At 74.7% G+C, this 52,130-nt stretch carries 44 protein-coding genes and 1 pseudogene; 28 read left to right on the forward strand and 17 right to left on the reverse strand.

What is annotated here, in order from left to right; all coding sequences use genetic code 11:
- Window positions 1–1,043 precede the first annotated feature (1,043 nt).
- The 3 genes from ABEA77_RS25265 to ABEA77_RS25275 all read right to left on the reverse strand — a co-directional run bounded on the left by ABEA77_RS25265 (window position 1,044) and on the right by ABEA77_RS25275 (window position 3,344).
- A complete protein-coding gene (locus ABEA77_RS25265) occupies window positions 1,044–1,379 on the reverse strand; it encodes a (2Fe-2S)-binding protein (RefSeq protein WP_345651972.1) in 336 nt (111 codons plus the stop codon).
- Window positions 1,376–2,599, reverse strand: coding sequence for an NAD(P)/FAD-dependent oxidoreductase (locus ABEA77_RS25270; RefSeq protein WP_345651975.1), 1,224 nt, complete (start codon window positions 2,597–2,599; stop codon window positions 1,376–1,378). Before ABEA77_RS25270 ends, ABEA77_RS25265 begins: the two co-directional genes overlap by 4 nt.
- 148 nt (window positions 2,600–2,747) lie before the next feature.
- Window positions 2,748–3,344 carry a helix-turn-helix domain-containing protein gene (locus tag ABEA77_RS25275; protein ID WP_345651978.1) on the reverse strand — a complete coding sequence of 199 codons (597 nt, stop codon included), beginning with the start codon at window positions 3,342–3,344 and terminating at the stop codon, window positions 2,748–2,750.
- Window positions 3,345–3,562: 218 nt separating this feature from the next.
- On the opposite strand from ABEA77_RS25275, the gene ABEA77_RS25280 reads away from it, so the two are divergent.
- Window positions 3,563–4,642 carry an NAD(+)/NADH kinase gene (locus tag ABEA77_RS25280; protein WP_345651981.1) on the forward strand — a complete coding sequence of 360 codons (1,080 nt, stop codon included), beginning with the start codon at window positions 3,563–3,565 and terminating at the stop codon, window positions 4,640–4,642.
- A gap of 6 nt (window positions 4,643–4,648) precedes the next feature.
- Here ABEA77_RS25280 and ABEA77_RS25285 read toward each other — a convergent pair whose 3' ends face one another.
- The 4 genes from ABEA77_RS25285 to ABEA77_RS25300 form a co-directional block, all read right to left on the reverse strand.
- Complete coding sequence (locus ABEA77_RS25285; RefSeq protein ID WP_345651984.1) at window positions 4,649–5,146, reverse strand: DUF4190 domain-containing protein; 498 nt, start codon at window positions 5,144–5,146, stop codon at window positions 4,649–4,651.
- Window positions 5,147–5,232: 86 nt separating this feature from the next.
- A complete protein-coding gene (locus tag ABEA77_RS25290; protein WP_345651987.1) occupies window positions 5,233–6,237 on the reverse strand; it encodes a PHP domain-containing protein in 1,005 nt (334 codons plus the stop codon).
- A gap of 337 nt (window positions 6,238–6,574) precedes the next feature.
- Window positions 6,575–7,213: an LAETG motif-containing sortase-dependent surface protein gene (locus tag ABEA77_RS25295; protein ID WP_345651990.1), complete on the reverse strand. Its 639-nt coding sequence runs from the start codon at window positions 7,211–7,213 to the stop codon at window positions 6,575–6,577.
- A gap of 325 nt (window positions 7,214–7,538) precedes the next feature.
- A complete protein-coding gene (locus ABEA77_RS25300; protein ID WP_425588385.1) occupies window positions 7,539–8,837 on the reverse strand; it encodes an FUSC family protein in 1,299 nt (432 codons plus the stop codon).
- Window positions 8,838–8,907: 70 nt separating this feature from the next.
- Between ABEA77_RS25300 and ABEA77_RS25305 the strand changes: the two genes are divergently transcribed.
- Window positions 8,908–9,660, forward strand: a complete 753-nt coding sequence (locus tag ABEA77_RS25305; protein WP_345651996.1) for a uracil-DNA glycosylase — start codon at window positions 8,908–8,910, stop codon at window positions 9,658–9,660.
- 119 nt (window positions 9,661–9,779) lie between these two features.
- Complete coding sequence (locus ABEA77_RS25310) at window positions 9,780–9,992, forward strand: hypothetical protein (protein WP_345651998.1); 213 nt, start codon at window positions 9,780–9,782, stop codon at window positions 9,990–9,992.
- Between the two features lie 74 nt (window positions 9,993–10,066).
- On the opposite strand, the gene ABEA77_RS25315 is transcribed toward ABEA77_RS25310, so the two are convergent.
- Entirely contained in the window at window positions 10,067–10,411 is a 345-nt protein-coding gene (locus ABEA77_RS25315; protein WP_345652001.1) for a DUF6479 family protein, read from the reverse strand.
- A 168-nt stretch (window positions 10,412–10,579) separates the two neighbouring features.
- On the opposite strand from ABEA77_RS25315, the gene ABEA77_RS25320 reads away from it, so the two are divergent.
- Together ABEA77_RS25320 and ABEA77_RS25325 are read left to right on the forward strand one after the other, a co-directional pair.
- The gene (locus ABEA77_RS25320) at window positions 10,580–10,816 is read left to right on the forward strand and encodes a hypothetical protein (protein ID WP_345652004.1); all 237 of its coding nucleotides are present in this window, start codon (window positions 10,580–10,582) and stop codon (window positions 10,814–10,816) included.
- A 123-nt stretch (window positions 10,817–10,939) separates the two neighbouring features.
- Complete coding sequence (locus ABEA77_RS25325; RefSeq protein WP_345652007.1) at window positions 10,940–12,100, forward strand: cation diffusion facilitator family transporter; 1,161 nt, start codon at window positions 10,940–10,942, stop codon at window positions 12,098–12,100.
- A gap of 55 nt (window positions 12,101–12,155) precedes the next feature.
- Here ABEA77_RS25325 and ABEA77_RS25330 read toward each other — a convergent pair whose 3' ends face one another.
- A complete protein-coding gene (locus ABEA77_RS25330) occupies window positions 12,156–12,614 on the reverse strand; it encodes a nuclear transport factor 2 family protein (RefSeq protein ID WP_345652010.1) in 459 nt (152 codons plus the stop codon).
- A 109-nt stretch (window positions 12,615–12,723) separates the two neighbouring features.
- Between ABEA77_RS25330 and ABEA77_RS25335 the strand changes: the two genes are divergently transcribed.
- From ABEA77_RS25335 to ABEA77_RS25390, 12 genes are all read left to right on the forward strand, one after another.
- On the forward strand, window positions 12,724–13,314 hold the full coding sequence (locus tag ABEA77_RS25335; RefSeq protein WP_345652013.1) for a TetR/AcrR family transcriptional regulator: 591 nt from the start codon (window positions 12,724–12,726) through the stop codon (window positions 13,312–13,314).
- A 134-nt stretch (window positions 13,315–13,448) separates the two neighbouring features.
- Complete coding sequence (locus ABEA77_RS25340; RefSeq protein WP_345652016.1) at window positions 13,449–15,584, forward strand: SpoIIE family protein phosphatase; 2,136 nt, start codon at window positions 13,449–13,451, stop codon at window positions 15,582–15,584.
- A gap of 140 nt (window positions 15,585–15,724) precedes the next feature.
- Window positions 15,725–16,939: a D-mannonate dehydratase ManD gene (gene manD / locus ABEA77_RS25345; RefSeq protein WP_345652019.1), complete on the forward strand. Its 1,215-nt coding sequence runs from the start codon at window positions 15,725–15,727 to the stop codon at window positions 16,937–16,939.
- A 161-nt stretch (window positions 16,940–17,100) separates the two neighbouring features.
- Complete coding sequence (locus ABEA77_RS25350; protein WP_345652022.1) at window positions 17,101–17,355, forward strand: hypothetical protein; 255 nt, start codon at window positions 17,101–17,103, stop codon at window positions 17,353–17,355.
- A gap of 13 nt (window positions 17,356–17,368) precedes the next feature.
- Entirely contained in the window at window positions 17,369–18,565 is a 1,197-nt protein-coding gene (locus ABEA77_RS25355) for a methyltransferase (protein ID WP_345652025.1), read from the forward strand.
- Window positions 18,566–18,665: 100 nt separating this feature from the next.
- Window positions 18,666–19,061 carry a TOBE domain-containing protein gene (locus tag ABEA77_RS25360; protein ID WP_345652027.1) on the forward strand — a complete coding sequence of 132 codons (396 nt, stop codon included), beginning with the start codon at window positions 18,666–18,668 and terminating at the stop codon, window positions 19,059–19,061.
- Between the two features lie 96 nt (window positions 19,062–19,157).
- A complete protein-coding gene (gene modA, locus ABEA77_RS25365) occupies window positions 19,158–19,964 on the forward strand; it encodes a molybdate ABC transporter substrate-binding protein (protein ID WP_345652030.1) in 807 nt (268 codons plus the stop codon).
- Between the two features lie 110 nt (window positions 19,965–20,074).
- On the forward strand, window positions 20,075–22,018 hold the full coding sequence (locus ABEA77_RS25370) for an ABC transporter permease (protein ID WP_345652033.1): 1,944 nt from the start codon (window positions 20,075–20,077) through the stop codon (window positions 22,016–22,018).
- A 45-nt stretch (window positions 22,019–22,063) separates the two neighbouring features.
- Window positions 22,064–22,996 (forward strand): LysR family transcriptional regulator, encoded by a 933-nt coding sequence (locus ABEA77_RS25375; protein WP_345652036.1) that lies wholly within the window; start codon window positions 22,064–22,066, stop codon window positions 22,994–22,996.
- A 162-nt stretch (window positions 22,997–23,158) separates the two neighbouring features.
- Complete coding sequence (locus ABEA77_RS25380; RefSeq protein ID WP_345652039.1) at window positions 23,159–24,319, forward strand: NAD-dependent formate dehydrogenase; 1,161 nt, start codon at window positions 23,159–23,161, stop codon at window positions 24,317–24,319.
- A gap of 196 nt (window positions 24,320–24,515) precedes the next feature.
- The gene (locus ABEA77_RS25385) at window positions 24,516–26,282 is read left to right on the forward strand and encodes a potassium channel family protein (RefSeq protein ID WP_345652097.1); all 1,767 of its coding nucleotides are present in this window, start codon (window positions 24,516–24,518) and stop codon (window positions 26,280–26,282) included.
- 97 nt (window positions 26,283–26,379) lie between these two features.
- Window positions 26,380–27,426, forward strand: a complete 1,047-nt coding sequence (locus ABEA77_RS25390) for a phosphatidylinositol-specific phospholipase C domain-containing protein (protein WP_345652041.1) — start codon at window positions 26,380–26,382, stop codon at window positions 27,424–27,426.
- Between the two features lie 68 nt (window positions 27,427–27,494).
- Here ABEA77_RS25390 and ABEA77_RS25395 read toward each other — a convergent pair whose 3' ends face one another.
- Window positions 27,495–29,024, reverse strand: coding sequence for an ATP-dependent DNA ligase (locus tag ABEA77_RS25395; protein WP_345652044.1), 1,530 nt, complete (start codon window positions 29,022–29,024; stop codon window positions 27,495–27,497).
- Window positions 29,025–29,252: 228 nt separating this feature from the next.
- On the opposite strand from ABEA77_RS25395, the pseudogene ABEA77_RS25400 reads away from it, so the two are divergent.
- Window positions 29,253–31,672: pseudogene (locus ABEA77_RS25400) on the forward strand (serine/threonine-protein kinase).
- A 54-nt stretch (window positions 31,673–31,726) separates the two neighbouring features.
- Window positions 31,727–33,286 (forward strand): phytoene desaturase family protein, encoded by a 1,560-nt coding sequence (locus ABEA77_RS25405; RefSeq protein WP_345652047.1) that lies wholly within the window; start codon window positions 31,727–31,729, stop codon window positions 33,284–33,286.
- A 60-nt stretch (window positions 33,287–33,346) separates the two neighbouring features.
- On the opposite strand, the gene ABEA77_RS25410 is transcribed toward ABEA77_RS25405, so the two are convergent.
- Window positions 33,347–35,167 (reverse strand): serine hydrolase domain-containing protein, encoded by a 1,821-nt coding sequence (locus tag ABEA77_RS25410; RefSeq protein WP_345652050.1) that lies wholly within the window; start codon window positions 35,165–35,167, stop codon window positions 33,347–33,349.
- 394 nt (window positions 35,168–35,561) lie between these two features.
- Between ABEA77_RS25410 and ABEA77_RS25415 the strand changes: the two genes are divergently transcribed.
- From ABEA77_RS25415 to ABEA77_RS25425, 3 genes are all read left to right on the forward strand, one after another.
- Entirely contained in the window at window positions 35,562–36,227 is a 666-nt protein-coding gene (locus ABEA77_RS25415) for a GntR family transcriptional regulator (RefSeq protein ID WP_345652053.1), read from the forward strand.
- Entirely contained in the window at window positions 36,224–37,441 is a 1,218-nt protein-coding gene (locus ABEA77_RS25420) for an MFS transporter (RefSeq protein WP_345652056.1), read from the forward strand. The genes ABEA77_RS25415 and ABEA77_RS25420 overlap by 4 nt, the downstream gene beginning before the upstream one ends.
- Before the next feature lie 112 nt (window positions 37,442–37,553).
- On the forward strand, window positions 37,554–38,732 hold the full coding sequence (locus ABEA77_RS25425; RefSeq protein WP_345652059.1) for a calcium:cation antiporter: 1,179 nt from the start codon (window positions 37,554–37,556) through the stop codon (window positions 38,730–38,732).
- Between the two features lie 57 nt (window positions 38,733–38,789).
- Here ABEA77_RS25425 and paaK read toward each other — a convergent pair whose 3' ends face one another.
- A complete protein-coding gene (paaK, locus tag ABEA77_RS25430; protein ID WP_345652062.1) occupies window positions 38,790–40,082 on the reverse strand; it encodes a phenylacetate--CoA ligase PaaK in 1,293 nt (430 codons plus the stop codon).
- Window positions 40,083–40,252: 170 nt separating this feature from the next.
- On the opposite strand from paaK, the gene ABEA77_RS25435 reads away from it, so the two are divergent.
- Both ABEA77_RS25435 and ABEA77_RS25440 read left to right on the forward strand, forming a co-directional pair.
- On the forward strand, window positions 40,253–40,498 hold the full coding sequence (locus tag ABEA77_RS25435; RefSeq protein ID WP_345652065.1) for a DUF397 domain-containing protein: 246 nt from the start codon (window positions 40,253–40,255) through the stop codon (window positions 40,496–40,498).
- 95 nt (window positions 40,499–40,593) lie between these two features.
- Window positions 40,594–41,094, forward strand: a complete 501-nt coding sequence (locus ABEA77_RS25440) for a glycosyltransferase family protein (RefSeq protein WP_345652068.1) — start codon at window positions 40,594–40,596, stop codon at window positions 41,092–41,094.
- Between the two features lie 151 nt (window positions 41,095–41,245).
- On the opposite strand, the gene ABEA77_RS25445 is transcribed toward ABEA77_RS25440, so the two are convergent.
- On the reverse strand, window positions 41,246–42,349 hold the full coding sequence (locus ABEA77_RS25445) for an aminoglycoside phosphotransferase family protein (protein ID WP_345652071.1): 1,104 nt from the start codon (window positions 42,347–42,349) through the stop codon (window positions 41,246–41,248).
- Window positions 42,350–42,579: 230 nt separating this feature from the next.
- Here ABEA77_RS25445 and ABEA77_RS25450 point away from each other — a divergent pair, with 230 nt between their 5' ends.
- A complete protein-coding gene (locus tag ABEA77_RS25450) occupies window positions 42,580–44,076 on the forward strand; it encodes a DNA-binding protein NsdB (protein ID WP_345652100.1) in 1,497 nt (498 codons plus the stop codon).
- 27 nt (window positions 44,077–44,103) lie between these two features.
- Here ABEA77_RS25450 and ABEA77_RS25455 read toward each other — a convergent pair whose 3' ends face one another.
- Both ABEA77_RS25455 and ABEA77_RS25460 read right to left on the reverse strand, forming a co-directional pair.
- On the reverse strand, window positions 44,104–45,501 hold the full coding sequence (locus ABEA77_RS25455; protein WP_345652074.1) for a SpoIIE family protein phosphatase: 1,398 nt from the start codon (window positions 45,499–45,501) through the stop codon (window positions 44,104–44,106).
- Window positions 45,502–45,660: 159 nt separating this feature from the next.
- Window positions 45,661–46,161 carry an SRPBCC family protein gene (locus tag ABEA77_RS25460; RefSeq protein WP_345652077.1) on the reverse strand — a complete coding sequence of 167 codons (501 nt, stop codon included), beginning with the start codon at window positions 46,159–46,161 and terminating at the stop codon, window positions 45,661–45,663.
- Between the two features lie 91 nt (window positions 46,162–46,252).
- Here ABEA77_RS25460 and ABEA77_RS25465 point away from each other — a divergent pair, with 91 nt between their 5' ends.
- The 3 genes from ABEA77_RS25465 (at window position 46,253) to ABEA77_RS25475 (ending at window position 50,716) form a co-directional block, all read left to right on the forward strand.
- Window positions 46,253–47,050, forward strand: a complete 798-nt coding sequence (locus ABEA77_RS25465; RefSeq protein ID WP_345652079.1) for an alpha/beta fold hydrolase — start codon at window positions 46,253–46,255, stop codon at window positions 47,048–47,050.
- Window positions 47,051–47,225: 175 nt separating this feature from the next.
- The gene (locus ABEA77_RS25470) at window positions 47,226–48,464 is read left to right on the forward strand and encodes a family 16 glycosylhydrolase (protein ID WP_345652082.1); all 1,239 of its coding nucleotides are present in this window, start codon (window positions 47,226–47,228) and stop codon (window positions 48,462–48,464) included.
- Window positions 48,464–50,716: an RICIN domain-containing protein gene (locus tag ABEA77_RS25475; RefSeq protein WP_345652085.1), complete on the forward strand. Its 2,253-nt coding sequence runs from the start codon at window positions 48,464–48,466 to the stop codon at window positions 50,714–50,716. Before ABEA77_RS25470 ends, ABEA77_RS25475 begins: the two co-directional genes overlap by 1 nt.
- 24 nt (window positions 50,717–50,740) lie before the next feature.
- Here the strand turns inward: ABEA77_RS25475 and ABEA77_RS25480 are convergent, their stop codons facing one another.
- Both ABEA77_RS25480 and ABEA77_RS25485 read right to left on the reverse strand, forming a co-directional pair.
- Window positions 50,741–51,241, reverse strand: a complete 501-nt coding sequence (locus ABEA77_RS25480; protein ID WP_345652088.1) for a hypothetical protein — start codon at window positions 51,239–51,241, stop codon at window positions 50,741–50,743.
- Between the two features lie 157 nt (window positions 51,242–51,398).
- Window positions 51,399–51,920 (reverse strand): sigma-70 family RNA polymerase sigma factor, encoded by a 522-nt coding sequence (locus ABEA77_RS25485; protein ID WP_345652091.1) that lies wholly within the window; start codon window positions 51,918–51,920, stop codon window positions 51,399–51,401.
- Window positions 51,921–52,130: the final 210 nt, after the last annotated feature.

Consider the following 52,130-nt stretch of genomic DNA (forward strand, 5'->3'; position numbering starts at 1 on the left):
TTTGTCTTCCTAAGACCGCTTGGCCTCCGACTTGCCCGCGACGGCGCCCTCGGCGCCCGCGGCGAGCGCGCCCGCGATACCGGCCACCTCGCCCGCCGCGTACACACCGGGGCTCGTGGTGCGCTGCGTGTCGTCGACCGTGGCGAACACCTCGGCGGGGGTGCGGCCACGCACCGCGCACCCCGCGGCGACCAGCAGTTCGAGGCGAGGGGTGAACCCGTGGCCGACGCACACCGCGTCGACCGCCGTCATCCGCTCGCTGCCCGGGACGACCGACCAGTCGTCCCGCACCCGCGCGCTCACGACCTCCTCGACCCGGCCGTCGCCGCGCGCCTCGACCACCGCCCTGCCCAGCAGATACGGCACCCGGGCGCGCGCCAACGCGGCCGTGTAGGAGACCAGTTCACCGGTCTTACCGGTCGCAGCCGCCAGCTCCCAGGGCCTGCGCAGCCAGCCCCGCGCCGCCGGGCCGCCCCTGCGGGCCTCCAGCACCTCGGCGACCTGTGCGCCCGCCTGGAGCAGCGAGACCGCGACCGGCAGCAGGAAGGGGCCCGTGCCCGCGACCGCGACCCGCTCGCCGACCGCGACCCGCTCGCCCTTGGCGAGGGCCTGCGCGGCGCCCGCCGTGAAGACCCCGGGCAACTCCCAGCCGGGGAACGGCAGTACGCGGTCGTGGGCGCCGGGCGCGACCACCAGCGCGTCGGGGGCGAGAACGCTGCGGCGGCGTGGCGTACCGCCGAGTACGTGCAGCAGCGGCGCGCCCTCGGGGTCCTCGCGCTCGACGGCCCACACCGTGGTGCCCGCGAGCCAGACACACCGCGGATGGCCGAGCACCCGGTGCGCACGGCGCCGGAAGGCGTCCCAACCGTGGTGCAGCACTTCGGGGTTGGATGCCTCGTACGCCTCAGGCAGCATGCGGTGGTACTGGCCGCCCGGCTGCTCGGCCGAGTCCACCAGCGTGACCCGGGCGCCCGCGGCGAGCGCCGCGTCCGCGGCCGAGAGACCGGCGGGTCCTGCCCCCACGACCACCACATGACGACGGCTCACGGCCCCTCCTCCCGGGCGCCTGCCGCGCCGTGCGCCTGCCGCGACTGCGTGACCACCGTGTCGCCGTCGTGCGCCCGGCGCCCGCAGGCCCGCACGTCACGCTCGCCGTTGACGGTGACGAGGCAGTCGAAACACACTCCGATCCCGCAGAACACACCGCGCCGTGCGCCCGAGGGCCCGGCCCGCCAGGAGCGCCGCCCGGCGGCCAGCAGCACACCCCCGATGGTCTGGCCCGCGACGCCCGGCACGGCCTGCCCGTCGACGGTTACCGTCAACGGCCGTTCGGTGCGGCGCACCGGGTCGGACCCGGCGGGTACGAGCCTGCCGCTCATGCTTCCTCCTCCTCGGCGCGGCCTCCGGCCTGCGCGGCGTGGTGCGGGTCGTTCGCGGACGCCTCCGTGCCGAGCACGGCCGGGCGGTCCACCCGGAACGGCGCGGCGTCGACCCCGGGCTCCTCGCCGGCGAGCAGCGCGCGCACCAGCCGCGCCGTGGCCACGGAGAGGCCGATGCCCGCGCCCTCGTGGCCGCCCGCGTGCCACAGTCCCGCGAGCCGCGGGTCCGGGCCGATCACCGGCAGATGGTCGGGGACGTACGGGCGGAAGCCGCCGTACGCGCGCATCACCGGCACCCCGGCGAGCGAGGGGAACAGCCTCAGCGCCTTCGCCGCGATCGCGGAGAGCACCTCGGGCCTGGTCCGCGCGTCGAAGCCGACGCGCCGGCGGGAGGAGCCGAGCAGCACACTGCCCGCGAGGGTCGCCTCCACCACCGCGGAGGTCTGCAGGTCGCCCGCGCCGCTGCCGACCGCGCCCACGTAGTCGGCGTCGTACACCTTGTGGAACACCGTCGGCGGCAGCGGCGTCGTCACCAGCACCTCGCCGCGCCGCGGCCTGATGTCGACGGGGGCGCCGAGCCTGGCGGCCAGCTCGCCCGCCCACGGGCCGCCCGCGTTGACGAAGACGTCGGCCTCCAGCGTGCCGTGCGTCGTGCGCACGGCGGTGAGCCGGCCGCCGCGCACCACGCCGCCGAGCACCTCGCGGCCGGTGCGCAGGGCCGCACCGGCCGCGAGGGCGCCTGAGAGGAGGGCCGTGGCCGCGCCCGCGGGCTGCACCTGGGCGTCCTCCGGATAGGAGACGGCGGCCGTGTGGTCGCGCGTGACATACGGTTCCGCGGCGCGCAGCGCGTCCGCGTCGAGGGGCTCGGCGCGCACCCCCGCGGCGCGCTGGGCCTCGGCGAACGGCATGAGCCCCGCGGCGCCCGCCTCGGTGGTGGCGACCACGATCCCGCCCTTGGGCTGCCACTCGGCCTGCTCCGCGGCGCCCCCGAGGCCGGCCAGCACCTCCGGCCACAGCCGCCGCGACCAGCGGGCGAGCTCAAGCTCCGGACCTGGGCCCTTGTCGGAGACCAGGATGTTGCCCTCGCCGTGCGACGTGGTCGCGGCGGCGGCGCCACCGCGGTCGACCACCAGCACGTCGAACCCCGCGAGGGACAGCTCACGGGCGCAGGCGGAACCGACGATGCCGGCGCCGAGGATCACCACGCGCGTTCGGTCCACCCGTCCTCCTCGTTCTGTAAAGCGAACGACATGAGACTAGGTCGCCCGCCGGGAGGTGTCAACGGTCGCCCGCCCGACGCCCGTACGCGTGCGCGCGCGCCCGGACCGGCCCCGGCCTCCGCCCGGTCCGGCGGCGGTCTCCGGCGCCTCAGTGCGGCGCGTTGCGCGGGTCCTGCGCGTCCCGCAGCCCCGAGGGGTAGTGCAGCAGGAGCACCGAGCGCACCGGCCCTTCCGGTGCCGTGTAGCAGTGCGGCAGCGAGGCGTCGAAGGACACGTAGTCGCCAGGGCCGAGCTCCACCCGGTGCCCGTCCACCTCCACCGCCAGGGTGCCGCTCTGCACCACCGTGTGCTCGGTCCCCGCGTGCCCCAGCGAGGGCTGGCGCGCCTTCTCGCGTACCTGCTGGTCGTAGAGCTCCATGATCACGCCGCCGGTCTCGATCCGCTGGAGCGGGCGCAGGTCCACGCCCTCGCCGCTGAGCACGTCCGCCTCGGCGGCGCGCACCACCGTCACCGTGTCGGCGTGGCGCGTGTCCAGCAGGTCGGAGATGGGCATCTCCAGGGCGCGCGACAGGCTGAAGACCGTCTCGATCGTCGGGTTGCCCGTCGCCGACTCCAGCTGGGACAGGGTCGCCTTGCCGATCTTCGACAGCCGGGAAAGCTCCGAGAGCGACAGGCCGCGGCGCGTGCGCTCCCGCCGCAGATTGGCGGCCAGGACATCCCTGACGGAACTGTTGGCGGGCTTCACTCGGTACTCCTAGAGCGGTCGGGCGCGTTCGCTTCAGCGTACGGGCGGCGGAAAAGTCCCGTTCGGCATAGTGAACGAACGGCGGGGTGGCGCGATACGTACCTGGGCTCGGAGTGTAAGGGCCCCGGCCGTACCGCCTGCCCCCGGCCCGGGAAGGGGGCAGAGTGGGAGGGCGGCACCCGCCGGAGGACACCCACTCTCGCCAGGGGAGCGCACGGATGACGGTGAAGCGGATGGGGCTCGTGGTCCACCACGGCCGCAGGGAGGCCGCCGAGGTCGCGGCGGCCGTCCACACCTGGGGCGCGCTGCACGACGTGCAGTGCACCGAGATCGACGTGTGGGACCGGGACAAGCCCCGGCACGGGGAGAAGGCCGAGCAGGCCGCGGCCGGCCATCCCGACCTCGTCGTCACCCTGGGCGGCGACGGCACGTTCCTGCGCGGCGCCAGGATCGCCGCGAAGGGCGACGCGGCCGTCCTCGGCATCGACCTCGGCACGGTCGGCTTCCTGACGGAGGTGCCGGCACAGGACACGGTGGCCGCGCTGGACGCCGTCGACCAGGGCCGCGCCATCGTCGAGCGGCGGATGACGCTCGCCCTGCGCGCGTCGAGGCCGCTGCGCATCCCGTCCCGCATGGAGGCGTTCCTGCGCTACGGGCGCGAGCCCGCGCTCCCGCCGCCGGACGTGCGCGAGGACGTGAACGGCATCGACGACTGGGGTGTCGCCCTCGACACCATGGCGCTCAACGACATCGTGCTGGAGAAGCTCGCCCGCGACCGCCAGGTCAGCATCGGTGTCTACCTCGCGGGCCGGCTGTTCGCCTCGTACTCCGCGGACGGCGTCATCGTCGCGACCCCGACCGGGTCCACGGCGTACAGCTTCGCCGCCGGCGGGCCCGTGCTCTCCCCGCACATGGACGCCGTGGTGTTCACGCCCGTCGCCCCGCACATGAGCTTCGACCGCACGGTCGTCGCCGCTCCCGACGAGCCGGTGGCGCTGCGGGTCCTGCCGCACTCGGGCGCCGCCGCCCTCAGCATCGACGGCCAGCTGCGCGGCGTGCTCGACCCCGGCGACTGGATCGCCGTGTACGCGGCCAGGTACCGGCTGCCGCTGATCCGGCTCGCGCCCGTCGACTTCTACCAGCGGCTGCGCCACCGCTTCCGGATCGAGGACGCCCCGGCCACCGATGTCGACGCGCGGGTCTCCCCGCTGGCGAGGCCGCCGGGCCCCGTTCCCGACGACCTCGCCCACCTGCGCCTGCCGCCGGAGAGCGCGCGGCGCGAGGGGCCGGAGAGCTGACCGGGCTCAGTGGCCGGTGCGGTGCGAGAAGTCGTCCGCGCACTGGCGCCGGTCGGAGGAGCTGTGCGCGTGCTTGACGCAGTCGCTGTAGCTCTTGAAGCTGTCCGAGTTGAGGAAGGAGACGCCGAGCGCGAGGATCAGGCCGCCCGCGATCAGGCCGAGCACGCCGAGGACCAGTCCGGTGACCGCCATGCCGCGCCGGGGCGCGCCGTCCGTGCGGGCCCTGCGCGCGCCGAGGGCGCCGAGCACGATCGCGACCAGCCCGAGCACGATGCCGCCGAAGACCGTCCAGAAGAGCACGACCGCGGCGATGCCGAGCACCAGCGCGGCCACCGCGAGGCCGTTGCCGCGTGCGGGCCTCGGCGGGTCGGCGTACGGCGGTGCCTGCGGCACCCCGTGCGGACCGCCGGAGGCGCCCGCCGAGTCCCACTGGCCCGGCCGGCCGGGGCCGCCTGCGGGGTCGGACGGATCCCGGGACTCGGAAGGACCGGACGGTGACGTCATCGGGCACCACTCGCTTTCACGCGTCGGAGGGACGGATCGTCGCTGCGAGTCTGCCCCCGGACACCGGCCGCAGTCCGCCCGTGCGCTCAGTGCGCCCAGCCGAGGAGTTCTCCCACCGGCCAGGTGGTGACGACGCGTTCCGCAGGCACCCCGCACTCCTCGGCCCGCGCGCAGCCGAAGCCCTGCCAGTCGAGCTGGCCCGGCGCGTGCGCGTCGGTGTCAACGGCGAACAGGGTGCCGGCTCCGAGCGCCGCGCGCAGCAGCCGTCGCGGTGGATCGAGGCGCTCGGGGCGGCAGTTGATCTCGACGGCGGTGCCGGACGCGGCGCACGCGGCGAACACCGCCGCCGCGTCGAACTCCGACTCGGGGCGCCCACGCCCCGACAGCAGCCGTCCCGTGCAGTGCCCGAGCACGTCGGTGTGCGGGTCGCGCACGGCGGCCACCATGCGTCGCGTCATGGCCGCGCGGTCCATCCGCAGCTTCGAGTGGACCGAGGCCACCACCACGTCGAGCCGTGCGAGGAGTTCCGGGTCCTGGTCGAGTGTCCCGTCGTCGAGGATGTCGCACTCGATCCCGGTCAGCAGCCGGAACGGCGCCCACCGCGCGTTGAGTTCTGCGACGGCGTCGAGCTGCTCCCGCAGCCGGCCCGCGGAGAGCCCGCGCGCCACCGTGAGCCTGGGGGAGTGGTCGGTGAGCACCGCCCACTCGTGGCCGAGCGCGATCGCCGTGCGGCCCATCGCCTCGATCGGGCTGCCGCCGTCCGACCAGTCGGAGTGCAGATGGCAGTCGCCGCGCAGCGCGGCGCGCAGCCGCTCGCCGCCGGCCGGGGACCGGTCAGCCGCCTCGGCCTCCAACCGGGCCAGATAGCCGGGGACCGCGCCGTCCGCCGCCTCCCGCACGACCTCAGCCGTGCGCGGCCCGACGCCCGCGAGCCGCGTCAGCGTGCCCGCCGCGAGCCTGCGCGCGAGCTCGCCCTCCGGCAGCGCGGACACCACCGACGACGCGGTGCGGAACGCCCGCACCCGGTACGTCTCGGCGCCCGCGCGCTCCAGCAGGAACGCGATCCTGTCGAGTGCCGTCACCGGGTCCATGGACGCCATTGTCGGCGCGGCGCCCGGGGTCCGCACCCGGCGGGGCCGCCCGGATGTGCGAGGGCCCCGCGGCGCGCACGCCACGGGGCCCTGTCTGCCCTGCCTGTCCCGATGAGCCGCCGCGTCCCCCGCCGCGCCGCTCCGTACCGTACGAAGCAGCCGGGACGCCCCGGGAGGGGCGGCCGGCGGCTTCCTGCCTGTGGCCGCGGTCCGGCGGTCCCGCCGCCGCCGGGTGCCGGCGGCGGAAGACCCGGCCGTGGACCGGTGCGGCCGGTGGAGCGGGGCAGTCCCGGTCATCGCTGAACCGGTCGCGCGGCGCCGCCCACCGGGACAGGCGTCAGTGCTGGGCGGCCCTGCGCCTGCGCGAGGCCCACATGATGCCCGCGCCCGCCAGCACGACGACCACGGCGCCACCGGCGATGATCGGCGTGGAGCTCGAAGAACCGGTCTCCGCGAGGTTGTCGCCCGACGGGCTCGGCGAGGCGGCCGGGACGGCCGGCGCCGAGGAGGACGCGGGGGCGGACGGCGACGCGGGGGCCGAGCTCGCCGGCGCGCTGGCCGGAGCCGACGGCGAGGCCGGCGCGCTGGACGGCGGCGTCGACGGCGGGGCCGAGTGGCCCGGGCAGACCGGCGCCGTCTCGGTCTGGTCGACGTCGTACTGCTTGCCGTCGCCCGCGGTCACCACGAGGTGGACGGCCAGGGGCGAGCTGTGGTCGGGCAGCGTGATGTCCTTGTGGAACGCGCTGCCGAAGACCTGGTCGACGTCGAGCGACGCGTCACCCTCGACCGTGACCTTCACGTGGTTGGTGACGCCGCCGTTGTAGGCGGACAGGTCGACTGACGCACTGGTGCAGTCGACCACGAGGCGCGGCGTGTGCGCGGACGCAGAGCCGGCCGCGAGGCCCACGCCCAGCACGCCCGCAGCCGCGACCGATATCAGGGCACCGGGGCGCCTGAGCGATCCGAAACGAGTCACAGATTTCCTCCGCGGAATGACTGCGCCGCCGAGGGTGGCGGTCGCGCGCGCACAGTACCGCCCTCCCCGCGCATACCTTCAACCGCGGCGGCCCTACCGGCCCCTGACGCACCGGATGTCCCGGCTTGAGCAGGGCGGAAACGGCCCTGAACCCCGCCCGCCAGGGGTGAAATGAACCGAACTCTCCCTCGTCAGACCCCGTTTGTCACAACTAAACGATAGGTGAGTAAAGAACGAGTCAAGGGTCGGGGTGACGGCCTGGACCGCCCCGCGCGGACGGGGGCCGGCCGTCCCGGTGTGCCGGGACCGCCTACTTGACGCACCGTCAGGAACCGCTTTCCCCGCGGCTCCCGGGCCGCTCGCGGCCCACCGCGCGGCGCGCCTCCCACCGGTCGCGGGCGCGCCGCCACGACCGTCTCACCCGGGACCGCGCCTCGGTCAGCCGCGGATAGCGCTCCCGCTGCTCGCGCGCCGACCTGTCCAGCCCCTCCATCAGCCGCTGCGACCGGTTCTCCAGGTCCAGCTCGTCGAGGATCCGGTCCAGCTCCGTGAGCAGCGCCCCGTGCAACTGCCACTGCCGCGGGTGCTCCTGGACCACCGAGAGCAGCAGCTGCGCCGCGTGCTCGCGCTCCTGGCGCGCCTGCGCGAGATCCTCCGCGAGACGGGTCTCCGCACGCTCCGCGCTCGCGCTCACCGACGACGTCACCAGCACGGCGAAGCTGACGATCGCGTCCGCGACCCGCGCGATCGCGTTCTCCAGCGCGGCGCCGGTCTCCTGGGGGAACAGCGGCTCGTCCGTGCGCTCCCTCGCCAGGTCCGTCAGCGACCTGGCGAGCACCCGCACCACCACCGCGCAGATCTCCAGCGTGTCCAGGCCGGTGCGCAGCACCACCCGGTGCAGCAGGCCCTCCCGTACGCGCGGATTGAGCCGGAGGCTCTCCTCGGCCTGCCGCAGCTCCGCGTCCACGTCGGTGATCTCCTGGTCGATGCGGCGCGCCTCGTACAGCCTGGCGGCGGCCGTCTCCACCGTCGTACGGTCCGTCAGCCCGTCGCTGACCCGCAGCAGCAGCTGCCGCATCCGGCGCGCGAGGCCCTCGATGGACTCGCCCGCCGTGTCCACCCACACCGGCGGGATGAACAGGAAGTTGAACAGGAGCCCCACACCCGCGCCGATCAGTGTGTCGAGGACCCGCGTCCACGCCGTCGACTCCACCTGCACCTGGGTCACACCGAGGACGAGCATCGCGCTGATCGCCACCTCGACGACGAAGTCGCCCGCGCGCACCAGCCGCCCCACGATCAACGCGAGCAGGATGATCGACGCGAGGCTCCACCAGGCGAGGCCCACCAGGGAGCTGAACCCCACGGCCACCAGCACGCCCGTCACCACGGCGTTGACCCGGGTCAGGCTGAGCCTGATGGTCGAGTACAGCGTCACCTGCGTCACCAGCAGCGCGGTCAGCGGCGCCGTCAGCGGAGCTGCCTCGTTGGACAGCCGCTCCGCCACGACGAACGAGATGGTCGCCGCCGCCGTCGACCGCAGGATCTGCACGGCCACGGGCTGCCTGCGCAACCTGAGCAGGCGCGCGAACCCGGCCCTCACACTCTTCCGCACGTCGGACACCTCACGTCCCTTCCCTCTCGGCCGCTTCCCGGAACGGCGGGGGCCGCCGGCCTCGGGTACCGTCACCCGAATGCGAGCCCCGGACGACCCCGCATACCCCCGTGCCGCGGCCCCCGCCGCCGCCACCGTGGCGGACCTGGACGCCCGTGTGCCCCGCTGCGCGGCCTGCCCGCGCCTGGTCGGGTGGCGGGAGGAGAAGGCCCGCGACGACCTGCCCGCCTACCGCGGCCAGGAGTACTGGGCGCGACCCGTGCCCGGCTTCGGCCCGCCCGACGCCCCCCTGCTGATCGTGGGCCTCGCCCCCGCCGCACACGGCGCGAACCGCACCGGGCGCATGTTCACCGGCGACCGCTCCGGCGACGTGCTCTGCGCCGCGCTGTACGACCTCGGACTCGCGTCGCGTCCCGACCCGGTGGCCGCCGACGACGGCCTCACCCTGCGCGGGGTGCGCATGAGCTCGCCCGTGCGGTGCGCGCCTCCGCAGAACCGGCCCACGCCGGGGGAGCGCGACACCTGCCGCCCGTGGCTCGCCAGGGAGCTCGAACTCCTCGCCCCCGCCCTGCGGTCCGTCGTCGTCCTCGGCGCGTTCGGCTGGCAGGCGCTGCTCCCGGTGCTCGCCGCCGCGGGCTGGGCCGTGCCCCGGCCGCGCCCCGCCTTCGGCCACGGCGTACGGATCACCCTGGACGGGCCCGCCGGCAGCCGGCCCCTCGACCTCTTCGGCTGTTACCACGTGAGCCAGCGCAACGTCTTCACCGGCCGCCTCACGCCCGCCATGCTGCGCGAGGTGCTCGACGGGGCCGCCCGTACGGCCGGCATCCGGTAGCCACCGCCGAGCACGGTGGCGGGACCTGGGCATTCAGCGGCTCGCGGGGGGTACTCGGACCCGGATGTGACGCCGAGCGCGCCCGGACGGGGCGCGCGGAACCGGGGGGACCCGTGGACATGCCCGAAGCCGGGCGCCGTACCGGCACCGAAGGACCGCTCACCACGCTCATGCTGTCGGCCGTGGTGGGCGCGCTGGTGGCCGCCGTGGTGAGCGGTGCGGTCCTGCGCCGCCGCGCTACCGGGCCGAGGGGGGTCCGCACCAGGCTCGCCCCGACCCGCGCCGAGCGCGACGCCCGGCTGCGGACGGCCCGCCACCACGCCGGGTCCTGAGGCCATGGCACACCGGCACACCGGCCCGGCGCGGGCGCACGGCTGGTGCCGCGTGCCCGCGCCGGGCGGCAGGATCAGGCCAGGGGCGGCGGGCCCTGGGGTTTCTCCCCGTGCTCGTCGCGCGGTTTGACCTCCTCGCCGTGGCCGCCGAGCTCGTGCGGGAGGAGCCGTCCGCCGTCGTCGGGGAAGTTCTCGTTGGCGTCGGCCGAGCCCTCCACATGGCTCTGGTGCTCAGGCCTGCGGGGGTGGTCGTTCGGCCCCGGGTGGCGGTTGAACTCGGACCTGCGACGGAACCCCAGCCAGAAGCCCCCGACCAGGATGACCACCACGACCAGTCCGATCACGAACGCCCAGACGCCTGCCGAATTGCCCGCGGCGAGCACGATGTCCTGCGCGTGAAGTGTGTGCGGTGCGTTCATGGCAGCCGGGTACCCGGTCGGCGCCAGTTGATGACCATGGCTCGGCCGCGAGCGGCGTTTTCTTCACCCGGCCGAGCGAAAAGCGCGCCGGGGGCGTGTTTGCACCCCGTCCGCCGAGGCACTCGAAGGAGGCCGGAACCGCCCGCCGAACCAGGAAGGGGCTGGGCCATGGGTCTCATACCCATGTTGTGCGGCGTTCTCTTCCCGCCCGCGATGCTCGGAGTCGTCGTCGCGATGGGACGCTTCGAGGACGCGATGATGCGTGAACCGAGGAGCCGCCCGGCCCATGCCGCGCGAGCCGCCGTGGGCGAGGGGCCGGTGCCACCACGGTCCCCCTGGTACCGCAGGACCCTCCCGTACGCTCCGCACCGCGCCCCGGCCACCGCCGCCCGCCGCGCCCGTTGACCGGCGTTTGCCCACCGGGGGCGGGGGCACGCGGTCGCCGTGCGCGCCCGGCCGCCGGCCGGACTCCCGCGTACGGCCGGTGGTGACGGCCCCGGAGACGGCGGGGCGGAGACGGGGCGGGCGATGGAGCACCAGGGGACCGAAGCCGCGGACGCGCGCCGCCGCACACCGAGGCACGACGCCACCGCCACCGCCGCTCCCGAGTCCTGCGGCACCCGCACACCGGCGGACACCCGCGACGGCGGTCGCGGCGCACCGGCCGGCGAGGAGGGCGGGAAGGCGGCCGACGCCGCGGGGGCCGGGCGCGGTGAAGCGGCCGCAGCCGCCCGCGGACTCGGCTCGCAGGCCGCCGAAGAGACGGGCGGCGGGCGGGACGAGGCGGACGGGTCGACGCGGCTCACGGTGCTGGTGGCGCTCGGTGCCAACCTGGTCATCGCCGTCGCCAAGGCGGCCGGGGGCCTGCTCTCCGGTTCCCCCGCGCTGCTCTCCGAGGCGGCGCACTCCGTCGCCGACTCGCTGAACGAGATCTTCCTCCTGGCCTCGCTGCGGCGCAGCCGCAAGGCGCCCGACGGCGACCACCCCTTCGGCTACGGCAAGGAGCGCTACTTCTGGGCGCTCCTCGCGGCGGTCGGCATCTTCGTGATGGGCGGCTGCTTCTCCTTCTTCCAGGGCGTCGAGGCCCTCGGGTCCGACGAGAACGAGGGCTCCACCGGCTATCTCGTCGGCCTGATCGTGCTCGCCGTCGCGCTGCTCGCCGAGGGCACCTCGCTCACCAGGGCGGTCCTCCAGTTGCGCGCGGCGAAGAAGGGCGCGGCCGAGGACCCCACGCTGCGCACGGTGCTCGCCGAGGACTCGACCGCCGTACTCGGCGTCATCCTCGCGATGGGAGGCATGGTGCTGCACTGGGTCACCGGCGAGATCGTCTGGGAGGCGAGCGCCTCCTTCGCGATCGGCGCCCTCCTGGTCTACATCGCCTACCGGCTCGGCTCCGAGGCCCGCGCCCAGCTGATCGGCGAGGCCGTCGACGAGCAGACCCGCGGGCGGATCAGGAGCCTGATCGAGGAGCAGGCGGAGATCGACAACGTCGCCGCCCTGCTCACCATGAAGCTCGGCCTCGACTCCGCGCTGGTGGCGGCCCGCGTCGACCTCGTGCCCGGCATGGACAGCGAGCGGGTCGAGCTGGTCTGCGAGCGCATCAAGAGCAGCATCACCCGGACCTGGCCGGAGGCCGACCAGGTGTTCCTCGACATCACCGAGGCCCCGGCGGGCGGCCGGCGCGGCTGAGAGGGACGTACCCAGCCGGGCGCGCCGCGCACCCGGAGTGGTACGGGTCCCGCGGCTACCTGACCGGGAAGGGCACCCCGCGCTCCGCCTCCGGCCGCGGCCCGAGGATGCGCCGCCCGGCCTCCTCGATGGGCACGTCGTTGATGCTGGCCTCCCGGCGCGCCATCAGCCCCCGCTCGTCGAACTCCCACAGCTCGTTGCCGTACGAGCGCCACCACTGGCCGCCGGCGTCGCGGCACTCGTACTGGAAGCGCACCGCGATGCGGTTGCCGGTGAACGCCCACAGCTCCTTGCGCAGGGCGTAGTCCAGCTCGCGGTTCCACTTGTCCGTGAGCAGCGCCACGATCGCCTCGCGGCCCGTGACGAACCGGTCGCGATTGCGCCACACCGAGTCCTCGGTGTAGGCGAGCGACACCTTCTCCGGGTCGCGGGTGTTCCAGGCGTCCTCCGCCGCCTGGACCTTCTGCCGGGCGGTCTCCTCCGTGAACGGGGGGAGCGGGGGTCGAGTACTCATGCGGACACACACCTTCCGACATGCGGAGAACGTGCGTTCTCCGCTCCGCTGATACGGTAGGTATCCACCGGATGCCCGGTCAAGCGCGGACGAGGAGTGGGACGGCACCATGGATGGCACGACCGCCCGTCAGCAGGCGCTGGACGCGGCGGAGCGGCTGTTCTACGGGCGCGGGATCCAGACCGTGGGCATGGACGAGATACGGACCGCGTCCGGCGTCTCGCTCAAGCGGCTCTACCAGCTGTTCCCGGCCAAGGACCAGCTCGTCCAGGCGTATCTGGAGCGGCGCGACGTGGCCTGGCGCCGCAGGCTCGCGGACCGCGTGGACCGCGAGAGCGACCCCGTCGAGCGCGTCCTCGCCGTCTTCGACCACCTCGGCGCCTGGTTCCGCGAGCCCGACTTCCGCGGCTGCGCCTGGATCAACTCGTACGGGGAACTCGGCGCGACCAGTGCGGCTGTCGCCGCCCTCGCGCGGGCCCACAAGGCGGCGTTCCGCGCCTATCTCGTGCGGTTGGCCGACGCCGCGGGCCTGCCGGGCGACCTCGCCGACCATCTGCTGCTGCTCGCCGAGGGCGCCATGGTCACCGCCGCCATCTTCGGCACGCCGGAACCCGCCGCGCAGGCCCGCTCGGCGGCTGCCCTGCTCGTCGCCGCGCACGCCGGGGCCGCGGCGGGCCGCACCGCCGGCGAACGCGTCTGAGGCCTCCCGCGCCGTCCGTCCCGCCCGTTCCCGGCCCGCCTGCCGCACTATGGAACACAGGGGCATACCAGCCTGTAAGGGGGCAGAAGGGGCGGTGGGTGGCCGCCCGCACACCAGGTGACGGGACACAGGTGATGGCCGCAACGACGGAAGACCGGACGGCACGGGCGGCACGGCTCGCCGACGCGGCGACCGCGGTGGTCGACGACGGGGGCACGGTGATCGCCTGGACGGCGACCGCCCGCGAACTGCTCGGCCACCGCGCGCCCGACGTGGTCGGCCGTCCGCTCACGGCGCTGGTCGCGGGCGCGGGCGAGGGCGGCGGGGGAGCCGCGTGGACGCGGGCCTGGCGCACCAGGGCCAGGGCCCGCGAGCCCTGGTCCGGCCGGCTCGACCTGCGCCGCAAGGACGGCACCGTGCTCCGGGCCGCGATCGAGGCCGTGCCGCTCACCGGCGAGGGCCGCACCGACTGGCTGGTCTCGGCGCGCGACCCCTCGGGCGCGTCCGCCTGGCCGCCCGCTCGCTCCCCTGTCTCGGTGGCGCTCCTCGCCCGCGCCCCGGTCGGCCTGTCCATCTGGGACACCGACCTGCGCTGCATCTGGCTGAACGGCACGGCCGAGCGGCAGGACGGCTTCCTGCGCAGGGAGCGCCTCGGCCGTCTGATGACCGAGGTGCAGCCGGGCGCGGCGGGCCGGGCGATCGCCGAGGCGATGCGGCAGGTGCTCAGGACCGGTGAGCCGGTGATCGAGCGGGAGTACACCTGGCGGGTGCCGGGCGAGTCGGAGGACCGCGTGCTGTCCGCCTCGTACTTCCGCCTCGACGGCGCCGACGGGCGGCCCCTCGGCGTCTGCAACATGGCGACCGACATCGGCAAGTCCCTCGCCCGCCAGCACCTCCTCACCCTCGGCCGGGTCAGCGGCAGCATCGGCACCACGCTCGACGTGCGCAGGACGGCCCAGGAACTCGCCGACGCCGCCGTGCCGCTGCTCGCCGACTACGTCACCGTCGACCTCGGCGACACCGTGCCGCTCGGCGAGGAGCCGCTGAAGCGGCTGCCGGCCTCTGAGGCGAGCATCCCCGTCTTCCGCAGGGCCGGGGTCGCCTCGGTGCACGAGGGCGCCCCCGAGTCGGTCTGGCGGATCGGCGAGGCGGTGTTCGTCCCGCCGTCGTCCCCGTTCACCCGAGTGCTGACGACCGGCAGGACCCACTTCGAACCGGTCCTGGACACCTCGCTGGACACCTGGTTCGCCCGGGACCCGCGGCGCGCGAGAGTGGCCGCGGCGACGGGTATGCACTCCCTGATCATCGTGCCGCTCCAGGCGCGCGGCACCATCCTCGGCGTGGCGGTGTTCGTACGCTCGGAGAACCGCAACCCGTTCTCCAGGGACGACCAGCTCCTGATCGAGGAACTGGTGGGGCGGGCCGCGCTCAGCCTCGACAACGCCCGCCGCTACACGCGGGAGCGCGAGGCGGCCGTCGCCCTCCAGCGCAATCTCCTGCCGCACGCCCTGTACGGGGGCCCGGGGGTCGAACTCGCCTCCCGCTACCTGCCCGCCGACGTGCACGAGGGCGTCGGCGGCGACTGGTTCGACGTGCTCCCCCTGCCGCGCGCCCGGGTCGGCCTGATGATCGGCGACGTGGTGGGCCACGGTATCAACGCGGCAGCCCTCATGGGGCAGTTGCGTACCGCCATGGGCACCCTGGCCGACCTGGACCTGCCCCCCGCCGAGCTGCTCGCACGCCTGGAGCGGCGCGTCCTGCAGATGTCGGACGAGCGCGACCTGGCGGGCGGCCCAGGCCCCGTCATGAGCTGTACCTGCGCCTACGCGGTGTACGACCCGGTCTCCCGGCGCTGCGAGCTGGCGTCGGCAGGACACCCGCCGCCCGCCCTCAGGGCCCCGGGCGGCGAGGTGACCTTCGCGGACGTACCGACAGGGCCGCCCATCGGCCTCGGTACCGCCGCCTACGAGTCGGCCACCGTCGAGCTGGACGAGGGCAGCGTGGTCGCGCTCTACACGGACGGGCTGATCGAGACCCGCACCGCCGACATCGACGCGGGGCTCGACCGGTTCGCCGCCGCGCTCTCCTGCCCGGCGCCCACCCTCCAGGCGCTGTGCTCGCACATCACGGACACCCTCACGCCCCGCAGGGCCCGCGGGGTCCTGCCGGGCCCTGACGGACGGGGCTCCGCCGAGGACGACGTCGCCCTCCTGTTGGCAGGCACCCGCGTCATGGGCCCCCGCGAGGCGGCGGGATCCGAGCAGCGCTGAGCCCGCGGGGCCCCGCGGGCCGGCCGCGCCGCGGGATTCCGCCCGGAGATCACCGGAGGCATGCTGGTCGCGCGCGGTCGCCCCCGCGCACCGGGCCGCCCAGCCCGCGTGATCACGTTTCCGACAGGAGCCGCGCCCGAATGAGGATCATCGCAGCCGACACCGTCGTCACCGGCCCAGGCCGCAACTTCGTCACCCTCCGCATCACCACCGACGACGGCCTCACCGGCGTCGGCGACGCCACCCTCAACGGACGCGAACTCGCCGTCGCCTCGTACCTGCGCGACCACGTCGCCCCGCTGCTCACCGGGCGCGACGCGGGCCGCATCGAGGACACCTGGCAGTACCTGTACCGGGGCGCCTACTGGCGGCGCGGCCCGGTGACGATGGCCGCCGTCGCAGCCGTCGACACCGCCCTGTGGGACATCAAGGCGAAGGCCGCGGGCATGCCGCTCTACCAGCTGCTCGGCGGGGCCTCCCGCACCGGCGCCCTCGCCTACGGGCACGCCTCGGGGCGCGACATACCCGAGATCCTCGACTCCGTGCGCGCGGTGCGCGCCGAGGGCTACCGCGCCGTACGCGTCCAGTCCGGCGTACCCGGCCTCGACTCCGTCTACGGCGTGGACGACCCCACGCGCACCGCGGGAACCGCGTCCGGCGGCCACCCGAGGCCCCACGAGGAGACCTGGGACACCGCCGCGTACCTGCGCCACATCCCGCGCGTCTTCGAGGCCGTGCGCGCCGAGTTCGGCCCCGAGCTGCCGCTGCTGCACGACGGCCACCACCGGCTCACCCCCATCCAGGCCGCGCGCCTCGGCAAGGACCTGGAGCCCTACGACCTGTTCTGGCTCGAAGACGCCACCCCCGCGGAGGACCCCACGGCGCTGCGCCTCGTGCGCGGGCACACCACCACCCCGCTCGCCCTCGGCGAGGTCTTCAACTCCGTGTACGACTACGGGCCGCTGCTCTCGGAGCGGCTCATCGACTTCGTGCGCTCCGCCGTCACCCACGCGGGCGGTGTGACCGGGCTGCGCAAGCTCCTCGACCTCGCCGCCGTGCACGGCGCCAGGTCGGGTATCCACGGCCCCGCCGACATCTCGCCCGTGGGCATGGCGGCGGCGGTCCACCTCGACCTCGCCGTGCACAACTTCGGCATCCAGGAGTACACCCGGCACACGGCCGAGACCCTGGAGGTCTTCCGGCCCTCGTACACCTTCGAAGGCGGCGCGCTGCACCCCTCGGAGCAGCCGGGGCTCGGCGTCGACCTCGACGCGGAGGCCGCCGCGCGCTTCCCGTACGAGCCCGCCTACCTGCCCGTCAACCGGCTGCTCGACGGGACCCTGCACGACTGGTGACGCGCGCCGCCGCGCCGCGCGTACCTGCTCCGCGCGGCGCTGCCGTGCCCGTCCGGGCACCGCCGTTTCGCCGGAAGAGGCCGTACGGGCGGACCACGCGTGCGATGCTCGTCACGGAAGGTGGCGGACCGTCCACACGGGGAACGAAGGAAAGTGACGCCATGCCCGCCCTCTGGCTCCAGGTGCTGCGCTCGCTCTCACGGCCCGGCACGGCCCCCGACGACGACATCCTCGCGCGCGCCGCCGCGGACATCGCCCTGCGGGACGACCCGCGGCCCCCGGCCAGCGCCGACGTGGTCCTGGAGATCGCCAGGTCCGAGTTCGCCGCCGTGCTGGGCCGCCCCCAGGCGCAGGCCGCCCTCGACCGGGCCCGCAGAGCCGCCCGCGGCCGTGGGCACGGGGACCGCGGCGGCTAGCCTGCTGACCACCATGAACGATTTGACGACGCCCTGGGGCGAGTACGTACTCACCCGCTACCCCGAAGACCCGCGTGACCCGCTGCGCGCCTGGGACGGCGCCGACGCCTACGCCCTCGAACACCTCGCGGAGACAGGCGCGGACCTGACGGGACCCACCGCCGTCCTCGGCGACCGGTGGGGCGCCCTCACCACTGCGCTCGCGGGCGCCAGGATCGAACAGCTCGCCACCGGGCGGCTCGTCCAGATCACCGACTCGTACCTCACCCAGTGCGCGACCCGCGCCAACCTGAGCCGTGCCGGGATCGGCCACGGCGCGGTGCGCCTCGCGTCCACCCTCGCCACCCCGCCCCCGCGCCTCGACGTGCTCGTCGTCCGCGTCCCCAAGAGCCTCGGCCTGCTGGAGGACCAGCTGCACCGGCTCGCCCCCGCGCTGCACCCCGGCACCCTGGTCCTCGGCACCGGACGCACCACCGAGATCCACACCTCGACCCTGAACCTCTTCACCGGGATCCTCGGGCCCACCAGGACGACCCTGGCACGGCGCAAGGCCCGCCTCATCCTCACCACCCCCGCCGCCGACCGGGTCGGGGCGGCCGCCCCCGGCGCCGCGGGCGCCTGGCCCGTCCGCTACGAACTGCCCCGCGACACGGGGCCTCTCGCGGGGCGCGCGGTCGTCGCCCACGCCGGGGTCTTCAGCGCCGAGCGGCTCGACATCGGCACCCGGTTCTTCCTGCGCCATCTGCCCGCACGGCATGGGCCCGACCACGTGGTGGACCTCGGCTGCGGCAACGGCGTCGTCGGCACCGCCGCCGCGCTCGCCAACCCGCACGCCCGCGTCACGTTCGTCGACGAGTCGTACGGCGCCCTCGCCTCGGCGGAGGCCACCTACCGGCTCAACCTCGCATCGCCCCAAGAGCCCGCGACCGCGGCCGACTTCGTGCTCGGCGACGGGCTCGCCGACATGCCGCCCGGCAGTGTGGACCTGGTCCTCAACAACCCGCCGTTCCACAGCCACCAGGCCACCAGCGACAGCACGGCCCGGCGCATGTTCACCGGGGCGCGCAGCGCGCTGCGCCCCGGCGGCGAGCTGTGGGTCGTGGGCAACAGGCACCTCGGATACCACGCCAAACTGCGGCGCCTGTTCGGCAATTGCGAGGTCGCGGCGAGCGATCCCAAGTTCGTCGTCCTGCGGTGCGTCAAGAACTGACCAACACTTCCTGTGCCTTCCTCCGTGCCGGGCCGCAGGTGCGATGTGCCATTCCACAACGGCTTGTAAATGCCAGGCCACGCGGCCTATGTTGGCGCGTATGCAGTCGTACACAATCGGTCAGGCGGCCAGGCTGCTCGGGGTGAGTCCCGACACGGCGCGCCGCTGGGCCGACGCAGGCAGGGTCGCCACGCACCGTGACGACAGCGGCCGCCGCCTCATCGGTGGCCGCGACCTCGCCGCCTTCTCCGTCGAACTGGCCCAGGGCGACGGCGAGGAGGACGAGGCGTCCGACACGTCGGTGCGCAACGCGTTCCCCGGCATCGTCACCGCGGTCAGGCTGGGCGACGTGGCCGCCCAGGTGGAGATCCAGGCGGGCCCGCACCGCCTGGTGTCGCTGCTCACCCGGGAAGCCGTCGAGGAACTCGGCCTGGAGGTCGGCATGCGGGCGACCGCCCGCGTCAAGGCCACCAACGTGCACGTCGACCGCGCCTGAGCCGCCGTCGTACGACCGGCGTCGCCCGTCCCCGGCGCCCCGCCCCCATCCCCCCGCGGGCCCGGTGGCCCGCACCGCCGAAGGAGTCACCCGCCCATGGATCGTGTCATCCGCCGCCGTGCCGCGGCCGCCGCCGTGGCCGCACTCGTGCTGCCGCTCGCCGCGGCCTGCGGCAGCAGCGACGACAACGGGAAGAAGGCCGACTCGGGCGCGTCCGCGTCCGCGTCGGGCAAGGCACCCGCGGCCGACCTGACCGTGCTGGCCGCCGCGTCCCTGACGGACGTGTTCAAGACCGCGGGCGACACATACATGAAGGAGAACCCCGGCACGAAGGTGAAGTTCTCCTTCGCCGGGTCGCAGGACCTGGTCGCCCAGGTCAAGCAGGGCGCCCCCGCCGACGTGCTGGTCACCGCCGACACCAAGACCATGGACAGCGCGAAGTCCGAGGTCGGCCCGCAGACGGTCATCGCCAAGAACCGCCTGGTGATCGTCACCCAGAAGGGCAACCCCGACCACGTGGGCTCCCTCAAGGACCTCGCGAACCCCAAGCTCTCCGTCGTGCTCGCCGCGCCCTCGGTGCCCGTCGGCAACTACGCCGCCCAGGTCCTGAAGAAGCAGCACGTCACGGTCCACCCGAAGTCCGAGGAGACCGACGTACGCTCCGTCCTGACGAAGGTCGAGACCAGCGCGGACGCGGGCATCGTCTACAAGACCGACGCGGCCACCGCGCCCGGCAAGGTCGACACCGTCACCATCCCCGACAGCCAGAACGCCGTAGCGTCCTACCCGGCCGCGGCCATCAAGGACTCCAAGCAGTCCGCCGCCGCGCAGGCCTTCGTGAAGTGGCTGAGCACCCCCGAGGCCCAGTCCATCCTCCAGAAGGCGGGCTTCCAGCAGCCGTAGGCGCCGCAACGCCCGCGCCGCGCCGCCCGGCCCCGCTCGCCGGGCGGCGCGGCGCTGCCCACCCCCCTCAGGCGCAACCCCCACGGCGCACCCAGGTCAGGACCCACCGGATGAACAGGACCACGCGCGCCCGCACGCGCGGCGCGGGCGCCCCGATCGCCCTCGCACTGCCCGCGCTGCTCGCGGTGGCGTTCCTGCTGCTGCCGCTCGTCGCCGTCGTCACCCAGACCGAGTGGGGCGCGCTGTGGCACCACCTCACCAGCCACGACACCGTGCTCGCGCTGAAGCTCTCGCTGGTCGTATCCTTCAGCGCCCTCGGCCTCTCGCTGCTGTTCGGGGTGCCGCTCGCCTGGCTGCTCGCCCGCGTCGACTTCCCCGGCAAGACCCTGGTGCGCTCCCTGGTGCTGCTGCCGATGGTCCTGCCGCCCACCGTGGGCGGCGTGGCGCTGCTGCTCGGGTTCGGCAGGCGCGGACTGATCGGGCCCTTCCTGGAGCACACCTTCGGTATCGTCCTGACCTTCCACACCTCGGGCGCCGTCGTCGCCGCGGCCTTCGTCGCGATGCCGTTCCTCGTCATCAGCCTCGAAGGCACCCTCGCCGGGCTGCGGCCCGCCTACGAGGAGACCGCGGCCTCGCTCGGCGCCTCGCCCCTCCGGGTCTTCCTCACCGTCACCCTGCCGATGGTCGCCCCCGGCCTCGCCGCGGGCTCCGCCCTCACCTGGGCCCGCGCGCTCGGCGAGTTCGGTGCCACCATCACCTTCGCGGGCAACCTCCCCGGCACCACCCAGACCCTGCCGCTCCAGGTCTACCTGCTGCTCCAGGACTCGCCAGAGGCCGCGACCTCCGTCTCGCTGCTGCTGCTCGTCATCGCCATGGTCGTCCTCGTCGGCCTGCGTGGCCGCTGGGCCGGCGTGGGCGGCGGCGGCCGGGGCCCGGCCGAGGCCCGGCAGGCCGACGAACCCGCCGAGGCGCACACCGCGCCGCCGCCCGCCGCGGACGCGCCGCCCCCGCCGGCCGAACGGTGGGACCTGCACGCCGACGTCACCGGCTTCAACCGCCTCACGCTCGCAGCGGACGGCGGCACCACCATCGCCGTCGTCGGGCCCAACGGGGCGGGCAAGACCACCCTGCTGCGCGCCCTGCTCGGCCTCACCCCCAGGGCCCACGCCGCACTGCGCCTCGGCGGGCAGGACGTCACCCGGCTGCCCCCGCACAAGCGGGGCGTCGCCTGGGTGCCGCAGAGCGGCGCCCTGTTCCCGCACCTGAACGCGCTCGCCAACACCGCCTACGGGCTGCGCGCGCACGGCGTCGCCCGCGCCGAGGCCCGCCGCGCCGCGCGGGAGTGGCTCGACCGGCTCGGCGTCGGCCACCTCGCCCACCGCAGGCCCCACGAACTCTCCGGCGGACAGGCCCAGCGCGTCGCCCTGGCCCGCGCGCTCGCCGCCAGGCCCCGCCTGCTGCTCCTCGACGAGCCGCTCGCCGCACTCGACCAGACCACCCGCGCCCACGTCAGACACACGCTCAGGGGCCACCTCGGAGGCTTCGGCGGGGTCTGCCTCCTCGTCACCCACGACCCGGTCGAGGCCGTGTCGCTCGCCGACCGCGTCCTCGTGCTCGACGCCGGCAGGACCCTCCAGGACGCCGAGCCCGCCGAGGTCAGCCGCCACCCCCGCTCGCCCTGGGTGGCCCGGATGCTCGGCCGCAACGCCTGGTCCTGCACCAGCGGGGGCGGCGCCCTCGACGTCGCGCCCCACGGCCGCCTCGTCGTCGCCGAGCCGCCCCCCGAGGGCGCCGCCGCGCTCGCCGTCATCAGCCCCGAGGCCGTCGCCCTGCACCGCGCACGGCCCGAGGGCAGCCCGCGCAACGTGTGGCCGGGCACCGTACGGGAGATCACCGCGAGCGGCAGCAGGCTGCGCGTCCTCGTCACCTCAGACGAGGTGCCCGACCTGGTCGCCGAGATCACCCCGGCCGCCGCGGCGGAACTCGCCCTCGCCGACGGAACACGGGTATGGACCAGCGTGAAGGCCACCGAGGTCACCCTCGTGGCACTCTGAACCAGGCCACCGGACAGGCACCGGTGGGGGAGCGGGGAGAGGGCCGTGCTGCTGCGCCAACTGGAGTACCTGGTCGCCCTCGCGAGGGAGCGCCACTTCGCCCGCGCCGCCGAGGCGTGCTACGTCTCACAGCCCTCCCTGTCCGCCGCCATCCGCAAGCTGGAGCGCGAACTCGACGTGCCCATCGTGCGCAGGGGCCGCCGCTTCGAGGGGCTCACCCCCGAAGGCGAGCGGGTGCTGCTGTGGGCCCACCGCATCCTCGCGGAGCGCGACGCGCTGCGGCACGAGCTCTCCGCCCTGCGCGGCGGTCTCGTCGGCACCCTGCGGCTCGGCGCCATCCCCACCGCGCTGACCGTCGCGTCCCTGCTCACCACGCCCTTCTGCGAACGGCACCCGCGCGCCCGGGTCGTCATCGACTCGCTGCCGTCCCGCGACATCACCCACCGCCTGGCCGAGTTCGAACTCGACATCGCCCTCACCTACCTCGACGACGACAGCCTCGGCAGGGTGCGCAGGACCCCGCTGTACGAGGAGCGCTACCTCCTCCTCACCCCGAAGGACGGGCCGCTCACCGCCGAGAGCGGCGCCCAGTGGTCGGAGATCGCGCGGCTCCCGCTGTGCCTGCTCACCCCGCAGATGCGCAACCGGCGCATCATGGACGAGTACTTCGCGGCCGACGGCGTCGGCGCGGTGACCCCCTCGGTCGAGACCGACTCCGTCGCAGGGCTGTACGCGCACCTGTCCACGGGCCACTGGTCCAGTGTCATCTCCCACGCCTGGCTGCACATGTTCGGCGTGCCCGAGGGCATGCGCGTCCTGCCGCTCGCCCGCCCGCACCACGGGCCGCGCGTCGGCCTCGTCGTCGCGGACCGCCACCCCGAGCCCCTGCTCGCCCGCGCCCTGCTGGAGACCGCACGGCAGGCCGGGGTCCGCGAGGCGCTCGACCAGCTGCTCGACGTGTACCTGCAACGCCCCTGAAAGAAGGACAAGTCCAAGGGTGAGGGCGGCCGCCTGCGGTGATAGCCGCCGACTATGCCCGTACAGGTACTTTCACTTTGACCCGGGCCGCGCGCCGCCGCCACCGTGGAGACACGTTCCCGCAACGAACGGACGACGCGACCCCCGGATGAGGAGCCTGCCATGGCGAAGGTGCTGTGCGTGCTGTACGACGACCCGGTCGACGGATATCCGACCACCTACGCCAGGGACGACATCCCGGTCATCACCCGCTACCCCGGGGGCCAGACCGCACCCACCCCCGAGGCCGTCGACTTCACGCCCGGTCAGCTCCTCGGCAGCGTCTCCGGCGCCCTCGGCCTGCGGGACTGGCTGGAGGCGAACGGCCACACCCTCGTGGTCACCTCGGACAAGGACGGCGAAAACTCGGTCTTCGAGCGGGAGCTGCCCGACGCGGACATCGTCATCTCCCAGCCGTTCTGGCCCGCCTACCTCACCGCGGAGCGCATCGCGAAGGCGCGGAACCTCAAGCTGGTGGTCACCGCGGGCATCGGCTCCGACCACACCGACCTGGACGCGGCCGTCGCGCACGGCCTCACCGTCGCCGAGGTCACCTTCTCCAACAGCATCAGCGTCGCCGAGCACGTCGTCATGATGATCCTCTCGCTCGTGCGCAACTACCTCCCCTCACACCAGTGGGTGCTGGACGGCGGCTGGAACATCGCGGACTGCGTCGCGCGCTCCTACGACCTGGAGGGCATGCACGTCGGAACGGTCGCCGCGGGGCGCATCGGCCTCGCCGTGCTGCGCCGCCTCGCGCCGTTCGACGTCGTGCTCCACTACACCGACCGGCACCGGCTGCCCGAGGAGGTCGAGCGCGGGCTCAACCTGACCTGGCACGCCAGCGCCCAGGACATGGTCCCGCACTGCGACGTCGTCACCGTCAACGCGCCCCTGCACCCGGAGACCGAGGGCCTGTTCGACGACAAGCTCATCTCCACGATGAAGCGCGGCACCTACCTCATCAACACCGCACGCGCGAAGATCGCCGACCGGGACGCCGTGGACCGCGCGCTGCGCAGCGGGCAGCTCGCGGGCTACGCGGGCGACGTATGGTTCCCCCAGCCCGCCCCCGCCGACCACCCCTGGCGCACCATGCCCCACCACGGCATGACCCCGCACATCTCCGGCTCCTCACTCTCCGCGCAGGCCCGCTACGCGGCCGGCACCCGTGAGATCCTTGAGTGCTTCCTCGCGGGCAGGCCGGTGCGCGAGGAGTACCTCATCGTCGACAAGGGGGCGCTCGCGGGCACCGGAGCCCACTCGTACTCCGTCAACAAGTGACCCGGGTGCGCTGAGGCGCCGCGCCGCCCTCCCCGGGCGCCCGTCGCCACCGCCCCGGCCGCCGTCCACGGCCGGGGCGGTCTCGGCGCGCTGACGTGGATTCGGCAGACTGGGGGCCGTGCCCCCTCTTCCCCGACAGTCCCAGCGCCCCGCCGCAGGCCGCGGCGGCGCGAGCGCGGGCGGCCACGAAGGACACATGATCGTGTGCGGTGACGACGGGCTGGCCAGGCGGCTCGCGAACGAACTCCACGAGCTCTACGGCGAACGCGTCGTCCTCGTCATGCCGTCCACCGCCACCGTCGAGTCGCGGCGCGCGTGGTTCGCCGCCCGCAGGGGCGACCCCACCCTCCGGGTCATCGAGGCGGCCGAGCCCCGCGAGGACGTCCTGGCCGAGGCGGGCATCGCGGACGCCGCCGCCCTCGCCCTCGCCTACGAGGACGACGAGGCGAACATCAGGGCCGCCCTCGCGGCCCGCCGCGCCAACCCCGGCCTGCGGCTGGTCATCAGGCTCTACAACCGCAGGCTCGGCGAGCAGCTCGCCGACCTCCTCGACCAGGCGGGCGCCGCCGCGGACGGCGGCCAGGGCCCGCAGGCGGCCGCCGCGGGCTCCCTCACCACCGTGCTCTCCGACATCGCCACCGCCGCTCCCGCGCTCGCCGCGACCGCCGTCGCCGGCACCAGCAGGGCCATCGTCGCGGGCGGCGTCCTGCTGCGCGCCGTGGAGCGGGGCGCCCCCACCGAGGGCGGCGCCCCACAGCCCCCGCTCGCCACACTGGCCCTGCTGTCCACCGGCACCACCGGCGCGGGCGCGCCCTACCGCGGCGGCGACAGCCCGGAACTCCTGCCGGACGACGCGGCGGTGGCCTCGGCCGCGGAGCGCGGCCGGGTCGTGCTCGAACAGGTCGCGTCGGCGGGGGAGGGCACCACCCGGCCGGCCGGCCGCGGCGCGCCGCTCGCCGCGATCTTCTCCCGGCAGGTGCGCTGGTCCTTCGCGGGCATCAGCGCCGCCGTCGCCGCCCTGGCGTTCGCCACCTGGGGCCTCACCGGCACCACCCCGCAGGGCGCCCTCTACCTCGTACTCCTCGACCTGTTCGCCATCGACGACCCGGCGCTCGGCTCCTCCCTAAGCCGCCAACTCCTCCAGCTCCTCGCCGGGTTCGCCGGCCTTCTGCTGCTGCCGCTGGTCACGGCCGCCGTGCTTGAGGTGTTCGGCACCTACCGCACGGCCTCGTCGCTGCGCCGCCCGAGCCGCGGCCTTTCCGGCCATGTCGTACTCCTCGGGCTCGGCAAGGTCGGCGGGCGGGTCCTGCGCGAACTGCGGGCCCTTGACATCCCTGTGGTCTGCGTGGAGGCCGACCCGAACGCGCGCGGCATCCCGGTGGCCAGGGGCCTGCGGGTGCCGACCGTCATCGGCGACGTCACCCAGGAAGGGGTCCTGGAGGCCGCGGGCATCGAGCGTGCCGCCGCGCTCCTCGCCCTCACCAGCAAGGACACCACCAACCTTGAGGCCGTGCTGGGCGCCCGCTCCCTCGTGCCGAACCTGCGGGTCGCGCTGCGCCTGTACGACGACGATTTCGCGACGGCCGTCTACCGCACGATGCGCACCGCCTATCCGGCGGCGCTGACCCGCAGCCGCAGTGTGTCCGCGCTCGCCGCCCCGGCCTTCGCGGTGGCGATGCTGGGCCGGCAGATCGTCGGCGCGATCCCGGTCGAGCGGGGCGTCCTGCTCATCGCGACCCTGGAGGTCGAGGGCCACCCGCAGCTCGAAGGGCGCGCCGTGGACGACGTGTTCACCCCCGGCGCCTACCGGGTGGTGGCGGTGGAGCGGCCGGCCGAGCGCAGGGGACCCGGCGCTCCCGTGCCGCCCGGCGACTACGTCCTTGCAGCAGGCGACCGGGCCGTGGTGGCGGTGACCCAGCGCGGACTCGCCGAGCTCGTCGGCCGCCGGGCCGCGTCCCGGTAAGGCCGCGTCCTCCCGCTCGTCACCGAACTCGCTTACTCTCTTGGCTGTTTGGCACCACCGGCATGCCCCATCCATGCACCCCTAAGGACGTACCCCCATGGCCAGATCCGTCCGTGCCGCCACCGTCGCAGGCGCCGCCGCCCTCGTCGCCCTGCTGGGCTCCCCGGCCTCGGCGGCCGACGTGCAGCAGCTGCCGTACTCCCGGTCGACGGCCGTCGGCATCCACAACACCTACGACCCGGCGGCCTTCCCGTACCTCGCGGACGGGCTCGACACCGGGGCCGGGCTGATCGAGCTCGACACCTGGACCAACCTCGCCGGCCCCGCCTTCCGGGTCTCCCACGACCCCGTGGGCAACAGCGACAACTGCACGGGCGCCACCACCGTCGCGGGCCTGACCTCCGGCTCCACCGACAAGGACCTGGCCGGCTGCCTCACCGACCTGAAGACGTGGAGCGACGCGCACCCCGACCACGCGCCGGTCGTCGTCAAGGTGGAGATGAAGGACGGCTTCCTCGCGAACCAGGGCCGCGGCCCCGACGAGTTCGACGCGCTCGTCAACAGCAAGCTGGGCGGCTCCGTCTTCCGCCCCGCCGACCTGACGGGGGGCACGTACCCCACCCTCGACGCGGCCGCGACCGCCGGCGCCTGGCCGACCAGGGCGCAGCTGCGCGGCAAGTTCGTCTTCGAGCTGATACCGGGCACGGTCGAGGAGCAGAACCCCTTCGACCACCTGTGGACCGACCAGGAGTACGCGACCCACCTGCGCGACCTCCAGGCCGCCGGCAACCTGGCGCAGGCCGCCGCCTTCCCCGCCGTGCACACCGTCAACACGCCGGGCGACCCCCGCACCCGCTACGCCGACACCACCCTGCGCCCCTGGTTCGTGTTCTTCGACACCGACGCCAACGGCTTCGTGACCAACGGCATCGACCTCGACTGGTACGACGAGAACCACTACTTCGTGGTGCTGACCGACGCCCAGAACGTCGCCCCCGCCATCGACGGCACCAACCCCACGGAGCAGGAGGCCAGGGACCGGCTCGGCCTGCTCGCCCAGGACCACGCGAGCATCGTCTCCGCCGACTGGCGCTCCCTGCCGTCGGTCGACTCGGCCGTCGTGCCGCGCGGCTGGGCCCAGTAGCGCCGCCGCCTGCCGCCCGTCCGTCCGCACCCCCGCGGGACGGACGGGCGGGCGGCAGCCGGGGCCGGTCAGTCCCGGCCCGCAAGCACCGTCTCCACCGTGTCCGCGTCCTGGGGCCGCTTGTCGGGCCGGTGGCGCAGCACCCGGGCGAACCGCAGCGCCACCCCCGCCGGGTAGCGGGTGGAGCGCTGGAGCCCGTCGTACGCGATCTCCACCACCAGCTCGGGACGCACCCGCACGGTGAACCCGTCGTCGTCGACGGCCAGTTCGCGCAGCCGCTCGGTCTGCCACGCCAGCATCGCGTCCGTGAGGCCCTTGAAGGTCTTGCCGAGCATCGCGAACGTGCCGTCCGGCCGCAGCGCCCCCAGATGCAGGTTGGACAGCGTGCCCGTGCGCCGCCCGTGGCCCCACTCGGCAGCCAGCACCACCAGGTCGAGTGTGTGCACCGGCTTCACCTTGAGCCACCCGGCGCCCCGCCTGCCCGCCCCGTACACCGTGTCGAGGCCCTTGGCCACCACGCCCTCGTGCCCGCGCCCCAGCGTCTCCCGCAGGAACGCCTCACCCGCGGCGCGCCCCGCCTCCCCGTCGTCCACCACCACCCGCCGCACCCGCAGCTCCTCGGGCACCAGCCGGGCCAGCGCCGCGTGCCGCCGCGTGTAGGGCAGGTCCAGCAGGCCGGCGCCGTCCTCGGCGAGCACGTCGAAGAAGACCGCGGAGAGCGGCACGGCGGCCGCTGCCGTCGCCACGTCCGTGCGCGAGCCGACCCGCCCAGCGACCTCCTGGAAGGGCCGGGGCCTGCCGTCCGCGCCCAGCGCGATGACCTCGCCGTCCAGTACGAACCGGTCCCCTGCGAGGGCCCGCGCCGCAGCGGCGACCTCCGGCAGCCGGTCCGTGATCTCGTCGAGCGTGCGGGTGAAGACCCGCACGGCCTCGCCGTCCCGGTGCACCTGCACCCGGATGCCGTCGAGCTTCTCCTCCACCGCGCACCCGCCGAGCCGCTGTGCCGCGTCCGCCACCGAGGGCGCCGACTGCGCCAGCATCGGCAGCACCGGCGAACCCACCGTCAGCCGGAAGGCGGCCAGCGCGCCGGGCCCCTCGGCGAGCAGCCGCTCCGCCACCCGCGACACCGACCCCGCGAGCATCACCGCCCTGCGCACCGCGGCGGGCTGTGCCCCGGCCGCGATCGCCAGCGCCTCCACCGCGACCGCGTCGAGTGCGCCCTGCCGCACCTCGCCCGCTACCACACCGGTCAGGAACCGCTGCTCCCGCTCCGTCGCCCTGCCCAGCAGCTCACCCACGAGACGCCTGCGCTGCGCCTGCGCCCCCGGCCCGGAGACCGCGGCGAGCGCCGTGAACGCCGCGTCCACCTCCCGTACCGTCAGCGACGCCTCCGCGGCGGGCGGCGGCGGGTCCTTCAGCGCGCTCCAGCCCACCCCGATCCGGCCCTGCGGCAGCCGCCCCGAGAGATACGCGATCACCACCGGCACGTCCTCGGGCTCCGCGTCACGGAACACCTCGGCGATCAGCGCGATCTTGCGGGAGCGGGCCGAGGTCTCGGCCACCTCCCCCGACACACGGGCGAGCGGAGCCAGCAGCATGACGCCATGGTGCACCCGGCCCCGCGCACCCGCCCTGTGAAGGGGGCCGGGCGGGTCGTAGGCTGGCCGCCACGGTGCGCCGGAGCCCGGCCCGGGACCATCATCCTCGGGGCGGCGGGTACGGGCCGGGCCCGCTGCCGGGTCCGGCCCGTACCCGCCGCACGCGCGCGCGGCCATACTGGACGGGCCGGGAGGCGACCAGCGAAGCGACGGGGGCGACAGCGGGCCATGGCCGACACCAGGCTGATCCAGAGCCGGTACCGACTGCTCGAACTGATCGGGCGCGGCGGGATGGGCGAGGTGTGGGAGGCGCGCGACGAGGCCCTCGGCCGCCGCGTCGCCGTCAAGTGCCTCAAACCGATCGGACCCGAGCAGAACGAGGCCGTCACGCGCGTGATGCGGGAGAGGTTCAGGCGCGAGGCGCGGGTGGCCGCCCAGCTCCAGCACCGCGGCGTCACCGTCGTGCACGACTTCGGCGAGTACGAGGGCGTGCTCTACCTCGTGATGGAGCTGCTCGCCGGCCGCAACCTCGGCCAGCTCCTCACCGACCACGGTGGCCCGCTGCCCGTCGCCGACGTCGTCGACATCACCGACCAGGTCGCCGACGCCCTCGCCTACACGCACGACCAGGGCATCGTGCACCGCGACCTGAAGCCCGCGAACATCATGCGGCTCACCGACGGCACGGTGAAGATCTGCGACTTCGGCATCGCGCGCCTCGGCCACGACGTCGGGCTGACCTCCAAGCTCACCAACACCGGCATGGCGATGGGCACTCCGCACTACATGTCGCCCGAGCAGATCTCGGGCGGCGACACGGACCGCCGCAGCGACCTCTACTCCTTCGGCTGCGTACTCTACGAACTGGCCACCGGGGCACCCCCGTTCGACAAGAGCCACGCCTGGGCCATCATGGTCGGCCACCGCATGACGGAGCCGGTACCGCCCCGCGAGCACCGGCCCGAGCTGCCCGCCCACCTCGACGCGCTCATCCTCGACCTCCTCGCCAAGAAGCCCGAGGACCGGCCCGCGGAGGCCGCGGAGCTGCGCCGCAGACTGGCGGGCGGCGGCCCCGCCGCGCCCCGCGCGGGCGTCTCGTTCGTCCGGGCGCCCGTGCCGCAGCCCGCCGACAACTGGACGGGCGAGCGGGCCGCGCAGGCCGCGCCGGGCGGTGCGGACGACGGTCCCGACGACCGGCCGAGCGGCCCCCAGCCGCTGCCCGCCCGGATGACGGACCCCGCGCTCGCCACGCCCCCGGCCGTCACTCCCGCCTCGGGCACCCCCGTCTCCACCCCGGTCGGGGCCGCCGCGCAGCCGGGCGACCGCCGCTGCCCGCCTGGACCCGCGGCATGACGGCGGGCCACCGGCCCGCGGGCGCCGCCCCGCCGCGGCCCTCGCCCGGACCAGCCGACGCGCTCACCGGCACCTGGACCCGCGCCCTGCCGGGCGGCCCGCAGGCCCCCGCCACCGCGCAGACCCCGAAGCGGCGCCCGACCCCCACGCCCGAGCGGCTCGCCGCCCTCGCCGACCGGCACAGGTCGGGCCTCGGCCTCGGCAGACTCGGCCGCTGGGCCGAGGCGGAGGAGGTGCACCGGGCGGTCGCCGCGGAACGCGAGACCTACCTCGGACCCGGCCACCCCGACACTCTCGACAGCCGGTACGAGACGGCCTACGCGCTCAGCAGGACCGGCAGGCCCGCCGAGGCGCTCGACCTGTTCACCCGGGTCGCCGAGGGCCGGGAGCGCACCCTGGGGCCCGACCACCCCGACGTGCTCGCGGCCCGGCAGGAGACCGCGTACGTGCTCGGCAGGCTCGGGCGTCACGCCGAGGCGCACGCCGTGTACGCCTCGGTGCTCGCCTCCCGCGAGCGCACCATGGGCCCCGACCACCCCGACACCCTGCGCTGCCGGCACAACCTCGCCTTCAGCCTCAGCAGGCTCGGCCGCGTCGAGGACTCCCTCGCCATGGCGCGGCAGGTCGCCGCGGCCCGCGCCAGGGTCCTCGGCGACGCCCACCCCGACACCCTCGTCACCCGCTACGAGGTCGCCTACGCGCTCGGCCGGCTCGGCCGCTGGCAGGAGGCGCTCGACCTGTACCGCGAGGTCGCCCTCGCCCGAGCCCAGGTCCTCGGCGCCGACCACCGCGACACGCTCGCGGCCCGCTACGAGATCGCCATCTGCCTCGGCCGGCTCGGCCGCAGCGAGGACGCCCTCGGGCAGTTCCGCGCCCTGATCGCCGACCGGTCGAGGAGCGGCGGCCCCGCCGATCCCGAGACCCTGCGCGCCCGGCACGGCTACGGCGTGAACCTCGGACGGCTCGGCCGCTGGGAGGAGGCGCTCGCGGAGGCCCGCGACATCGCCGCCGTACGGGGCCGGGTCCTCGGACCCGACCACTCCGACACGCTCGTCAGCCGCCGGGAGGTCGCCGTGGCGCTCGGCTGGCTCGGCCGCTGGTCCGAGGCGCTCACCGAGTACCGGAAGGTCTCGGCCGCCCGCGCCAGGGTGCTCGGCGAGGCCCACCCCGACACCCTGACCGCGCTCGGCGACGAGGTGCACTGCCTGGAGCAGCTCGGCAGCGCCGAGGAGGCGGAGCGGCTGCGGTGGCGGATCGCGGCGCTGCGCGAGGGGCCGGGCTCCGCCACGGCGTGAGACGCCACCCGCCGCGGGCCTTGGCCGCGCGACGGCCGCGTGTTACGAAGTGCCATGCCCGCACTCACCACGTACGACGCCGTGATCGTGGGCGGCGGCCACAACGGACTGGTCGCCGCCGCCTACCTCGCCGGGGCAGGACGCTCCGTCCTGGTGCTCGAACGCCGCCGGGCGACCGGGGGAGCGGCCGTCTCCGCCCGGCCGTTCGCCGGCGTGGACGCCCGCCTCTCCCGCTACTCGTACCTCGTCTCCCTGCTGCCTGACAAGATCGTCGGCGACCTCGGACTGCGGTTCTCGGTGCGGCGCAGGAGCGTGTCCTCGTACACACCGCACGGGGACGGCGGACTGCTCGTGGGGAAGGGGCGCACCCGCGCCTCGCTCGCCGGACTCACCGGCGGCGACGCCGAGTACGTCGCCTGGGAGCAGTTCTACGGCACCACGGCGCGGGTCGCGGAGCGGGTCTTCCCCACGCTGACCGAGCCCCTGCCCACCCGTGCGGAGCTGCGGGAGCGGGTGGACGACGAGGGCGCCTGGCGGATGTTGTTCGAGGAGCCGATCGGCGCCGCCGTCGAACGGCGCTTCGCGCACGACCTGGTGCGCGGCGTGGTGCTCACCGACGCCCTGATCGGCACCTTCGCCGACGCGCACGACCCCTCCCTGCTCCAGAACCGCTGCTTCCTCTACCACGTCATCGGCGGCGGCACCGGCAGCTGGGACGTCCCGGTCGGCGGCATGGGCGCCCTGACGGACGCCCTCGCCTCCGCCGCCCGCGCGGCGGGCGCGGAGATCCGCACCCGGCACGAGGCGGTACGCGTCGAGACCGGTGCGGCGGGCGCCGAGGTGACCTACCGCACGGGCGACCGCGAAGACACCGTCGGCGCCCGGCACGTGCTGGTGAACGCCTCTCCCCGGGAACTCGCCGCGCTCGTGGGCGACGCGCCGCCGCCCCCGGCGGAGGGCGCGCAGTTCAAGGTCAACATGGTGCTCAGCAGGCTGCCCCGGCTCAGGGACGCCTCCGTGGACCCGCGTGACGCGTTCGCGGGCACCCTGCACGTCGCCGAGGGGTACGAGGCGCTGGGGGCCGCGTACCGGGAGGCGTCGGCGGGGCGCCTGCCGTCCGCGCCACCCTCGGAGATCTACTGCCACACGCTGACCGACCCGTCGATCCTGGGTCCCGAGGAGGCCACCGCGGGTCTCCAGACGCTGACCCTCTTCGGCCTGCACACCCCCGCGCGGCTGTTCGCACGGGACAACGAAGCGGCCAGGGAGCGGCTGCTGGCCGCGACCCTCGCGCAGCTGGACGAGCGGCTGGCCGAGCCGCTGGCCGACTGTCTCGCGCGCGACGCGGAGGGCCGCCCCTGCGTGGAGGCGAAGACCCCGCTTGACCTGGAGCGTGAACTCGGTCTGCCCGGCGGCCACATCTTCCACCGGGACCTGTCCTTCCCCTGGGCGGACCGCTCGGACGGGCCGGGCGGTCCGGACGCGGTGCCGGGCCGCTGGGGCGTGGAGACGGCGCATCCGCGCGTGCTGCTGTGCGGCGCGGGGGCGGTGCGCGGCGGCGGGGTCAGCGGCGTCCCAGGGCACAACGCGGCGATGGCGGTGCTCGGCCGGTGAGAGGGGACGCGGCCCGCGCCGCGCGCCCTCGCACCGGCCGCCGTGGCGCCCGACGGTGTGTCAGGTGGCGGAGCGCGTCCAGCCGTCCGCGGCCACGCGCCCGGCGTCGGCGCGGCGCCGCTCGTCGAAGGCGGTGCCCGCGCCGTCCGTGACGCGCTGGCCCGCCACGTACACGCCGCGCCCCACGTACAGCTTGTCGGTCGTGTACCGCCACCTGAGCCGTACGGCGCGGCCCCGGTGGGCCGAGAGGTCGGCGCTGACGCCGTGCCAGACGCGGCCCGACCAGCCGGTCACCGAGCCGTCCCGGTGGTCGAGGGCCGGGCCGCCGCCCGTGGTGACGAAGGGGACGGCGGTCCAGGTGCCGCCCGCGTCCGACGACGCCTCCAGGTACACGGCGTCGGAGGCGGGCTCGGTGTCCCACCACAGCGACGCCTCGTAGCGCGGGTGCGCGGACGACAGCGCCAGGTCGGGGAGGGTGAGCGTGGCGCTGGTGGCGCTCGCCATCCCGGAGAACCAGGCGGTGCGGCCCTCGGGAGGCGTGACCGCCACGGCCCGCGCCATCCGGTTTCCCGTCGCCACCCGCGGCGCGCTGCCGGAGCGCCAGGTGCGCACCGGGTGCACGGAGTTGCCGAGCACGATCAGGAACGAGTCGGTCGTCGGGTCGATGACGATGCTCGTACCGGTGAAGCCGGTGTGCCCCGCGGTCGTCGGCGTCGCCATGGCGCCCATGTACCAGTGCTGGTACAGCTCCCAGCCGAGGCCGTGGTCGTCGCCGGGGAACGCGGTGTTGAAGTTGGTGAACATCAGCTTCACCGACTCGGGCCGCAGGACGCGCGCGGTGCCGTACGCGCCGCCGTTGAGGAGCGTACGGGCGAGTACGGCCAGGTCGCCCGCGCGCGAGAACACCCCGGCGTGGCCCGCGACGCCGTCGAAGGCGTACGCGTTCTCGTCGTGCACCTCGCCCCAGACGAGGCCCCGGGAGAGCGCGGACCACGGCGGTCGCTGCACCTCCGTCGCGGCGATCCGCGGCTTCCAGGAGGCGGGCGGGTTGTAGCGGGTGGCGGTCATGCCGAGCGGCTCGGTGATCCCCTCGCGCACCAGCAGGTCGAGCGGGTGTCCTGTGATCTTCTCCAGCACCAGCTGGAGGGAGATCATATTGAGGTCGGAGTAGAGGTAGACGGTGCCCGGCCGGTGGATCGGTGCCTCGTCCCACAGCATGGTGAGCCGGGCCGCGCGGTCCTGCGCGTCGTAGAACGGCAGGTCGGCCTGGAGCCCCGAGACGTGCGTGAGCAGCATGCGCACGGTGATGTCCTGCTTGCCGCCGCCCGCGTACTCGGGGAGGTAGCTCGCGACCGTCGCGTCGACGTCGAGGCGCCCGCGCTCGATCTGCTGGACGGCGACGACCGAGGTGAACAGCTTGGAGAGGGAGGCCAGGTCGTAGACGGTGTCCTCGGCCGCGTCGATCTGCCGGTCGGCGGGGAACTCCGGGGCGGTGTCGGTGGCGGCGTCGTAGTCCGCGTACCTGACGGCCCTGCCGATGGCGCGGTGCAGCGCGATCGTGCCGCCCCGGCCCGCGAGCAGCACCGCGCCCGCGTAGTACGGGTGCTGCGGCGACGGGCCGAGGTAACTCTCCGCGTCGCTCACCAGCAGGTCGAGCTCGTCGGCGAGGAGGCCCGCCTCGCGCGGGGTGCCGCGCCGCAGCGTGGTGGCGCCCGGTGCGCGCCGCCCGACGGGCGCGGCGGCCTGCGCGGCGCCCGCGAACGGCAGCGGGCCGAGCGCGAGGGCGCCGCCGAGCGCGAGGGCCGTGCCGCCGAACAGGCGCCTGCTCACCGCTCTGCCCGCGCCGGCACCCGCATGATCCTCCGTCAGGTCTTCTGCCATCGGACGCCTTCCCCTGAAAGTATCTTTCGGTCCTCACCGAGCAGCTGAAACTTTCTTGCGGGAGAGCGGACATGTCAACCCTCGGGCGGCGAGTCCCGCCGGACCGGACGGAACGCGCCGGACCATTCGGGCGCAGGCGGGCCGGGAGGGGGTTGCCCGGGTAACGGGTGACGGGCTCCGGTGCGGGCGCGGCGGCAAGCGGCGGGTGGCCGCCGTCTCAGGGCTGCGCGGCCGTCGGGCCGCGCGGGGGCGTGCGGTGGCGGCGCGTGCTCCAGGAGCGCGAGGCCGTTGGGTCCGCGGGGCGGTGAGGTGGCCTCGTGCCGGTGACCGCGAACGCCGATCGTGAGGGACTCTTGTATCCATGCATAGATGCAAGGGTGGTACGGTGGGGATCATGCCCGCATCCACGCGCACGGCGCGGACCTCGGCGTCCGACACCGCCTACGCGCTCACCAAGGACCTCATCCTCACCGGCCGGCTCCCCGGCGGCAGCCTCATCAGCGAGGGCGAGATCGCCCAGCGCGCCCACCTGAGCAGGACCCCGGTACGGGAGGCGTTCCTGCGCCTGCAGAGCGAGGACCTGCTCGAACTCCACCCCAAGCGCGGCGCCGTCGTCGTTCCCGTCACCCCCGGCGAGGCCGAGGACGTGCTCGAACTGCGCCAGGCCCTGGAGAGCGCCGCGGCCGCCCGCCTCGCACGGCGCGGCCTCGACCCGCGTCACGAGGCGTGCCTGCGGGACCTGGTCGACGGTCAGCGCGCCCGAGCCGCGGCGCGGGACGTCGAGGGGTTCGCCGAGGTCGACGAGGAGTTCCACCGCGCGGTGGTCGACGCCTCAGGCAACGCCCTGTCCAGCAGGTTCTACGGCACCCTCACCGACCGCCAGCGCCGGATGAGCGTCTCCGCGCTCGCGCCGCGCCCCGAACGCCTCGGGGCGCTGGCCGAGGAGCACGCCCAACTGCTCGGGCTGCTGCTCGACGGGGACGCGTCCGCCTTCGCGACCGCGCTCGCCGCGCACCTGACCGGCACCCACCAGGCCGGCCGGGACGGGGGAGCGGCATGACCGGCGCCGGACGCGCGCGCACCGTGGCCGGGGCGATGTTCGTCTGCGGCTGGGGCGGCAACCAGTTCACCCCCCTCCTGCTGATGTACCGCCGCGTCGGCGGCTACTCCGTGCTCAGCGTCGACGCGTTCCTCGGCGCGTACGTCGTCGGCCTGATACCCGGCCTGCTCCTCGCCGGCCCCCTCTCGGACCGCTGGGGCAGGCGCCGCGTCATGGTCGCGGGCACCGCGGTCTCCGCCGTCGCCAGCGCCGTCCTCGCCTTCGGCGCCGACGGACCGCTGCCGATCTACGCGGGGCGGTTGCTCACCGGTGTCGCCGTCGGCATCGCGATGTCCGTCGGCAGCAGCTGGGTCAAGGAACTGTCCGCGGGCGCCGCCGACCCGGCCACCGGAGCCCGGCTCGCCTCGCTCTGGCTGACCGCGGGGTTCGGGCTCGGCGCGGGGGTCGCGGGCGTCCTCGCCCAGTGGGGCCCCTGGCCGATGGTCCTGCCGTACGTCGTGCACGTGGCGCTCACCCTGCCCGCCCTGGCCCTGCTGCCGCGGGTGCCGGAGACCCGTGCCGCCGAGGGGCCGCGCGGCAGCCTGCTCGGCGACCTGCGGGTGCCCGCGTACGGCCGCAGCCGCTTCCGGCTGCTCGTGCTGCCGATGGCGCCCTGGGTCTTCGGCGCGGCCGGGCTCGCCTACGCGGTGATGCCCCAGCTGGTGGACGACCGGCTCGGCCCCTGGGGCCTCGTCTACGCGACCGCGCTGACCGTCCTCTACCTCGGCACGGGCGTGGCGGTGCAGCCGCTCGCCAAGCGCCTCGACCGCGCGGCGGGCGGGCCGAACCCCGGTGTCGTCGCCATGGCCGTGCTCCTCGCGGGTGCCGTCGTATGCGCCGTCGACGCCGAGCTGCGCTCGCCCTGGCTCGCCCTTGCCGCGGCCGTCGTCCTCGGTGCCGGATACGGCGTCGCCCTGGTCACCGGTCTGCTTGAGGTGCAGCGCATCGCCTCGGCGGACGACCTCGCGGGCCTGACCGGCGTGTACTACACCCTCACGTACGCCGGGTTCCTGCTGCCGACCGTGCTCGCGCTGATCTCCTCGTGGGTGTCCTACCCGGTGCTGCTCACGGCTGTCGCGGTGATCGCGGCCGGCTGCCTGGCCGTCGTCTCGGCCGGCGCGCGCCGCCGCGTCTCCCGGGCGGAGGCGGAGGCTCCCGTACCGGTACGGGTCTGACGCCGGTGCCGCCGTCCGCGGGAGACCTCCCGCGGACGGCGGCACCCCGGGGCGGGGCACCCCGCCCCGCTCCGACGCGCGCGCTGCGCCGGCCTCTGGCAGCGTGTCGGACATGACGACGCGCATCACCCTGCGGACCGTGCTGTCCCGCTGGACCGTCGCCGTGCCGGTCGTCGCCGTGATCGCCCTGGTCCTGAGCTGGGGCCGCAAGGGACTGCCCGGCTTCGCCGTGGCCCTCGTCGCGCTCTGCCTCGCGGGCGCGGTCCTGGCCGCGGTCCACCATGCGGAGGTGGTCGCCCACCGGGTGGGTGAGCCGTTCGGCTCGCTCGTGCTCGCCGTCGCCGTCACCCTCATCGAGGTGGCCCTCATCGTCACCCTGATGATCGACGGGGGCGCCAAGAGCCACTCCCTGGCCCGCGACACCGTCTTCGCCGCCGTCATGATCACCACCAACGGCATCGTCGGCGTCTGCCTGCTCATCGGCGCGCTGCGCCGGCGCGTCGCCGTGTTCAGCGCCGAGGGGGCGAGCACCGCGCTCGCCACCGTGGGCACCCTCGCGACCCTCGGCCTTGTCCTGCCGACCTTCACCACCAGCACGCCGGGGCCGCGCTTCTCCGGCACGCAGCTCGTCTTCGCCGCGCTCACGGCGCTCGCCCTCTACGGGCTTTTCGTGAGCGTGCAGACCGTGCGCCACCGCGAGTACTTCCTCCCGGTCGACGACACGGGACGCCCGCGTGAGGACTTCCGCGCGGGCGGTGACGGCGATGCACCGGAGGAGGAGCCCGGCGGGGGCGCGGGGGAGGACGACGACGGCGAGCGGCATGTGCGGCCCAGCGGCCGCGCCGCGCTGCTCAGCCTCCTCCTGCTGCTCGTGGCGCTGGTCGCCGTCGTCGGCGACGCGAAGGCGGTCTCCCCGACCATCGAGTCAGGTGTGGAGTCCGCCGGGCTGCCGCAGGCCGTCGTCGGGGTGGTCATCGCCCTGCTCGTGCTGCTGCCCGAGACGCTCGCCGCGGTGCGGGCCGCCCGCCGCGACCACGTGCAGACCAGCCTCAACCTCGCGTACGGCTCCGCCATCGCCAGCATCGGCCTGACCATCCCGGCGATCACGCTCGCCACCGTCTGGATCAAGGGGCCGCTCGTCCTCGGCCTGAGCCCCACCCACATGGTGCTGCTCGCGCTGACCCTGATCGTCAGCGGCCTCACCGTGCTGCCGGGCCGCGCGACCCTGCTCCAGGGCGGGGTGCACCTGGTGCTCTGCGCGGCGTTCGTCTTCCTCGCGGTCAGCCCCTGACCCCGCGCCCGCTGCCTGGCCCCGCGCCCGCTGCCTGGCCCCGCGCCCGGCCGCGGCTCAGGGGCGCGGCTCCCGCAGATCGACGATCCGGCGGATCTTGCCCACCGAGCGCTCCAGCGACTCCGGCTCCACGATCTCCACCGCCACGGACACCCCCACGCGGTCCTTGACCGCCGCCGCGATCGACCGCGCCGCCTCGGCCCGCAGACCGGGATCCGCGCCGGGGCGCGCCTCGGCCCGCACCGTCAGCGCGTCGAGCCGGCCCTCCCGGGTCAGCCGCAGCTGGAAGTGCGGCGCCACGCCGGGCGTGCGCAGCACGATCTCCTCGATCTGTGTCGGGAAGAGGTTGACGCCCCGCAGGATCACCATGTCGTCGGAGCGCCCCGTCACCTTCGCCATCCGCCGGAAGACGCGCGCGTCGCCAGGCAGCAGCCGGGTGAGGTCCCTGGTCCGGTAGCGGACCACCGGCACGGCCTCCTTCGTCAGCGAGGTCAGGACCAGCTCCCCCTCCTCGCCCTCCGGCAGCACCTCCCCGGTGAACGGGTCCACGACCTCCGGGTAGAAGTGGTCCTCCCAGATCGTGAGCGACCCCTTGGCCTCCACGCACTCCTGGGCGATCCCCGGGCCCATCACCTCGGAGAGGCCGTAGATGTCGACCGCGTCCAGCCCGAACCGCTCCTCGATCTCGTGCCGCATCTCCTCCGTCCACGGCTCGGCGCCGAAGACGCCGACCTTCAGCGACGTCGAGCGCGGGTCCACGCCCTGCCGCTCGAACTCGTCGAGCAGGGTCAGCATGTACGAGGGCGTCACCATGATGACCTCGGGCTCGAAGTCCCTGATCAGCTGCACCTGGCGCGCGGTCATGCCGCCCGAGGCGGGGATCACCGTGCAGCCCAGCCGCTCCGCCCCGTAGTGCGCGCCGAGGCCGCCCGTGAACAGGCCGTACCCGTAGGCCACGTGCACCCTGTGGCCGGGCCGTGCGCCCGCCGCCCGCAGGGAGCGCGCCACCATGTCCGCCCAGGTGTCCAGGTCGCGCTCGGTGTACCCGACGACCGTCGGCAGGCCCGTCGTACCGCTGGAGGCGTGGATGCGGCGGATCGCGGACCGGTCGACCGCGAACATGCCGAACGGGTAGTTCTCCCGCAGGTCCGTCTTGGCGGTCAGCGGGAAGCGGCCCAGATCCGCGAGCGAGCGGCAGTCCTCGGGGCGCAGGCCCGCCTTGTCGAAGGCCCGCCGGTAGAAGCCGACGTGCTCGTAGGCGTGCCGGAGCGTGGCCCGCAGCCGCTCCAGCTGGAGCGCGCCGAGTTCCGCGCGGCTCAGCCGCTCCCCGGGGTCGAGCAGAAGTTCCACGGCGTACTCCCTCCTGTCGACCGATCATTCGGTAGAGCGGTCCGGAACCACGTTATCCAGCCACCGCGGCCGACCGTCAAGAGCCGTGCGACCGCCGCCGTCCGCGCCCTGTCGGGGCGGTGCGGGCGTCGCTACGCTGGCCAGGGGACGAACAGCGGGAGGAGCACGCAGTGGCCGAGAGCACCACCGGGGTCCACAGGACAGGTGCGGAACGGGACGCGCAGGACCTCGATCTGACCGGCGCGGACTGGCGTTCCGGCAGCCAGGGAGCGGGAGACGTGCAGATCGCCTTCGTCGAGGGCTTCGTGGCGATGCGCAACGCGCGCCGTCCCGAGAACCCCTCGCTGATCTTCAGCCCGGCGGAGTGGCGGGCGTTCGTCATCAACGCGCGCGACGGCGAGTTCGACCTCACCTGACCCGGCCGCGCACCGCCCCTGGCGCGCGCGGAAGGACGCCGCGCGCCGCGCGCACCCCGCTCGGGGCGGTGCGGCGAAACCCTTACGATGGGGTGATGTCCTTCCTCCGCCGCCGCAGCGCAGCCACGCCCGCGGGCCCCGACTTCGACGTCCTGGCCATGGACCCCGGCGACTGGCCGGGCAATCTCGGAGCCGGTCTGCTGCCCGCTCCCGACGGCAGCTGCCAGGGCGTCTTCCTCCGGTACGACCTGTTCGGCGGCCGCGGTCCCGCGATGATCATCGGCAACCTGCCGGAGGGCTCGCCCGCCCGCGAGCTCGGCGAGGGCCAGGTCCCCTTCGAGGTGGCGCAGCTGCTGCTCGCGCTGGAGAACGACGATCCCGTCGAGGTCACGGGCAGCGACGAGACCCCGGTGATGCAGGGGGACAACCTGCTGATCGTACGCCGCCTCAAGCTCTCCGAGAGCCGCATCTCCTGCGTGCAGTTCGACCGCAGCGACAACGTCCTCGTGACCATCGCCAGCTGGGACCGGCCCATCACGGACGACCTCTACGCGCTGCTCAAGCCGCTGCCCGCCGAGCTGTTCCAGCAGGACTGACCCCTGCGGGCGCGACTGCGGCACCGAAGTCCCCCTCGGGGGCGGCGCGTCGGCCGTGCTCCTCGCTCAGGGTCCCCGACCCGCGCACGGCGCGCCGCACCGCGCGGCGGCGGGCCGGGCGCACTCGCCCGGCGACCCGCCCCGTGCGCGCTCAGCGCGTACCGACCGCCGCGCGCACCGCGCGCCGCGCCAGGGCGCAGTCGTCGTGCAGACGGCGCAGCAGCAGCCGCTGCTCCTCGCCCGGCGCGAGGCCGCTCTGCGTCGCCGCGGCGGCGCCCGTCGCCGGCGCCTCCCGCAGGGTCCGCTGCACCGCCGTCTCGTACATCCGGATCTCGCGGGTGAGGACCAGCATCAGGTTGACGAGGAAGGCGTCGCGCGCGGCGGGCCCCGCCTGCTGCGCGAGCTTGCTGATCTCGCGCCGCCCCTGCGCGTCGTCGCCGAGGACCGCCCACAACGTTGCCAGGTCGTAGCCGGGCAGGTACCAGCCCGCGTGCTCCCAGTCGACCAGCACGGGACCGGTCGGGGACATCAGGATGTTCGAGAGCAGGGCGTCGCCGTGGCAGAACTGGCGCGCGGTGCCGCGCTCGGCGGCGATGCCGTGCAGCAGCTTCTGGAGGTCGCCGAGGTCCCGGTCGGTGAAGAGGCCGAGCTCGTGGTAGCGGGAGAGGCGTGCCGCGTAGTCGAGCGGGGCGTCGAAGCGGCCCGCGGGCGGCTGCCAGGCGTTGAGCCGGGTGATCGCGCCGAGCACCGAGCGCACGTCCGCGCGTGCCGGTGCCTGCAGCGGATGCCTTGCCAGGCCCGCGGGGCGGCCGGGGACGCGTTCGAGTACCAGCGCGCCGCCGTCCGGGTCCGCCGCCACCAGCCGGGGCGCCCGCACCGGCGGACGGTGCCTCACGAAGGCGCGGTACGACGCTATTTCGTGGCGGAACCGTTCCGCCCACAGCGGCGACTGGTCGAGCAGGCACTTGGCGACGACGGTGGCCCGCCCCGCGGAGCCCACCAGCAGGACCGAGCGGCCGCTGCGGCGCAGCACCTGCGCGGGGTGGAACTCGGGACAGATCCGCAGCACCGAGGCGACCGCCGTCCGCAGCTGCGCGCCCTGCGCCCCCGAGAGGTCGAGTCTCCCGCTGACCTGATGCGTGACCGCGCCCGCGGGGCGCCGCCCCTGGCCGGGAGCGGCGTAGGGCCCCGCGCCCGGCATGATGGTGCGCGTCGGGCGTGACGGGGCGGACACGGAGGCCGATGCTGTGTACATGGGCGAGACAGATCCCTTCGTGTGCCGACGAGTTGCGCGCGCCCTCCGCCGCTGCGCCCCGGCACCCTGGGGAGTACCAGGGGCCGCAGGGGCGGGGTGGCGCCTTCCTACCTGACACCGGCGCGCGGGTGGCACACCATCTGGCGGACCCTGGCGAACCCTGGCGAATAGTCGCGACGCATCTGCCAGGGGGCTACTGTCAAGTCAGCCGAGATCCTGGGGGCTTGATTGTGAGTGGAGAACCCAACACCCGCCTGTCGGACCTGTTCGGCCTGGCCGGCTGGTCGAAGGGCGAGCTCGCGAGGCTGGTGAACAAGCAGGCGGCGGCCATGGGCCACCCGCAGCTGTCCACCGACACCTCGCGGGTGCGGCGGTGGATCGACATGGGGGAGACCCCGCGCGATCCGGTCCCGCGGGTGCTCGCGGCTCTGTTCACCGAGCGGCTCGGCCGTGTCGTGACCATCGAGGACCTCGGGTTCGTACGCACCCGGCGCCCGGGGAAGCGGCGGGACGCCGGGAGCAGGGAGAAGAACCCCGACGAACTGCCGTGGGCGCCTGAGCAGACGGCGGCGGTCCTCACCGAATTCACGGGAATGGACCTCATGCTCAACCGACGCGGCTTGATGGGCGCGGGCGCCGCGCTCACCGCAGGCTCCGCACTCAGCGGCGCCATGTACGACTGGCTGCACGCCGACCCCGTACTGGCCGCCGACGCCCCCGCGGCCACCCTCGCACCGCACGCCGAAGCGGCCGGGTTCGACCGCTACGAGGCCGCACCCGTCGGCTCCCAGGAGATCGACGCGCTGGAGCGGTCCGTCGAGGTCTTCCGCGCCTGGGACGCCGCACGCGGCGGCGGCCTCCAGCGCAAGGCCGTGGTGGGCCAGCTGAACGAGGTGGGCGGCATGCTCGCCTACCGCCACCCGGAGCCCATCCAGCGGAGGCTGTGGGGTGTCGCGGCGAACCTCGCGGTGCTCGCCGGCTGGATGTCCCACGACGTGGGGCTCGAACCCACCGCGCAGAAGTACTTCGTCATCGCCACGCACGCCGCGCGCGAGGGCGGCGACCGGCCGCGCGCCGGTGAGGCGCTGTCCAGGGCCGCGCGCCAGATGGTCCACCTCGGCAGGCCCGACGACGCGCTGGACCTGATGAAGCTCGCCGCCTCCGGGTCCGGCGGCCGCGCGCTGCCGAGGACGCGGGCCATGCTGCGGACCGTCGAGGCGTGGGCCGAGGCGGCCCTGGGCGACGGCCGGGCGATGCGCCGCACCCTGGGCGAGGCCGAGGAGCTGTTCGTCGCCGACCGCGGCGAGGGCGAGGACGCGCCCAGTTGGATGGAGATGTTCGACGAGGCGGACCTGCACGGCATGGAGGCGCTCGCCTTCCGGACGCTCGCCGACCACGACCCGGCGGCGGCGGCGACGGCGCGCGGGCACGCCCTCAAGGCGCTCGACCTGCGGGCCAAGAGCCGCAAGAGGTCCACGATCTTCGACTACCTGTCGATGGCGTCCGCGTGCTTCATCGGCGGGGACCCGGAGGAGGCGGACCGCTACGCCCGCCTCGCGCTGGTGTCGATCGGGGAGACCTCCTCCCACCGCACCTGGCACAGGCTGCGCGAGATGTACCGGCTCACCGGCAGGTACGCGGGCCACTCCGCCACCGACGACCTGCGCGACGAGATCGAGACCGCCCTGCCGAAGGCCCCGCAGCGGGCCCGCGGAGCGAGCGTGTAGCCGGGGCCGCGCGGCGCCCCGCCGGGCTCAGGAAACCCGCGCGACCAGCACGCACGCGTCGTCCGTGCGCGGGCCGTCGAACGCGGCCGCGAGTACGGCAGCGCACTCCCGCGCCGAGCGGGCGGCCGACAGCCGGGGCGCCAGCGCGAGCAGTCGGGGGTGCGCGTCGGCGGCGAGCGCCGGTGTGTACAGCACCAGCACGTCGCCCGGCAGCAGTTCGGCGTCCTCCTGCGCGTACGAGCCACCCGCGGCGGCGCCCCGCAGGACCCCTTCGGGACGGGCCAGCGGGGAGCCGGCGCCGTCCCGGAAGCGGACCGGCGCGGGAAGCCCTGCCTGCGCCCAGGAGAACGTGCCGGCCTCCTGCCGGTGCCTCGCGCAGAGCGCGCTGCCGAGCGAGGGCTGCTCCTGCGCCTCGACAAGCCGGTCGAGATGGCCGAGCGCGGGTCCCGGCCCGATGCCCGCGACGGCCAGGCCGCGCAGCGCACCGCGGACCATCGCCACGGAGGAGGTTGTCGCCGCCCCGTGCCCGGCGAGGTCGCCCACGGCCAGCAGGGTGTCACCGTCCGGCAGTTCGAAAACGTCGTACCAGTCGCCGCCGAGGAGCGGCCCGCCCCCGCCCTGCGGGCAGTAGGCGGCGACATCGAGTGGCGCCGGCCCCCCGGCCCGCGGCCCCGCGCCGCCGGGGTCCTGCAGCACCGCGTCGGGGAGCGCCAGGACGCGCCCGCGCGGCCCGGCCGGCCCCGCGTCCCTGGGGACGAGGGCACGGGAGGCCCTGACCACGCGCTCGCCGCGGCGCAGGTCGCTCACGTCCCGCACGACCGCCCACATCGACGCGGCGCGGCCCGCGGCGTCGAGTACCGGCTCGCCCATCATGTGCACCGTACGGACCCGGCCGCAGGCGTGCACCACGCGGAACTCGCCGTCCACGGGGCGCCCGTCGACCAGACACCCCGTCACCATCGAGGCGAGCAGGGCCCGGTCCTCCGCGAACACCAGCGACGGCAGTTCGTCCAGCGACATGGGCCCGGCCGCGCGGGGGCGGTCGAGGATGCCGTACAGCTCGTCGGACCAGCTGACCTCGTCCGTGAGGAGGTTCCACTCCGCGCTGCCGACGCGGCCGGTCAGCGGCCCGGTGCGCGCCGCGGCGCCCGGGTCCGCCTCACGCGCCTGCCCGGCACACGGGGGTGCGCCGGTCGGCCGACCGGCCCGCAGCTGGTCCAAGTGCGCGCCGAGATCGTCGAGTTGGTGGACGGCCAGGTCGCAGAGTGCCCGCTGCCAGCGCCACAGTGTGTCGTCTTCCGCCGCCGCGTCCCGCCGCACCGCGTCGACCTCGCCGCGCAGCCTGCGGGCCTGCGTGATGAGCGCGTCCACGGGACCGCGCCCGGACGGCGGGGTCGGAGGGTCCGCGAAGAGGGAGGACGGCATCGGGCTACTCCGGGTACGGGGCGCGCCGTCGGACGCGTCCGGGTGCTTGACCCCCTGACTCTCGCACAGCGGCAGGTGTCCCGTAAGCCATTTGGCAACACTCGATACGTGCGTGCGTGTGGCATATGCCCAAGGCGGTCCGCGGGGGCGCGCCCCCTGCTAGGCGGCCTCCAGGGCCGCCTTGAGGTTGCGCAGCGTGGTGGCGATGTTGCGCCGCTGGAAGTCGGCGAACGTGTGGCCGCCCGTCGCGATCCGGTCGAACACGCGGGCCACCGGATCGGGCCAACCGCGCCGGTCGTCGGTCCAGGTCTCGGTGACCCGGGTTCCGCCGGGCACCGCCTCGAAGCGGTACTCCCAGGTGGCGATGGGCCCGCGCAGCCGCGGGGAGCGGAGCCCGATCGCGCCGACCCGGAAGGCGAAGCGCTCGCCCGGGTCGGCCGCGAGGACCGTGCAGCGGGTCGTCCACGACGAACGGCCGCGCCGGTTGCGTCCGTCGAAGACCATGCCGACCTCGGCCGGACGCTGCCCGCCGTGCACCCGGGCACCCCGGTTCTCCGGGCTCCAGCGGTCCATCTGCCAGACACTGCTGACCTCTTCGTAGACCGCCAGCGGCGGCCTCGCGACGACGACGCTGTCCGAAACGGTGAAGGTGCGCGGCATGGCGGCTCCGATCTGGTTACCAACGGGTAGGGCCGTGCCCCGACCGTACCGCGCCCTCGTGTGCCGCACGGGCCCCTGAGAGGATGGCCGGGTGATCGATACCGCCGCTGCCCCGCACCACGACGTCGAGGGCCCGGAAGGCGCGCCCGCCCTGATCCTCGGGCCCTCGCTCGGCACTTCGCTCGACCTGTGGGTGCCCCAGCTCGCCGCCCTCGGCCGGGCCCACCGGGTGGTGCGCTACGACCTGCCGGGCCACGGCGGCACCCCGTCCGCCGCCCTGCCGCACCCGGAGCCGGGAGAGACCTCCGTGGCGGACCTCGCGGACCTGGTGCTCGGCCTCGCCGACCGGTACGGCATCGGCGCCTTCCACTACGCGGGGGTCTCGCTCGGCGGCGCCGTGGGCACGTACCTGGCGATCCACCACCCCGAGCGCGTCTCCTCGCTGGCGCTCGTGTGCACCTCCGCGCACTTCGGCGGTGCCGAGCCGTGGCGCGCACGCGCGGCGCTGGTGAGGGAGCAGGGGGTGGCGTCCCTCGTCGCCACCGCCCCCGGCCGCTGGTTCGCCGACCCGGAGACGGCCACCACACCGCGCGGCGCCGCCCTGCTCGCGGACCACGCGGCGGCGGACCCCGCGGGGTACGCGGCCTGCTGCGACGCGCTCGCCGCCTTCGACGTGCGCGACGCCCTCGGCTCGATCGCCGCGCCCACGCAGGTGATCGCGGGGGCGGGCGACGTCGCGACCCCGGTCTCGCACGGCCGCGAGCTCGCGGACGCCGTCCCGGGGGCCAGGCTCGACGTGGTGGAGGGCGGCCACCTCGCGTCGGCCGAGCGGCCCGCCGAGGTCACGGCGCTCCTGACGGCGCATCTGGAGCGGGCGGGGAACGGCTGAGCTGGTCCATACCAGCGTCTTGACGTGCACATGCGCCATGCCTTAAATCAAGAACTGAAATAAGCGCCGACGGCCGGACCCCCAGAGGGCCGGCCGTCGGCCGGCTCTGTACGTCGCACGCCCTTCTCGCCCGTCCCCACCAGAAGCGATGTGATGACCTGTGCGAACCCGATGGATGCGAAGACTCGCGCTGTCCGCCGCGGCCCTCCTGTGCTGCTCCGGCGCCGTCGCCGCGCTCCCCACCGCCGCCACCGCGGCCACCGCGGCACCGCACGCCGCCGCGACGTTCACCGACGACTTCGACGGCCCGGCGGGAGCGGGCCCGGACGGCAGCAAGTGGAACACCGAGACCGGTGACAACGTCAACAACCACGAGCGCGAGTACTACACCCCGGGCAACGCCAACGCGAAGCTGGACGGCCAGGGCCACCTGGTGATCGAGGCGCGCAAGGAGAACCCCGGCAACTACCAGTGCTGGTACGGCCGGTGCGAGTACACCTCGGCCCGCCTCAACACCTCGGGCAAGTTCTCCGCGCAGTACGGCCACGTCGAGACCCGGATGAAGATCCCGCGCGGCCAGGGCATGTGGCCCGCCTTCTGGATGCTCGGCGACGACATCGGCAGCGTCGGCTGGCCCAACAGCGGCGAGATCGACATCATGGAGAACGTCGGCTTCGAGCCCGGCTCCGTGCACGGCACCATCCACGGCCCCGGCTACTCCGGGTCCGACGGCATCGGCGCCGGCTACACCCTCCCCGGCGGCCAGGCGTTCGCCGACGCCTTCCACACCTTCGCCGTCGACTGGTCGCCGAACTCCGTCACCTGGTCCGTGGACGGCCACGCCTACGAGACCCGTACACCCGCCGACCTCGGCGGCAAGAGCTGGGCGTTCAACAAGCCGTTCTTCCTGATCCTCAACCTCGCCGTCGGCGGCTACTGGCCCGGCGACCCTGACGGCTCCACCCCCTTCCCCTCCCAGCTCGTCGTGGACTACGTCCACGTCACCACGAGCAACACCACACCGCCGCCCGCCGGCACCCACACCATCACCGGCGTCGGCGGCACGTGCATGGACGTCGCCGCCGCGAGCAACGCCAACGGCACCCCCGTACAGCTCTACGCCTGCAACGGCTCCAACGCCCAGGCATGGACGGTCGGTTCGGACGGCACCCTGCAGGCGCTCGGCAAGTGCCTCGACGCCACGGGCAACGGCACAGCGGACGGCACGCAGCTCCAGCTGTGGGACTGCACCGGCGGCCCCAACCAGAAGTTCACGCCCAACGCCGCACACGACATCACCAACCCGCAGGCGAACAAGTGCGTGGACGCCACAGGCCAGAGCTCGGCCAACGGCACCCGGCTCCAGCTGTGGACCTGCACCGGCACCGCCAACCAGAAGTGGACGGTGAACTGATGGCACCCTCCCGCGCGGCCCGGCACACCGCCGCGGCCGCCGGGCCGAGGAGCCGGCCGCTGCGCGCGCTGCTCGCCGCGCTCGCCGGCGCGGCCGCGCTGTGCGCCTCGGTCCTCGTCGTCCCGCACGGCGCGGCGGCCGCCGCGCCCGCCCGCGCGGACGCCGTGCCCAACGGCTGGCTGAACGTCGTCGGCAAGGGCAGCGGCAAGTGCGTGGACGCCGCTGCCGCGGCCACCGCCAACGGCACCGCCGTCCAGCAGTACGCCTGCAACGGCACCACCGCCCAGAACTGGCAGTTCACCGCGACCAGCGGCGGCTACTACCAGATCGGCAACCGCAACGCCCCCGCGCAGGCCTGGGACGTCACCGATGTCTCCACCGCCGACAACGCGAGGATCCAGCTGTGGAACTACACGGGCGGCGACAATCAGCAGTGGCTGCCCGTCGCCGAGTCCACCGGCTCGTACCACTTCGTCAACCGCAACAGCGGCAAGTGCCTCGACGTGCCCGCCGCCTCCACCGCCGACAGCGTCCAGCTCGGCCAGTACACCTGCAACGGCACCGCGGCCCAGTCGTTCACCCTGCAGCCGGCCGACCCGCCGCCGCCCCCCGGCACCCCCGACCTCGGCCCGAACGTCACGGTCTTCGACCCCTCGATGTCCGCGTCGAGCATCCAGTCCAAGCTGACCTCGGTCTTCAACCAGCAGGAGACCAACCAGTTCGGCACCCAGCGGCAGGCGTTCCTCTTCCGCCCCGGCAACTACAGCGCCGACGTCAACGTCGGCTTCTACACCCAGGTGGCCGGCCTCGGCCTCAGCCCCGACGACGTCAACATCACCGGCGCGGTGCACGCGGAGGCCGACTGGTTCCCGCCGAACAACGCCACCCAGAACTTCTGGCGCGACGCCGAGAACCTCTCCGTCACCCCCACGGGCGGCACCGACCGCTGGGCCGTCTCGCAGGCCGCCCCGTACCGCCGCATGCACGTGCGCGGCAACCTCGCGCTCGACGACGGCGGCTGGGCCAGCGGCGGCTTCATGGCCGACAGCACGATCGACGGCCAGGTCAGGTCGGGCACCCAGCAGCAGTGGCTGTCCCGCAACGACACCTGGGGGAGCTGGAGCGGGTCCAACTGGAACATGGTCTTCGTCGGCGACCGCAACGCGCCGGCCAACTCCTTCCCCAACCCGCCCTACACGACCGTCAACCAGACACCGAAGGTGGCGGAGAAGCCGTTCCTCTACGTGGACGGAGCAGGCGACTGGAACGTCTTCGTACCGGCCCAGCGCACGGCCGCCACCGGCACCACCTGGGAGAACGGCAACCCGCCCGGCACGTCCCTGCCCCTGAGCCAGTTCTTCGTCGTCAAGCCGGGCGCCACCGCGGCCGACATGAACAACGCACTGGCCCAGGGCAAGAACCTGCTCGTGACGCCCGGCGTCTACCACCTCGGCCAGACGCTTGACATCACCCGCGCCGGCACCGTCGTCCTCGGGCTCGGCCTCGCCACCCTCGTACCCGACAACGGCATCGAAGCGGTCAGGACCGCCGACGTCGGCGGCGTCAGACTGGCGGGCCTGCTCATCGACGCGGGCGCCGCCAACTCCGCCCGCCTGATGGAGATCGGGCCCGACGGCTCGAACGCGAACCACGCCTCCGACCCGACCGAGCTGAGCGACGTGTTCTTCCGCATCGGCGGCGCGGGCGTCGGCAGGGCCACCACCACCCTGGTCATCAACAGCCGCGACGTCATCGGCGACCACATGTGGCTCTGGCGCGCCGACCACGGCAACGGCGTCGGCTGGAACACCAACACCGCCGACACCGGGCTCGTCGTCAACGGCGCGGACGTCACCATGTACGGCCTGTTCGTGGAGCACTACGAGAAGGACCAGGTGGTCTGGAACGCCAACGGCGGCCGCACGTACTTCTTCCAGAACGAGATGCCCTACGACCCGCCGAACCAGGCCTCCTGGATGGACGGCAGCCAACAGGGCTACCCCGCCTACAAGGTGGCCGACGGCGTCACCAGCCACGAGGCGTGGGGCCTCGGCAGCTACTGCTTCTTCAGCACCAACCCGTCCGTCACCGCGGAGCACTCCTTCGAGGTGCCGCACACGACGGGCGTCACGTTCCACGACATGGTCTCAGTGTCCCTCGGCGGCACGGGCACCATCAGGCACGTCATCAACGACCGCGGGGGACCAGCCGACTCCTCCTCCAACGTGGCCAACCTGGTCAGCTACCCCTGACCCGGCCGCACCCCGCACGACCGCTCAGGACGCCGGGCCCCGCACCGCGGGCCCGGCGTCCGCCGGTTCGACCTCCAGATGGCGCCGCCGCCGCGGCCCCCGGTAGAGCAGCGCCTCCCAGCCGTGGCGTTCCAGCACCCCGGCGCACCGACGCAGCCCGTCCTCCTCGCCGAGCGCCGCGCCCGAGCCGGCCGGGCCGAGCCACTCCACCACCGCCGTGCCGGGGCGCTTCCCGTCCCGTACCGCGTAGCCCGCGGCCGTCCGCGCGCCCCGCGCGTCCACGGCGGACGGCGGGAGGCCCGCAGCCTCCAGTACCAGCGCCACCGCACGCACAGGACGCGACCGCTCCCAGGCGGCGGGCGTGGCCGCCGCACCGCCGGGGCCCGAGCCGGTCAGGCGGCGGATCTGGAGCAGCCCGTCGTACGCCACCGCCACCTCGGCGCGGCGCGCGCCGGCATCGGCCGGGCCGGGCGCGTGCCCGGTGGCCGGGGTGAAGCCGCCCTGTCCCGCACGCTCGTGAGCCACACCGCATCCAAACACGGCAGGCCGCGCCGCGTCACCGCGCGGCCCCGTCGAACCCGGGGCGCCTCCCCCTCGTGTGAGAGGAGGAGAGGGCTCGGGGCCCCGGCCGGAAGCGGGTGAGGACGTGGGGAGCGGAGCCGGCGCACGCCCGGGTGCGCGGTCAGCGCCCGCCGCGGGCCCGCAGATTGCCCAGCGCGTAGTGCTGGCGCGACTTGACGGTGCCGACGGGCACGCCGAGTATCCCGGCGGTCTCCTGCACGGTCCTGCCGCACAGATAGGTGTGCACGAGCACCTCGCGGTGCTCCGCCGAGAGCCGGCGCAGCAGGTGCAGGGCGTCCACGGACGCGAGCACCGCGTCGGCGTGGTCCCGCTGGGTGACGTCAGGGTTGTCGGCGCCGACCGTCTCGTACCGCGACGACGCGCTGCGCATCCGGTCGATCACGAGGTTGCGGGTCACCGTCAGCAGCCAGCCGCGCACCGATCCCTCGGTGCTGTACAGGCGCTCCGTGTGGTTCCAGGCCCGGATCAGCGTCTCCTGGACGATGTCCTCGGCGAGGTGCCGGTCGCTCAGCAGCCGCTCCGCGTACGAGAGGAGCGCCTTGGCGTGGTCGGCAACCAGAACGTGCAGGAGGTGTTCCCGGCGGGCGGTGGGGGAGGCGTCGGGAGCGGCGATCGTCGTCATGGTCTCTGTTTCCTGAAGGGGGGGAGGTCGTGCGGGTGCCACGCTCGCGGAGCTGTGCCGCCCGCCGCCCGGCCAGGGGACGCGCGGGCAGGGGGCCCCGACGAGTCGAGCGTAGGAAGAGGCCGGTGACGAAGGAGTGACGGATTTCTGTACGCCCCCGTGCCGGCCCGGCACCGGCCTCCGCCCGATCCCGCGCGGCGGCGCGCCGAC

It is taken from the genome of Streptomyces tremellae, from assembly GCF_039540215.1.
In the GTDB taxonomy this organism is placed as follows: Bacteria; Actinomycetota; Actinomycetes; order Streptomycetales; family Streptomycetaceae; genus Streptomyces; species Streptomyces tremellae.

What these genes read in the sequence shown, in the direction of transcription:
- ABEA77_RS25265 (WP_345651972.1), bottom strand. Translation starts at nt 1,379, where the DNA reads ATGAGCGGCAGGCTCGTACCCGCCGGGTCCGACCCGGTGCGCCGCACC.
- ABEA77_RS25280 (WP_345651981.1), top strand. Translation starts at nt 3,563, where the DNA reads ATGACGGTGAAGCGGATGGGGCTCGTGGTCCACCACGGCCGCAGGGAG.
- ABEA77_RS25285 (WP_345651984.1), bottom strand. Translation starts at nt 5,146, where the DNA reads ATGACGTCACCGTCCGGTCCTTCCGAGTCCCGGGATCCGTCCGACCCC.
- ABEA77_RS25290 (WP_345651987.1), bottom strand. Translation starts at nt 6,237, where the DNA reads ATGGACCCGGTGACGGCACTCGACAGGATCGCGTTCCTGCTGGAGCGC.
- ABEA77_RS25305 (WP_345651996.1), top strand. Translation starts at nt 8,908, where the DNA reads ATGCGAGCCCCGGACGACCCCGCATACCCCCGTGCCGCGGCCCCCGCC.
- ABEA77_RS25310 (WP_345651998.1), top strand. Translation starts at nt 9,780, where the DNA reads ATGCCCGAAGCCGGGCGCCGTACCGGCACCGAAGGACCGCTCACCACG.
- ABEA77_RS25315 (WP_345652001.1), bottom strand. Translation starts at nt 10,411, where the DNA reads ATGAACGCACCGCACACACTTCACGCGCAGGACATCGTGCTCGCCGCG.
- ABEA77_RS25320 (WP_345652004.1), top strand. Translation starts at nt 10,580, where the DNA reads ATGGGTCTCATACCCATGTTGTGCGGCGTTCTCTTCCCGCCCGCGATG.
- ABEA77_RS25325 (WP_345652007.1), top strand. Translation starts at nt 10,940, where the DNA reads ATGGAGCACCAGGGGACCGAAGCCGCGGACGCGCGCCGCCGCACACCG.
- ABEA77_RS25330 (WP_345652010.1), bottom strand. Translation starts at nt 12,614, where the DNA reads ATGAGTACTCGACCCCCGCTCCCCCCGTTCACGGAGGAGACCGCCCGG.
- ABEA77_RS25335 (WP_345652013.1), top strand. Translation starts at nt 12,724, where the DNA reads ATGGATGGCACGACCGCCCGTCAGCAGGCGCTGGACGCGGCGGAGCGG.
- ABEA77_RS25340 (WP_345652016.1), top strand. Translation starts at nt 13,449, where the DNA reads ATGGCCGCAACGACGGAAGACCGGACGGCACGGGCGGCACGGCTCGCC.
- manD (WP_345652019.1), top strand. Translation starts at nt 15,725, where the DNA reads ATGAGGATCATCGCAGCCGACACCGTCGTCACCGGCCCAGGCCGCAAC.
- ABEA77_RS25350 (WP_345652022.1), top strand. Translation starts at nt 17,101, where the DNA reads ATGCCCGCCCTCTGGCTCCAGGTGCTGCGCTCGCTCTCACGGCCCGGC.
- ABEA77_RS25355 (WP_345652025.1), top strand. Translation starts at nt 17,369, where the DNA reads ATGAACGATTTGACGACGCCCTGGGGCGAGTACGTACTCACCCGCTAC.
- ABEA77_RS25360 (WP_345652027.1), top strand. Translation starts at nt 18,666, where the DNA reads ATGCAGTCGTACACAATCGGTCAGGCGGCCAGGCTGCTCGGGGTGAGT.
- modA (WP_345652030.1), top strand. Translation starts at nt 19,158, where the DNA reads ATGGATCGTGTCATCCGCCGCCGTGCCGCGGCCGCCGCCGTGGCCGCA.
- ABEA77_RS25370 (WP_345652033.1), top strand. Translation starts at nt 20,075, where the DNA reads ATGAACAGGACCACGCGCGCCCGCACGCGCGGCGCGGGCGCCCCGATC.
- ABEA77_RS25380 (WP_345652039.1), top strand. Translation starts at nt 23,159, where the DNA reads ATGGCGAAGGTGCTGTGCGTGCTGTACGACGACCCGGTCGACGGATAT.
- ABEA77_RS25385 (WP_345652097.1), top strand. Translation starts at nt 24,516, where the DNA reads ATGATCGTGTGCGGTGACGACGGGCTGGCCAGGCGGCTCGCGAACGAA.
- ABEA77_RS25390 (WP_345652041.1), top strand. Translation starts at nt 26,380, where the DNA reads ATGGCCAGATCCGTCCGTGCCGCCACCGTCGCAGGCGCCGCCGCCCTC.
- ABEA77_RS25395 (WP_345652044.1), bottom strand. Translation starts at nt 29,024, where the DNA reads ATGCTGCTGGCTCCGCTCGCCCGTGTGTCGGGGGAGGTGGCCGAGACC.
- ABEA77_RS25405 (WP_345652047.1), top strand. Translation starts at nt 31,727, where the DNA reads ATGCCCGCACTCACCACGTACGACGCCGTGATCGTGGGCGGCGGCCAC.
- ABEA77_RS25410 (WP_345652050.1), bottom strand. Translation starts at nt 35,167, where the DNA reads ATGGCAGAAGACCTGACGGAGGATCATGCGGGTGCCGGCGCGGGCAGA.
- ABEA77_RS25415 (WP_345652053.1), top strand. Translation starts at nt 35,562, where the DNA reads ATGCCCGCATCCACGCGCACGGCGCGGACCTCGGCGTCCGACACCGCC.
- ABEA77_RS25420 (WP_345652056.1), top strand. Translation starts at nt 36,224, where the DNA reads ATGACCGGCGCCGGACGCGCGCGCACCGTGGCCGGGGCGATGTTCGTC.
- ABEA77_RS25425 (WP_345652059.1), top strand. Translation starts at nt 37,554, where the DNA reads ATGACGACGCGCATCACCCTGCGGACCGTGCTGTCCCGCTGGACCGTC.
- ABEA77_RS25440 (WP_345652068.1), top strand. Translation starts at nt 40,594, where the DNA reads ATGTCCTTCCTCCGCCGCCGCAGCGCAGCCACGCCCGCGGGCCCCGAC.
- ABEA77_RS25445 (WP_345652071.1), bottom strand. Translation starts at nt 42,349, where the DNA reads ATGTACACAGCATCGGCCTCCGTGTCCGCCCCGTCACGCCCGACGCGC.
- ABEA77_RS25455 (WP_345652074.1), bottom strand. Translation starts at nt 45,501, where the DNA reads ATGCCGTCCTCCCTCTTCGCGGACCCTCCGACCCCGCCGTCCGGGCGC.
- ABEA77_RS25460 (WP_345652077.1), bottom strand. Translation starts at nt 46,161, where the DNA reads ATGCCGCGCACCTTCACCGTTTCGGACAGCGTCGTCGTCGCGAGGCCG.
- ABEA77_RS25470 (WP_345652082.1), top strand. Translation starts at nt 47,226, where the DNA reads ATGCGAAGACTCGCGCTGTCCGCCGCGGCCCTCCTGTGCTGCTCCGGC.
- ABEA77_RS25475 (WP_345652085.1), top strand. Translation starts at nt 48,464, where the DNA reads ATGGCACCCTCCCGCGCGGCCCGGCACACCGCCGCGGCCGCCGGGCCG.
- ABEA77_RS25485 (WP_345652091.1), bottom strand. Translation starts at nt 51,920, where the DNA reads ATGACGACGATCGCCGCTCCCGACGCCTCCCCCACCGCCCGCCGGGAA.